The organism is Allosalinactinospora lopnorensis, from assembly GCF_000981225.1.
GTDB classification, from domain to species: domain Bacteria; phylum Actinomycetota; class Actinomycetes; order Streptosporangiales; family Streptosporangiaceae; genus Allosalinactinospora; species Allosalinactinospora lopnorensis.
In genome coordinates, this window is sequence record NZ_LAJC01000011.1 from 1 (window position 1) to 57671 (window position 57671).

Below are 57671 nucleotides of genomic sequence, written 5' to 3' on the forward strand. Positions count from 1 at the left end.
ATCGGGCACAGGACGGCATCTATGCGACATGACCGGGTATCTATCGCTCCCGGGCCCGTGGAGACCGGCCGGTGGCACCCCCTCACTGCCATCGAGGGCTCCGGCAGGCCGTCCGGGGCGGCGCCCCCGCGAAGGTGCCCCCTGTCGGGAAGGAGGACGGATGCCCAGCACCTGGCACGCCTGGCCGCGGGGAACCGACCCGCACGAGCTCCGGCGTTCGGTGGCGGTGGCGCGCGAGAGATTCCTGACCTCCGGGCACACCCCGCACCGGCTGCGGGGCCTGGTGCGTGAATCGTGGCAGCGCTGCGTACTCAACGGCGTGGACCCCGACATCGCCTTCCCCGGGGTGGAACTGGCAGAGGACGACCTCCGCGAGTACCGCGGCTCCCATCCGCTCTCCCGGGTGATGCCGCTGATCCGCCGGCTGCTGGTCAACGCCACTCAGGACAGCCCGCACATCGTCGCGCTCGGGGACGCCACCGGGCGGCTGCTGTGGGTGGAGGGCGACCACGCCCTGCGTTCCCAGGCCGAGCGGATGCACTTCGTCGAGGGGGCCAACTGGCGGGAGCAGACTGCCGGCACCAACGCGCCCGGGGTGGCGCTGGCCCTGAACCACGAGGTGCAGATCTTCGCCACCGAGCACTTCGCCCGCAATGTCCAGCCCTGGAGCTGCGCGGCGGTCCCCGTCCGCGACCCCGACACGGGGGAGGTCCTCGGCGTACTCGACCTGACGGGCGAGGACACCGTGGCCTCCCCGCACGCGCTCGCCCTCGTCCGGGCCACGGCGGCCGCCGCGGAGGCCGAGCTGCGCGTGCAGCGCATGAACGGCGTACTGCCCCCGATCCCCGCCCCTCTCTGCGAGGAGGGTCCCGCCGCCCCCGCCCGGGCCCACCTGCGGGTGCTCGGCCGCAACGAGGCGCTGCTCGGTGTGGACGGGCGCACACTGCGGTTGAGCGGACGGCATTCGGAGATCCTGCTGCTGCTCGCGCGGCATCCCGAAGGGCTGTCCGGTGACGGGCTCGGAGTCCGGCTGCACGAGCGGGACGCCTCGGCGGTGACCGTCCGCGCGGAGATGTCGCGGCTGCGCCGGCTGCTCGGCGACGGCGTGCTGACCTCGCGCCCCTACCGGTTGCTGACAGCGGTCACCACCGACGTCGACGACGTGCGACGCCACCTCGCCGACGGCGACTACCGGCGGGCCCTGGCGGGCTACACCGGCCCTGTGCTTCCCAACTCCGAGGCACCCGAGGTGATCGACGCGCGCCACGAGCTGGACTGCGAGATCCACGCGGCCCTTACCCAGAATGCTGATGCCGAGGTCCTGCTGACGTGGGCCGAGCGGCCGGACGGCCGCGAGGACCCGCGCGTCCTCGAAGCCGCGTTGCACGCGCTTCCTGCGGGCTCCCCCCGCAGGGAACTGGTCCGGGCCCGGCTGGAGCGCATCGCCTGGTGACAGCGCCCGCGCTGCGGGAACGCGCGGTCCCGCACAGCGGTGCATGCGCGTGCAACCTGCCGGCAACCCTCCCGTGACTAGCGTCACCGCAACACGACGCCCCGCGGGTCCACCGCGGGACACGCGCTCAATCGTTCAGCCAACCCGTGGGAGGTTTCGCCATGACGGTCTACGCCGCTCCAGGACAACCCGGCAGCCTGGTGGAGTACGCGTCCCGATACGAGAACTGGATCGGCGGCGAATGGCGGAAACCGGTGAACGGCCGGTACTTCGAGAACCCCACGCCCATTACGGGGAAGGCCTTCACCGAGGTCCCCCGGGGCGACATCGACGACATCGAGCTGGCTCTGGACGCCGCGCACGCCGCCGCCCCCGCCTGGGGCCGCACCCCGCCCGCCGAACGGGCGAACGCCCTGAACCGCATCGCCGACCGCATCGAGCAGAACCTGGAGAAACTGGCGGTCGCCGAATCCTGGGAGAACGGCAAGCCCGTCCGGGAGGCGCTCGCGGCCGACCTGCCGCTGGCCGTGGACCACTTCCGCTACTTCGCCGGGGCGATCCGCGCCCAGGAGGGCTCGGTCTCCCAGCTCGACGAGGACACCGTCGCCTACCACTTCCACGAACCGCTCGGCGTCGTCGGGCAGATCATCCCGTGGAACTTCCCGCTGCTGATGGCGACGTGGAAGCTCGCCCCGGCGCTGGCCGCCGGGAACGCCGTCGTCCTCAAGCCGGCCGAGCAGACCCCGGCCTCCATCCTGCTCCTCATGGAGACCATCGCAGACCTGCTCCCCGCCGGTGTGGTCAACGTGGTCAACGGCTTCGGCGCCGAAGCCGGCAAACCGCTGGCGTCCAACCTCCGGGTCCGCAAGGTGGCCTTCACCGGGGAGACCACGACCGGCCGGCTGATCATGCAGTACGCGAGCGAGAACCTGATCCCGGTGACGCTGGAGCTCGGCGGCAAGAGCCCCAACATCTTCTTCGAGGACGTCGCCGCCGCCCGCGACGACTACTACCACAAGGCCCTGGAAGGCTTCGCCCTGTTCGCCCTCAACCAGGGGGAGGTCTGCACCTGCCCGTCCCGCGCGCTCGTCCAGGGCTCGATCTACGACGAGTTCCTCGGCGACGCCCTGGCACGCACCCGGGCGATCAAGCAGGGCGACCCGCTCGACACCGAAACGATGCTCGGCGCGCAGGCCAGCAACGACCAGCTGGAGAAGATCCTCTCCTACATCGACATCGGCAGGAAGGAGGGGGCCAAGGTGCTGACCGGCGGTGAGCGGGTGGACCTCGGCGGCGAGCTCTCCGGCGGGTACTACGTCTCCCCCACCGTCTTCGAGGGCGACAACAGCATGCGCATCTTCCAGGAGGAGATCTTCGGGCCCGTGGTGTCGGTGACGCGGTTCGGCGACTACGCCGACGCGATGAAGACCGCCAACGAAACCCTGTACGGCCTCGGTGCCGGCGTGTGGAGCCGGGACGGCAACACCGCCTACCGCGCGGGGCGCGACATCCAGGCCGGCCGCGTGTGGGTGAACAACTACCACGCCTACCCGGCGCACGCCGCGTTCGGCGGCTACAAGCAGTCGGGCATCGGCCGGGAGAACCACCGGATGATGCTCGACCACTACCAGCAGACGAAGAACCTGCTGGTGAGCTACTCCGATTCGGCGCTGGGCCTCTTCTGATGCCCGGCGGGACAGAGGAGGGAGCCGCCCGGTCGCGGGTGGCGGTCTCCAGCGAAGCGGCCGCGCTACTGCGCACGCTGCGCGCCGAGCACGGGCCGCTGATGTTCCACCAGTCCGGCGGCTGCTGCGACGGCAGCTCGCCGATGTGCTACCCGGCCGGCGAGTTCCGCATCGGGACGGCCGACGTGCACCTCGGCGACCTGGATCCGGGCACGCCCGAGCCCGTGTCGGTGTGGATGTCGCGCTCCCAGTACGAGTACTGGAGCCACACCCACCTGACCATCGATGTCGTGCCCGGCCGCGGCGGCGGCTTCTCGCTGGAGGCGCCGACCGGCCAACGGTTCATCATCCGCTCCCGGCTGCTCACCGACACGGAGGCGGCCACTCTTCCCTGAGCGGATCAGGAAGGGGGCGGGCGGCCCGGAGGACGGGCCGCCCGCCCCGCGGTGGATTCCGTGCCCGCTCTGGGAGAATCGGAGGGGCGACTTGACCCGGCCCTGAAGAACCGGGATTGGAGGTAGTGCCCGACCGGCTGCCGGGTGGACTCCTCCGTCCCGACGCCCCTGTGGAGTGGCAGGGACGCCTGAAGCCGCCGCACGGCCCGGCCGAGGAGATGGGATTGACGTTCTCCGAACCGCCCCGCACCCCTGTCAAGCGGGCGATCTACCGAGCGCCGATCTGGTGTTACCGGCTCGGGTTGGGCGGACTGCTCGGCCACCGCTTCGTGCTGCTCACCCACATCGGCCGCAAGAGCGGGCGCCCCCGCCAGGTGGTGCTGGAGGTCGCGGGGTACCACAGGGAATCGGGCGGCTTCCTGGTCGCCTCGGGCTACGGGGCGCGTTCCCAGTGGTTCCGGAACATCCTGCACCGGCCGCGCGTGCGTTTCCAGATCGGATGGCGCCGCTACGAAGGGACGGCGCGCCCGCTGCCGGCCGAGGAGTCGGGGCGGAGCCTGGCGGAGTACGCCCGTCGGCATCCGCGCGCCGCGGCGTCGTTGCTGAGGGCCCTCGGACTCTACGTCGACGGATCGGCCGCGAACTACGAACGTGTGGGCTCCGATCCCGAGCACGGTGTACCCGTGGTCCTGCTGCGCCCCGCCCCCCGCGGATAGGGAGCGGGCGGCCCGGGGGGACGGGCCGCCCGCCCAGCAGCGGCGGGTCGGGGGCGCCGCTGCGGGAGACGGCGGGACCGCAAGGCGAAACCAGCACGCGGACCGATCGATACGGTAGCGGCTTACGCCGAACGGTTCCCTCCGCCGGTGCTCGCGGTTCTCAGCCGGTCGCGGGCAGGGTGAGGACCCCGTCCACGCGGCGCGGAATCGCGGCCGGTTCGTCGCGCAGCTCCGGCGGGAGCACCGCCGCAGGGGCGTTCTGCCAGGCGTACGGCCGCAGGAACCGGCGGATCGCGGTCGGGCCGACCGAGGTGTGGACGGCGTTCGTCGCCGGCCAGGGTCCCCCGTGGTGCTGGGCCCAGGCGACCGCGACACCCGTGGGGTAGCCGTCGACCACCAGCCGGCCCGACAGCTCCCGCAGCTCGTCCAGGAGTTCCCGGCTGCTCGCGGCCTCCTCCTCGCCGAGGTGCACCGTCGCGGTCAGCGAGGGTTCGAGACGCGCCAGCGCACCGAGGAGTTCCTCGCGCCCGGAGTAGCGGACGGCGAGGAGCAGCGGGCCGAAGCACTCGTCGACGACACGGTCGTCCACAGCGGTGGCGTCAATGCTGAGCAGGCGCACCTGCGCGGTGAACCCGTTCCCCTCGCCCGCGGCGCCGGAGGAGACCCCGGTCACGCCCGACAGGGAGGACAGGTAGTCCGCTCCCGAGGCGAAGCTCTCCCAGATGTTCTTGTTCAGCAGCACCTGCGCGCCGGAGGCCGTGACCGCCTCCGACAGCGACTCAAGGAGTCGGTCGCCCGCGTCGGTGCGCGGAACGAAGGCGAGGCCGGGCTTGGTGCAGAACTGCCCGGCTCCCAGCGTGAACGACCCGGCCAGGCCGGTACCGATCTCCGCACCCCGCTCCGCGGCCGCCTCCTCCGTGACCACCAGCGGGTTGATGCCGCTGAGCTCCCCGTAGAACGGGATCGGGTCGGGGCGCTGGTTGATCAGGTCGAGCAGCGCCCTGCCCCCGCCCCGCGACCCGGTGAAACCCACGGCCGTGACCTCCGGGTGCTGCACGAGCCGGGCGCCGGCCTCCCTGCCGTAGACGACCGCGATGATGCCATCGGGGGCGCCGAGCGCCTTCGCGGCGGCGGCGAGCGCGGAGCCGCACAGCTCCGCCGTCCGGGGATGGGACTGGTGGGCCTTCACGATCACCGGGCAGCCGGCGGCGAGGGCCGCCGCCGTGTCGCCGCCCGGCACCGAGAACGCCAGGGGGAAGTTGCTCGCTCCGAAGACGACAACGGGGCCGAGCGGTATCAGCATCCGCCGCAGGTCCGGCCGGGGCCCCACCTCCGTCTCGCCGGCGTGGTCGATGGTCGCCTCCAGGTAGCTTCCCTCGGCGACGGTGTCGGCGAAGAGGCGTAGCTGGAAGCAGGTGCGGGTCAGTTCCCCATTGAGGCGCGCCTCGCCGAGGCCGGTCTCGGCGTCGGCGGTGCGCACGATCTCAGAACGCCGCTCGTCGAGCTCGTCGGCCATCGCCCGCAGCAACCGGGTACGCCACGCCCGGTCCCGCGTGGCGAGATCGTTGAACGCAGCGCGCGCCCGCGTGGCGGCCTCGTCGACCTCCGCCGGCGTATGCTGCTTGATCCCGGTTCCCGTGGTCGCGCCGGTACGTGGGTCGGTGCTCAGCACCTCGGACACAGGACAGCTCCTTTACGGATGGAAACGCGGATTCGGACAGGCGCGCCATCGGCGGCGCGTCCGCCGAACCTCTCAGGCCGTTCGGTGACTTTCCTCTCTCCGACGAGAGGCACCCGTGACGGCCTCCGCTCTCGACGTGCGACTACGCTTATGTGTATACATAGCAGTCGCACTGTCTTTCTATATAGACAATAGATATATTCAGAGTAGTCTGCTGGCATCTTGCTAACCTGTCAACAGCTCGACCAGGTAGGCGAGAAAGCGAACACGCGAGAAAGAGGTGCGATGACCCCGCCGTCAGAAGCAGCGGCAGGTGAGACCCAGACCGGCGTACGCGCCGTGAAGTCCGCGGCACGCACCGTGGAGCTGCTCGAACTGCTGGCCTCGCGGCAGAACCGCCCGGCCCGCCTGCGGGAACTGAGCGACGCGCTCGGAGCTCCCCGGAGCAGCGTCTATGCCCTGATCCGCACCCTCGTCGAACACGGCTGGGTCCGCACGGACCGACCGGGACGCAGTACAGCATCGGCATCCGCGCCCTGCTCGCGGGGACGACCTACCTGGACACCGACTCGCACCTGCGCATCGTCCAGCCGCACATCAACGACCTCAGCTCGGAGTTGGACGAGACACTCCACTTCGGGCGGCTCGACCGCGGCGACATCGTGTATCTGGCCACGAAGGAGTCCAGCCGCTACCTGCGCCCGTTCAGCCGTGTGGGGCGCAGGCTCCCGGCGTTCAGCACCGCTATGGGAAAGTCGCTGCTGGCCGAGCGCCTCGACTCGGACGTGGACGCCCACATCCCCCGGAAGCTGACCCCGCTCACCCCGAACACCCTCGTCGACTACGACGCGCTCATCAGCGATCTGCGGCGGACCCGCGAGCGCGGACACGCGATCGACAACGAGGAGAACTACGCCGGCGTGACCTGCTTCGGTTTCGCGCTCCGCTACACCAGCCCTCCGATCGACGCGCTCAGTTGCTCGGTGCCCACCGCCAATCTCGACGAGAAGCGGGAGCAGGAGATCGTGAAGGCGATGGAGCGCACCAGGCTGGCCATCGAGCGCATGGCCCCGGTGGACCTCTCGTCGAGCGACGTCCCCGTCTCCGGGGTCTAGAAAGCGTGGACCCCGCTTCCGCTCTCCTGCTCGTCCTGGCGGGAGTCGCAGCAGGCCTGGCCGGCTCGATGGCGGGCCTGGCCTCGCTGTTCAGCTACCCGGCGCTGCTCGCCGCCGGGCTGCCGCCGATCGCGGCCAACGTCACCAACACGGTGGCGATGTTCTCGACCACGGTCGGGGCCGCGGCCGGATCCCATCGGGAGTTACGCGGGCAGAGACGCCATATCATCACGCTCGTCGGACTGGCCGGCGCGGGCGGGTCGCTCGGGGCGCTGCTGCTCCTCAACACCCCGCCGGCCACCTTCGAGCTCGTCGTCCCGTGGCTCATCGCCCTGGGGTGCGTACTGCTCCTCATGCGCGACCCGCTCCGCCGCCTCGCCGACGCGCGGGCGCAGGGGCGCGAGCGCGCCCGCCGCTCCACGTTGCCGTTCGCGTGCGCGGTCGTGCTGGTCGGCCTCTACGGCGGCTACTTCGGCGCCGCGGCGGGGGTCCTGATGCTGGCCGTGCTCTCCCTCGCTCTGACCGAGCCGCTGCCGGTGACCAACGCCCTGAAGAACATCTCCACCGGGGCCGCCAACCTCGTCGCCGCGCTCGCCTACGCCTTCCTCGCCCCCGTCGACTGGGCGGCCGCCGGCGTGCTCGCCGTGGGCTGCCTCATCGGCAGCTGGACGGGGCCAGCGTTCGTGCGCCGACTGCCGGAGCGGCCGCTGCGGATCGCGATCGCCCTCGGCGGGCTCGGGCTCGCCGCGCACCTTTGGCTGTCGGCCCTCGCGTGAGCGTTCCGCGGTGGTGCCCCCGGCACCCGCGGGTCGGGGCCTGTCCCCTCTCGGGTGGCGCGCCGAGCGCGCTTGACAGCCGGGCACGTGCACGCACTCCAATACGGCGTCGGCGAGCACGGCACCTCAGCTTCGCGCCCTCCGGGGAACCACAGGGGTGCGAGAGAACACATCTGAGGCGATCGGCTCGCCCCTCGGACGATGAGAGGCAAAGAGGGGATTGTTCATAGTCGCGCTTCCGAATCCGATGTCCCGCACCCGGTCGTGGATCATGGAATCATGTTCGGAAATTCGCTGGACGACCCCTGTGATGAGTCTCCACCGATACAGCAGGGGCGAGAGACCGGCCGTTTCTCCCTATCCCGCGTTCCCGCGACCCGAACCCCCTTGGATTCGAGGCGAGACTCCTCCATATCTCTGGATCGACGCATCTCCGACCTGCAGCTCATCGCCCCTTGACTGGGCCAAAAGCTCTCCCCTGAGCACTGCTACAGGGCACTGGAGATCCACAACAATCGGCTCGGAGAATTGGATCACAAGATCTCCACCCGCACCGTTCACCGCGACCGGCTTCGAAAGAAAGCGGAATGACCGCGCCGGCGATGAACATCGCCGGACTCTACCCCGGCACCGGCGGCGCCGCCCGCCGGCCCGAGAACGAGGTGGAGGCCGGCATGGTCGGGGTGAACGTGCCGATACCGATCCCGGTCGCCTACCACTCCTTCGGCGGCTGGAAGTCCTCACTGTTCGGTGATAGCCATGCCTACGGGGCGGACGGAATCCACTTCTTCATCCGCACGAAGACCGTGACCAGCGGGTGGCTCCACGAGCTCGCCGCCCCGCGGAAGGAGGGGGCCGGGCGGCCTGGGGCCCGGCTTCCCGCGCAGCCGCTGACGCCGACACAACTTACGGAGCCCCCATGACCGCACCCATCGCCCTGCCTCGCGTCATGCGTATCGGCGGCGGCGCGTCCTCGGAGCTGCCCGACGTCCTGGCCTCCCTCGGGCATTCCCGCCCGCTGCTCGTGACCGACGCGTTCATCGCGGAGCAGCCGTTCCTGCAGCGGTTGCTGCGGGACCTCGAACACTCGGGAGCGGCGCCGAGGATGTTCACCGGGACAACTCCGGACCCCACCACGGAGATCGGTGCGCCGCGCCACCCGGATGCTGGACGACGGCGACGCCGACTGCGTCGTCGGGATCGGCGGCGGAAGCTCGATGGACACGGCGAAAGCGGTCGCACTCCTGGGCACCGGGGACACCGAGATGCGCGCCTACAAGGCCCCTGTGACCACCGACGTCCCCGCGCTGCCGGTGGTCGCCGTCCCGACGACCGCCGGTAGCGGTTCGGAGTGCACCCGTTTCACGATCATCACGGACAGTGAGACCGATGAGAAGATGCTGTGCGGCGGACTCGCCTTCCTGCCGCAGACCGCGTTGGTGGACTACGAGCTGACCGTGGGAATGCCGCCCCGGCTGACCGCGGACACGGGGGTGGACGCCCTCGTCCACGCCATCGAGGCCTACGTCAGCGTCAAGGCGAACCCGTTCACCGACACGCTGGCGCTCGCCGCCATGCGCACGATCTCCGCGAACCTCCGCACCGCTTACGCCGACTCCTCCGCCAGGGCGGCGCGCGAGGCGATGACGCTCGGTGCCACCCAGGCCGGGCTCGCCTTCTCCAACTCCAGCGTCGCCCTGGTCCACGGGATGAGCCGGCCCATCGGCGCCCACTTCGGGGTGGCGCACGGGCTGTCGAACGCCATGCTCATGCCGGCGGTCACCGGGTTCTCGATCCCCGATGCGCCCGTCCGGTACGCCGACTGCGCCAGGGCCATGGGCATCGCGGATTCCTCCGAGACCCACGACTCGGCCACGGCCCGGCTGGTGGATGAGCTGCACCGGCTGAACCGCGACCTGGCGGTCCCCTCGCCCCGGGAGTACGGGATCGACGAACAGCGCTGGCACGAACTGGTACCGCTCATGGCCGCGCAGGCCCGGGACTCCGGTTCCCCGGCCAACAATCCCCGCGTCCCGGCCACGGCCGAGATCGAGGACCTGCACTGGTCTCTGGGGGGCTGACCCTCCACCGGCCGCTGCGCCTGCCGGCGGCCGGCGCCGTCGTCCCGCGCACCGCCCGGACGAGCGAACGCGATGCGCGTTCCGCACCGTTTGGTCCGGTTCGGCGAGCCATCGCCGCCCATCACCGGGTTTACGGCGGTATGGGGATTCCCCGGGGCCACTCCCCCATCACGAGCCGGAAACGGTATAGCACATCATTGGCAACGATCAGGGCGATCCCGCCGTGCGCCACTAAACCGAGGTGCCCGCCAACTGCAAGGATCTGTCGGTGGTGGGAGCATGTCCACCGTTTGGCGGACATGCCCGGCGCCCGAGCGCCTTGATCCATCGCGGTCGCGCCCCGCGTCGTTCGGCTTCATCGTAAGGAGACCGGTCTTGGAGTACTCGGCCCGGCCAGAGCAGCGGACAGGTCCAGGGGCGGGCCAGAGCGGGTACGGAGCCACGCCCGTGTCCGGCTACACCGCAGGTCCACCCGGCCGTCCGGCGAAGCGGGTCTCTCGCTGGAAGCGCCTGTTCCGCGGCCGCCGGTCAGCAGAGCAGCAGCGCCCCGCGGGCACCGACCCGATCGGGTACCCGGGAGCGCACCCCGCAGGGGCCTACCCGCCGCCGTACGGCAGCGGATACCCGGGCTACTGGGGCCAGCAGCAGTACGGCCCCCAGCCCGCAGCGGGATACACCCCTCCCCATACGCCGGCCCCGCAGCCCGCCGCCCCGTACCCGCCCGCGGCCCCCCGCGCCGCCGCCCGCACCGGACAGCAGCCCGACCACGGCCCCGGTGCCGCAGGTCCGCACGGCCCACCGGGAGCTGCTGCCGAAGGCGCTGGCCAACCTGGCGATGCGGGACCTGACCCTGGTGGAGTCCCTGCTCCTGCTCATCCAGCGGCTGGAGGACCGCGAGGACGACCCCGACCTGCTGGAGATCCTCTACAGGGTCGACCACCTGGGCACGCGGATGCGCCGCAACTGCGAGAACCTCCTGGTCATGGCGGGGGAACCGATCGCCACCGGGCACCAGGACCCGGTTCCGCTGCACGACGTGACCCGGGCCGCATTGTCGGAGATCGACAAGTACACCCGGGTGCGCATCCAGGAACTGCCCCAGCTGCACGTCCGGGACATCGCGGCCGACGACATCAGCCACCTGCTGGCCGAGCTGATGGAGAACGCCCTCGCGAACTCCTCCGACGACTCCGATGTAACGGTGCGCGGCCATTACCGGGACGACGGCGGGCTCGTCCTGGAGATCGCCGACGACGGCATCGGGATACCGCCGGACAAGCTCGCCCGGATCAACGCCGAGCTGCGCGAGTCCCCGGTTCTCACCGACGAGACGCTCCGGCACATGGGGCTCTTCGTCGTCGGTCTGTTGGCCCACCGGCACGGCATCGAAGTGCAACTGCAGACCCGCCCCTTCAGCGGGACGAGCGCGTTCGTCTACGCGCCGGCCGGGATCGCCCAAGTGAGCCAGGCCTCCAGCGCGCAGAGCGGGAACGGACAGTCCATGCCGGAGACGGGCGAGAGCGCCGGCGCCCCGCGTCCCAGGCCCGCGCCGGTCAGAACCCCCCGGCCACCGCACGGCGGCCGGACGACCCCAGCGGGGCGGGCCAACCGCTGCCCGAACTCCCCAAGCGCGACCCCGGGCGCGGCACCCCTGGACTGCGCGTCGTCGACGGCGAAGCGCGCCCGGCGGCACCGGATCCCGACCCGTCGCAGCCCGCGACGCAGGAGCTACCGGAACTGCCGCGCCGCCAGCCCGCCGAACGCCAGGCCCAGGACACCGACAACGGGCTCGCGGCGCTGCCCCGAAGAACCCCGCACGGGGGCGTGCCGCCCGCCCCCGCCGGGGAGGCGTCCGGAGGCGAGCGGCAGGACGAGACACAGGACGACTTCGTCGCCGTCCGCGGCACCCCACCCGAGGACGGCGCGGCGCCCGAAGGCGGGACGCCGACCTACGCGGAGCGCATCCGGGCGGAGTTCGACGGCTACGTCAGCGGGCGGCGGGAGTACCGGGAGCACGCGGGCGCGGCAGAGGACAGCGACGGCTCCGCGGACGAGGGCCCCGGCAAGGGAGGCCGGCTGGACACCACGGACGGCAGCGAGGAGAACACCCCCGACGAAGAAGCGGAAGAGGGGATCGCCCCGCACTCCCCCGATCCGGGAAAGGCGGAGCAGCATGAGCGCCGGCGCCTCCCAAGTGGAGCAGTTCACCTGGCTGGTGAACAACTTCGTCCGCGACGTGCCAGGTGTCCGCCACGCGCTGGTCGTTTCCAGCGACGGCCTTCGACTCGCGGCATCGGAGGACCTCGGCTTCGAACTGGCGGAGAAGCTCTCCGCCGTGGCCAGCGGTGTGTTCAGCCTCGCCCAGGAGACGTCCCGGCTCTTCGACCAGGGCCGGTGCGAACGCACCGTGGTCCGGATGGAACACGGCCGTCTCTTCATCGTCGCGCTGAGCGACGGAAGCTGTTTCACCGTGCTCGCCGGGGAACAGAGCGACATGAAGGTCATCTCTTACCAGATGGCCATGCTGGCGGACAAGGCCGCGCACGTCCTGACTCCGCAACTGCGATCCCAACTACGGGAAGCGACCGTCAGCTGAACAGGGCCGAAGGAACGGCCCGCCGAAGACGGAGAACCCCCGTCGTCCCCGGAGCGCGCTCAGAGGCGCGAACCGGTGCCAGGCATTGACGAGGAGAGACGATCGAATTGAATGGCACTCCCGGGAGGAGCAACCGGGTTCGCTCGTTCAGCCTCACAGGCGGGCGGACCAGGTCGCCATCTCCCCTGCTGCTCGAAACGCTGGTCTCCACGATCAGCATGAACGCCGCCGGTTTCGCGGCACTCACCCCCGAGCAGCGCGAGATCTACCTCGCGTGCCGGGAAGCCACGTCCGTGACCGAGATCGCCACGAGACTGGCGATGCCTATCGGCGTCGCCCGGATTCTGATCAGCGACCTCGCTGAACAGGAACGGATCACGATCCACCCGACGGTCCGGCGCGACCAGCCCTCGAACCGCCATCTCCTGGAGAGGATCCTCCATGGGCTCGAGTCAATCGCCCAGTGATTTCCCGCGGTCGCCGGGGCAGGCGGCCAAGACCTCCGCGAAGATCGTCATCGCCGGCGGCTTCGGAGCCGGCAAAACCACGATGGTCGGAGCGGTCTCGGAGATCCCACCGGTGAACACCGAGGCGGTCATGACCCAGGCGGGCGTCACCCACGACGACCTGAGCGCGACCCCGGACAAGACCTCGACGACCGTCGCCATGGACTTCGGCCGGCTCAGCATCGACCAGGACCTGCGCCTGTACATCTTCGGCACCCCGGGCCAGTCGCGGTTCTGGTTCATGTGGGAGGACCTGCTGCGCGGAGCGATCGGCGCGATCGTGCTCGCGGACACCCGGCGGCTCGACGACTCCTTCCACGTCATCGACTACTTCGAGAAGCACACCGATATGCCCTTCATGGTGGTGCTCAACCGGTTCGAAGGAGTGCCCATGCATCCCGTGGAGGACGTGCGCGACGCCATGGCCCTCGCCCCGGAGGTTCCCATCCTCCTCTGCGATGTGCGCAGCAGGCAGGAGACCGCGGGGGTGCTGGCCCAGCTCGTCCGGTACTCCTTGACGTACGAGAGCGCTCCGGCGCTGGCCCCCTGACGGCGCGACCGTCACCGCCCCGGCGCAGGAGACCGGCTTCCGGGGCAGTCCAGGCCGGTCCGTCCGGCTCACGATGACCGCGGATGTGGAACCAACCGATGCGCAAGATACTGATCGTCGGCGGAGGGCAGGCCGGGCTGCAGCTCGGGCTGACCCTGCTGCACCACGACTACGACGTGACCCTGATGACCGCCCGTACAGCGGAGGAGGTCCGCAATGGGCGCGCGGTCTCGATCCAGATCCAGTTCTCCGACGCGTTGCGGTTCGAACGCGAATACGGCCTGCACCTCGGCGACACCGCACCGGATTCCGTGACGAGCTGCCGCTACACGTTCGCCGGCATGGAGGGCGTCCCCGGGTTCGACTGGACGGGGCGGCTCAGCGCCGGGGCGCAGTCCGTGGACGAGCGGCTGAAGATGCCCGTATGGCAGGAGATGTTCGAGCAGCGCGGCGGCAAGATCATCATCCACCCGGTCACCAGCAGCGACCTCAACGCCATGGTGCACATGTTCGATCTGGTGGTGGTCGCCGCCGGGCACTCCGGGCTGGCCGAGATGTTCCCCGCGAACCCGGCGTACACGCTGCCCGACGTTCCACCGAACGCGTCGGTCATGGCCTACGTGCGAACCGGATCGGAGGAGGCCCATCCCTGCCGCGCCGAGATCCACATGTTCCCCGACCTCGGGTTCCTGGTCACCGTGCCCACGATGTCGGTGACCGGGCCGTGCCAGCTCATCTACTTCTGCGGCCCTTCCACCGGCCCGCTCGGATCCTGGCCGCAGCGGATCCGTCCGCGGGAGCACCTGGACCTGATGCTGGAGACGATCCGGGAGCGCAGCACCGAGCAGTACGAGCGCTTCCGCGGCGCCGCGCTGGCCGACGCGCGCTCGGTGGCCGTGGACTACTCGCAGCCGGTGGTCCGGCATCCGGTGGCCGCCCTGCCCTCCGGCGGAAGGATCATGGGGCTGGGCGACACCGTGCTCGTCTGCCAGCCGCACATGGCCCAGGACGCCAACAACGCCAGCAGGAGCGCCGAGGTCGCACTCAAGAACATCCTGGAGCAGGGGGACCGCCCCTTCGACGAGGAGTTCATGCTCCGGACGTTCGACGGCTTCTGGGAGTACGCCCGCTACATGGCCGGGCACGTCACAACGGCGCTGATGTCCCCCTCGCCGGCGCTCATGGAGCTCTACATCGCGGCGAACACGCACCAGGAGATCGCCGACCGGTTCATCAACGGGTTCAACGACCCGTCCGACTTCGACGCCTGGGCCACCGGCGAGGAGAAGTCGCGCGGCTACCTTGAGCGGGTGACCGGCAGCAGAAGCCTGCTGCCGGGGTGAGCGCCGGGGCCTTCAGTCCCACTCCGGAGCCGCTCCCACAGCAGAGCAGAACGCCGGGGTGAGCGGGTAGAGGGGCAGGATCGCGGTCTGGAACGCGTGGTAGACGTCGGGCTTTCCGGACCACACCGTGTCCGAAGGGCGGTTGTCGGGACCGAGCTCGTGGTGCCAGCTGCCGCGCTCCCTGTCGACGAAGACGCGCTCGGCATAGTCCCACCAGGTGCGGTACCAGCGGTCGTACTCGGGGTCGCCGGTCCGGCGGAGCAGGGTGGCGGCGGCCGCGATGGCCTCGGTCAGCACCCAGTGCATCCGCTCGCGGACGACAGGGGCGTCGTTCCAGTCGTGGGTGTAGACGAAGCCGGGCGCCCCGTCGACGTGCCAGCCGCGGCGCACGGCGGCGTCGAAGAGGGCTTCTGCGTCGCTCATGAGCCAGCCGGGGGCCGCCGCCCCAAAGGCCTGGTCGAGCTGCACGAGCAGCCTCGACCACTCCAGGAGGTGGCCGACCGTCACCCCATAGGGGCGGAACGGGTGGGCGCGGTCGCCGGTGTTGTACTCCGGCAGCGGCTGCCAGTCGGTCGTGAAATGCTCGGGGAGCCGCCAGTCGTGGTCTGCCGCCACCTCGTGGATCGCGAACTCGGCGATGCGCAGCGCGCGCTCCAGCCAGTGGGACCGCCCGGTGACCTCGGCGGTGGCCATGAACGCCTCCACCAGGTGCATGTGGCTGTTGATGCCGCGGTACTCCTCCGACTCCGTCCAGGCCCGGTCCCAGGACTCGTGGCAGCGCCCGAGCTTCTCGTCGTAGAAGCGCTCCTCGATCACCGCGATCGCGAGGTCCAGCAACTCCCGGCCGCCGGGCCGGTCGGCCGCGGCCGCCGACGCGGCCGCGAGCAGCACGAAGGCGTGTTCGTAGGCCGACTTGGCGGTCTGCGTCGGCCGGTCCTCGGGGTTGATGCCGCCGTACCAGCCGCCGTACTCGGTGTCGCGCAGCGGACCCAGCAGCGCCCGGACTCCGTGGTCGGCGAGCGTGCCCGCCCTGGGGACCCCCATCATGTGCGCGAGCGCGAAGACGTGCGTCATCCGGCAGGTCACCCAGGTAGGTGTTCCGTGTACGGCCTCAAGGAGCCCATTGTTGTCGAGCCAGCCGAAACCGGCCTCGGGCCGTTCGGCCGCTGCCCCGAAGGACAGCAGCCGTTGCGCTTCGCTGTGCAGCCACGCCTTGTGGGCCGGCCGATCGATCCAGGGGTGCGACATGTAACTCCATCCGGCGTCAGCGGTTCGGGGCGGCGGCGGGTCAGGGGTGGGCACGGTGGCTGTGTTCTCGCGGGCGGGCAGGGCCAGCACGCCGGCGAACCCCGCTGGCGTGCGTCGGATGACCCCATCATTGCTGCCACAGACGACCGCGGTGGAGTGGTCCGGGCCCGAAAGCAGGGAGGGCGCGGGCGCCCCCATGTATCGCCGAGGTCCGTGGCGACTGATCGCTTATGTTCGCGTGCCGTGGAATTTTACCTCCTGAACGACGGGCTCGGACTCCCCGGGCGAAACCGATCGGTCCCTTCCTCCAGCGCAGCGCACCGGATCGGCAAAGAAACGCCGCTCTCGTATTGACGTTCCCTCCCCGTTAGGGCAGGTTCGTTCTCGTCACGAGGAACTCAACCGGTTTGTCTCCTGCACTTCCGTACGCCCGGCTTTTCCCGTGGGGGACTCGTGCCCCGGCACCCGGCCGCCCAGGTTCCCTCGTCCGGACACCGAGGAGGTCACCCGTGCGCACGACCGAATTGACTCCTCCCCTCCCTGAAGGAAGGGGATTCCTGGCTCACGTCGGCTGCGGACCGGCGGCCCGTGGAAGCCGGATTCCTCCCCGGCCTGAAGGCCGGAACATCCTCCGGGAGGTCTGGTGATCACTTCCGATCGGGAACCGACCTGACAGCCATGGCCGGGACGCCACCGTTTCCAGAGCACGCGGACCGCCGATGAGCGGTTCTCCCCGGACCGCGGCGGAGCACGGGCGTGCCTTCCTCTCCCAGTGCCCCGCTGGCGAGGGCTGGAGATCCACACGACAGGGCCGGACCACCGGCGGCCCGTACCACACAACCCACGGGGACGGGCAGCAGACCGCAGAACCTGAGGGGGCTTCATGCACGACGACCGCAAGCTGGCGCAAGACCGCATCACCCGTGTCCTCAACGAGCGCATCCGCCCTGCTGTCTATCCGGAGTCCGTCCCGCTGGAGATCGCCCGCTGGGACGCGCCCGGGGAGCCGGTGGCGGTCGAGGACGGATTGAGTGCCCAGTACACGCCGGCCTCGGTCCGGGACAGATGGGGACCTCCGTGGGGCACCACGTGGTTCCGCGTCCGCGGCGAGGTCCCGCAGGAATGGGGCGGGCGCACGGTCGAGGCCGTCATCGACCTCGGCTTCGACGAGCGCATGCCCGGCTTCCAGTGCGAGGGCCTGGTCTACCGGTCCGACGGCACCGTGGTGAAAGGGCTCAGCCCGCGCAACCAGTGGCTGCGGATCGACACCCCGGTCAAGGGCGGCGAGCGGGTGGAGTACTACGTCGAGGCCGCCGCCAACCCGGTGATCCTGGGCGTTCCCCCGTTCCAGCCCACACATCTGGGTGACCGCACGACCGCGCACAGCGAGCCGCTGTACGGCATCCACCGCGTCGACCTTGCGGTGTTCGACGAGACGGTGTGGAACCTGGTGCAGGACATGGAGGTCCTCGACCAGCTCATGCGGGAGCTCCCGGAGGGGGCGCCGCGCCGCTGGCAGCTGCTGCGGACCCTGGACCGGGCGCTCGACGCGGTCGACCTGCAGGACGTTCCCGCGACCACCGCCCGGGCCCGCGCGGTAATCGCCCCCGCGTTCGAGGCGCCGGCGGAGGCCAGCGCGCACCGGGTCTCGGCCATCGGGCATGCCCACATCGACTCGGCCTGGCTGTGGCCCCTGCGCGAGACCGTGCGCAAGGTGGCGCGCACCGCTTCCAACGTCACGGCGCTGATGGACGACCACCCCGAGTTCCTGTTCGCGATGTCGCAGGCCCAACAGCTGGCGTGGATCAAGGAGCACCGCCCCGAGGTCTACGAGCGCGTGCGCAAGAAGGTCTCCGAGGGCAGGTTCGTCCCGGTCGGCGGGATGTGGGTGGAGTCGGACACCAACATGCCCGGCGCGGAGGCGCTGGCCCGGCAGTTCGTCTTCGGCAAGCGGTTCTTCGCCGACGAGTTCGGGCTTGAGACGCGCGAGGTCTGGCTGCCCGACACGTTCGGCTACTCCGGTTCGCTGCCGCAGATCGTGAAACTGTCCGGCTCGGAGTGGTTCCTCACCCAGAAGATCTCCTGGAGCCAGACCAACACGTTCCCGCACCACACCTTCTGGTGGGAGGGCATCGACGGCACCCGGGTGTTCACGCATTTCCCGCCGGTCGACACCTACAACTCGGACCTGTCCGGCGGGGAGATGGCGCACGCCTCGCGCAACTACCGGGAGAAGGGCGGCGGCAACCGGTCCCTGGCCCCGTTCGGCTGGGGCGACGGCGGCGGCGGTCCGACCCGGGAGATGCTGGCCCGCGCCAGGCGGCTGCGCGACCTCGAAGGCTCGCCGAAGGTGGAGATCGAGCGGCCGGCCGAGTTCTTCGCCAAGGCCCGGCAGGAGTACGCCGACGCCCCGGTGTGGCTGGGCGAGCTGTACCTGGAGTTCCACCGCGGCACCTACACCAGCCAGGCCAAGACCAAGCAGGGGAACCGCCGCAGCGAGCACCTGCTGCGTGAGGCCGAGCTCTGGGCAGCGACGGCCGCGGTCCGGTCCGGGACCGACTACCCCTACGAGCGGCTGGAGCAGGCGTGGCGGACGGTCCTGCTGCACCAGTTCCACGACATCCTGCCCGGGACGTCCATCGCCTGGGTGCACCGCGAGGCCGAGGGCACCTACGGCAAGGTCGCCGCGGAGCTCACCGGGATCATCGACGCGGCGCAGCGCACCCTGGCCGGAGACACCACAAGCGATGACATGATCGTCTTCAACGCCGCCCCACACGTCCGCAACGGAGTGGCCGCGCTCGGCGGGGCCCGCACCTCCCCGCCCGCCGGGACCGTCGGGCACAGCCGCGACGGCGACCGGCACGTGCTGGACAACGGCCTGATCAGGGTGGTCATCGACGCAGGCGGCCTGGTGCGGTCGGTGCTCGACCTGGAGAGCGACAGGGAGGCTCTGGCTCCCGGCCAACCGGGCAACCTACTGCAGATCCACCCCGACCTCCCGAACCAGTGGGACGCCTGGGACGTCGACGCCTTCTACCGCAACACCGTGGTCGACCTCACCGGCGCCGACGAGGTCGCGGCCGTGTCCGCGCCCGCTCCGGGCGGCGGCGCCTCCGTGCGGGTGCGCCGCAGCTTCGGGGCGTCGAAGGTCACCCAGGTGCTGACCGTGCGACCCGGGGCCAAGCGGCTCGACGTCATGACCGAGGTGGACTGGCACGAGGCCGAGAAGTTCCTGAAGACGGCCTTCCCGCTGGACGTCCGCGCCGACGACTCCGCGTCGGAGATCCAGTTCGGGCACGTCCGCCGCCCCACGCACACCAATACCTCGTGGGAGGCGGCCAAGTTCGAGATCTGCGCGCACCGCTGGCTGCACGTCGGCGAACCCGGCTACGGCCACGCCCTGGTCAACGACTCCACCTACGGCCACGACGTCACACGCGACGTCCGCGCCGACGGGGGCACCACCACGACGGTCCGGCTGTCCCTGCTGCGCGCGCCGCGGTTCCCGGACCCGGAGACCGACCAGGGCCTGCACCGCTTCGGTTACGCGCTGGCCCCCGGTGCGGAGGTCGGCGACGCCGTCCGCGAGGGGTACCGGATCAACCTGCCCGAGCGCTCCGTGCCGGGCAGCGAGGAGGTGGCGCCGCTGGTCGCGGTGGACCACCCGGGCGTCGTCGTCGAGGCGGTGAAGCTGGCCGACGACCGCTCCGGCGACGTTGTGGTGCGGTTGTACGAGTCCCGCGGGACGCGGGCCCGTGCCCAGGTGGTGTTCGGCTTCCCGGCGCAGCGGCCGCACGTGGTCGACCTGCTGGAGCGGCCGATGCAGTCCGGCCCGGAGCTGCGGGAGGGTAAGAACAGCGTCACGATGGACCTGCGCCCGTTCGAGATCGTCACCCTGCGCGCCTCCCGCGCCGGGTAGCGGTCCTTCGGGCACAAGGGCCCGGGTCCGAGCGCCCGGGAAACCGTACGGGTGTGGTCCGGGGGCATGCTCCCGGACCACACCCGTGTGATCAGGCGCCGCTGCCGTTACCGGGGTCGGGGTTGTCGGGATTCGAGCGCGGCCACGGCCCGGGGATCACTTGCCGGGCCCGGCGGCGCCCGCGGTCGCGGTAGGGCAGCGGGGGCGCGCCGAATACGGTCGTCGAACCCCAGTGGAGTTGGAAGAACACGCCCGGTCCGCGCCCGGAGGTGAACCGGCCCCAGGTGTCGGCGAGGGCGGCGGTCAGCAGCAGCCCGCGCCCGCGATCGGCGGCGGGGTCGGGCGCGGTGAGCTCGGCGGGAAACGGGGCGCCGCCCTCGTCGCGGACCTCCACGCGCAGTCCCTCGTGGAAGAAGTAGGCCCGAACGCGAAACGCCCCGCCCTCGGCGCCGCTGGCGGTGTGCCGGACGGCGTTGGTCGACAGTTCGGAGAGCAGCAGCAGGGCGTTTCCGGCGGGCTCTTCGGGGACCTCGGCGATGGCCAGCCGGGTGGCCAGCCAGTCCCGGGCGCCCTTGACGCTGCGCGGGCACCCGGTGAACCGCCCGGCGCAGCGCTGCAGCGGGGCACGGCGCGGGGGTTCGGGGACGGGACCGATACGGTTGGACACGAGTCCTCACCTGCTTACTCAGGTCGGGGGCCAAGGCCCTGGCCGGTGCTGCAACACCGACCAGGGCCGTTTTTATGTGTCGGCGTCATGTGCCAGCCAGAGACCCTCAGTCACCATCTGAGCACCGACGCCACTGCTAGTGTGCCCTGCAACACAGAGGATGGCAAGCAAAGCTATAGAAACTCCAAAATTGGCAACTTGCGAAAAGTTGGCATCGTGCACTGGATCAGCGAAACTATTGATGTCCATGTCTGCGTCAGGAGGTGTCGGGTGGCAGATGCCAGCCCCACAGTCGCGCGTCGCACGTTGGCGAGAGTGCTTCGCCAGCGCCGGGAAGGCGCGCGCATTACCGCTGCTAAAGCAGCAAGTCACGCGGGGATGCACGCTGCCACGCTCAGCAAGGTAGAGAGCGCGACGACCCGGATCCAGCCAGGGACCGCCCAGGCTCTCATGAAGTACTACGGAGCCTCAGAGGATGAGTGCGAGGCCGTGTTCGAGCTGGCGCACGCAGCCCGACAGCGTGGTTGGTGGCGGACCTACAAGGCAACGCCCGCCTGGTTTGATGCTTACGTCGGCCTGGAGACCGAAGCGAATTCACTTCGGGACTACCAGACAGAACTCGTCCATGGTCTGCTGCAGACGGAGGAATATGCTTTCGCACTAGCGCGGGCGGCGGTTGACGTCACATCCAACGAAGAGGCGAAAGAGCATGTTGCGCTCCGCATGGCACGTCAGGAGCGGCTGAGTGGTGACCGGCCGCTCGAACTGCACACCATCATGAACGAAGCTGCGCTGCACCGAGAGGTAGGCGGAGCTCAGGTCATGCGTTCGCAGCTCCAGCAGTTGCGAGAACGCTGCGATCTGCCGAACGTAACGTGTCAGATCCTGCCGTTCGACTCGGGTGAGCACCCCGCCGGATACGGGTCCTTCGTGATCATCTCGTTTCCCGCATTCCAGCATCAGACCATCACCTTCGGTGATGTCGTCTATGTCGAATACGGGTTGGGGGCGCTTTACCTCGAAGAGCCCTCCGATATCGAACACTTCACCAAGATCTTTGGTGGCTTGAAGGATCGGGCGTTGAACCAGGAAAAATCGCTGGCACTGGTTGAACGCGCACTCGCTCAGTACAAGTAGCTAAGAGGTTGCACCGTGGAACTCGTCATGTCCGAATGGCGTAAGTCGTCGTACAGCTCGAACACTGGTGCCTGCGTCGAGGTCGCCGGTATCGACCGCGGGGTTGCCCTCCGCGACTCCAAGCACCCCCACCAGGGTCATCTTTCCTTCCCTGCCGCCTCCTGGCACGCCTTCATCTCCTCCATTAATTCTGGCCCCCTCGCCGAGTAACTAACCCCCGCCGATCTTGAGGAAATCGTTCCTTCGGTGCTGTCTAAAGGAACGATTTCCTCAAGATCGGCGGAGGAGTTGGCCCCGCGTGAGCAATTCCGAGAAATCTTGGCCTCCGGAGAAAGCGAGGGTTCTGGCTTGCGCATGGATGGGGATCGCATTGGACGCGGTCGCCGGCCCCGGGCAGGAAACCCTTTATGCACGGCGACCGGAGATCCCCGACTCCGCAGACATCTGGGAGCACGTCCAGTTCCATCATCCTCCCGAGTGGCGGCTCGGCGGCGGTCCGCTGACGCCAGGGCGCTCCTATCTCTCGTTCGGGGGCGAGGTGTCCTGGGAGCCGGAACACGGTCTGCAGTTGGTCTACGAAGACGGGCGGCGGGTCTGCAAAGCCAGCCGATACCCGCGCCTCGCGCGGTGCCCAGGTGCGGTCCTTTTATCCGCGGCCGCACCTCCGCTATGCGCACCGTGTCAGGACTTCTAAGCTCGCCACGGGTCAACCGGCGCCGCCGAGCGCGACCGTGACCGTGAACGCCATCAGAACCACGAGCGTCCACACGGCCGGCGCGGAGCTTTCCATCTGGGCGCGGCGCCGGCTCGCCCGCGCGGCGAAGGCGGCGCCGCGCGGCACCCACCACGGGTCGTGCCGAGCCTCCAGCAGGTGGAATGTCACCCCCAGCCCGGCACCGTAGGCAAGGTGGCCTACCAGGCTCGGGAAACTATTGGCGGCGTCCTCCGCGGTCCACAGCGGCTCGCCGCCGAGCAGCACGGGAAACAGGGTCAGCCCGCCCAGTACCCACCACAGGAAGCCGTAGGAGGTCCCCCAGCCGATCGCGGCGGCCAGGTCGTGCGTCTGCCGCCGAAACAGCAGCCCGTAGGACACGCCGACGATCAGGGCGATGGTCAGGTGGACGGTGAGCCCGACACCGGCCGAACTCCCGCCCACCAGCCGGGCCACCCTCGGGAACAGGTCGAGGTGCGCCATGACCATGGTGAACAGCAGGCCGCCCACGCAGCCGGCCAGCGCACCGCGGCCGACCGCACGCAGCGTCCGGGCGCCGGGCCCCTCGTCGTCGGCACGCTCCACGGGGGCGGTGAACAGCAGCCGCCACACCCGGTCGATCCAGGTGTAGACGGCCGCTACCGCCACACAGAACAGCAGGTATGCCGGGAGTGTCACGAACACCTCGGCCACGGCCTGCGCCGACCAGGCCAGCGCGCCATCCTCGACCAGCGGGACCAGCGTCAGCCCCAGCACCACCCACAGCAGGAAACCGAACCCCGCCCCGCGAACCAGGGACGGCCCCGCGGCGTCGGGCGCGCGCGGGTACAGCGCCGCGAACCCCACGCCGGCGAGAATCCCCAGACCGAACACGGCGGCGGTGACCGTCCCCAGCGGCCGCTGCGCCATCGCCGCGGAGACGGCGAGCGGCCCGTACTGCTCGCCGACCGCGGCGGTGATCAGCCACGCCGACACCACACCGGCGACCGCTCCCCGGAGCATGCCCCCCGCCCTCACCGGGGTGTCGGCCCGTTCCGTCGGCGGCGCCCCGGCCCGGTCGGAGTCGTGTTGACGTATCCACGCGAGGACAAGACCGGTGGTCGCGCCGTACAGCAGATGCCCGAGCAGGCTGGGGAACGCCTCCTGGGCAGCCGCGACCGTCCACTGCACCGGCTGGCCGAGCACCACCAGCCGCAAGGTGAGAGCGCCGAGGTACCACCAGAACATGCCGTAGGCCAGCCCCCAGAACACCGTCTCGCCCGCGCCGGGGCTCTGGTGGCGGACCAGGACGGCGAACAGCGCGCCGATGACCGCCGCGATCGCCATGTGGACGACGAACCCGACCAGCGGCGAGTCCACACGCACCAGCGACGCCACCGTTGGTAGCACGCCCAGCACGACCATGGCCGCGCCGAACACCAGCCCACCGGCGACACCGGCGAACGCGCCGGACGCCACGAGGTCGGTCGCCGATCCATTCCTGGCCATTGCGCTGTCTCCTCGGCTCGTTACCTCGTACGGTCAGGTTCGGGCGAGGTGACCCGCGGTCGGGGCTGGACGGCCCTGGCCTCGGTGAGCACCACGTCGCGGGAGAAGAACAGGTCGAGTGTCCAATCGAGGGCGACCCGGATCTTCTTCTCCGCGCCGGGCAGCTTGCTGAGGTAGGTGCCGCGCCAGAGCAGCCAGGCGAGCAGCCCGGAGAACGGTCGGCCGCGCAGCTCCGCGGCCCCCTTCTGGTGGCCGAGGGCGACAAGCAGGCCGATGGTGCGGAACCGGAACGGTTTGGCCGGTTTGCGGTCCAGTTCGGCGACGATGTTGTCGGCGGCGGTCCTGCCTTCCCGCAAGGCGTGCTGAGCGGTCGGCGGATGGAACTCGCCCGGCGACGTCACATCGGGGACGGCGGCGCAGTCGCCCAGCGCCCACACATTGTCCACCCCCCGGACCTGAAGCGTCGGCGTGACGGCCAGCGCATCGTTGCCGGCATGCCTCCCGGGTAGCTCGGCGACCAGCGGGTGCGGCTGGTTGCCGGCAGTCCATACCAGCGTGCATGTCGGCATCCGCTGCCCGTCACTGAGGAGGACCTCCTCCTCCGTCATCTCGGCCACCCGCGCGGACAGCGCGAACTCGACCCCCCGCAGCCGCAGGTCGGCCAGCGCGTAGTCGGCGAGCTCGCGGCTGAGCTCGGGCAGGATACGTTCCCGGGAGTGCACGAGGACGAACCGCAGCTCCGCCGGGTCGATGCGCGGGTAGTAGCGCCGGACGTCGTGCACCAGGTCGAACAGCTCGGCGATCAGCTCAGCACCGGCGAAACCACCACCGGCTACCACAAAGGTGAGCTGCCGGCACCGCCGTACCGGGTCGGGCTCCACGTCGGCCCGTTCCAGCAGCCCGATCACATGGTTGCGCAACCGGATGGCGTCGCCGAGCGTCTTCAACGCGAACGCGTGCTCGGCCACCCCGGGAAGCCCGCGGTAGTTCGCCGTGGCGCCGAGCGCCACCACCAGGTGGTCGTAGTGCAGCACCTCGGGCGGGTGGTCGTCGCCGCGCCGCAGCCGGACCTCCTGCCGGTCGGTGTCCACCGCCTCGACCCTCGCCTGGTGGAACACGGTGTGCGGGCACAGCGCGCGTACCGGCGCGCTGATGTGCCGCGCCTGCAGGGCACCCGCGGCGACTTCAGCGAGCATCGGCGTGAACAGCAGATAGTTGCTGTCGCTGACCAGCGTGACCTCAACGTCGGTGCGCCGCGCCAGCCGATGTTCCAGGCGCTGCGCCGTGCTGATACCGGCGAAGCCGCCTCCCAGGACGACGACACGACGGGTCGGCGGGGGAACCGACGCCCCGGTCGACGCGAGCTTCGTCCGGGTGAGCACCGCGAGGAGATAGTGCGTGCCGAGGCCGGTCAGCGCCCCGTACAGCAGGCGGCCGACCAGGAACGGGAAGGTGGCCTCGGCGTCGGCCAGCGCCCACGTCACCGGCTCGCCGGTGAGGACCGGCAGCAACGTGAGCGACTCGGCCATCCACGCCAGCATGCCGAGCAGGACCCCGGAGCCGACCGCCGCCGCATGACCACGCGGCCGGTAGCCGACGACAGCGCCGATGACCGCCCCCACCAGCACACCAACGACAAACCCCACCCCCAGCCCGGGGCGCGCCGGCTGGGGCCGACGAAGTCCGTGCTGTTCATGCCCTGGGAGATCTGGACGAGCCCGACCACGAGACCGGCGAACAGCCCCACCCAGGCGCCGGCTACGGGCGGCACCTCCCGGGGCAGCTCGGGTGTGGGGGCAGGAGTGGAGTCGGCCATGATGGTTGGCTCCATCACTCGGGGCGGCCGGCTGTCCGTTCCTCAGCGCACCGATCGCTGACGAACCACCGGAACAGGAACACATTAATACTTCCCCCCACACTGGGAGATCCCGATCAGCGAGGGTGATCTCGTTTCAGTCCGGTGGATACGTGTCTGCTTTGGAAACCTTGTTACCGAACAAGGAGAGTGACCGTCCAGAATGCGCCCGGCCTCCCCACCGGGGTACCGCGAGCACATCATCGAGTTCGCCCGCGAGTTCGAGGGAACTGTCCACATGGTTTCCGCAATTCGGGCATAATGGTTGATATGCCCCGCTCTTCGGGAAACCCCTGCGGGACAGAGCCGAGACGGCACGACCACCCCTATGGCTTCTTCCTCCGACGCGCCTCTGGAGCGTGCGCTCGCGCGTGGAGGAGCCGCGCCACCATCGGCGGGCGGCGCGAAGGGGGCGAGCGGGGCTCACCCCTTCAGCAGGTGATTGTTGATCTCGCGCACCAGGGGGGCGAGGTCGGGCGCCTCGACCACGGTGCGGCCCGCATCCTGCAGGCGTTCCGCCCCGTCGCCGTTGACGAAGATCGTGGGCTCGCGCCAGGCGAACACGATCCGCGGTATGGGGGTTTTCAGGATCAGATCGCTGCACGAAAGGGGCCGCAGGGCGCGTACGCTGCACGGCTCCAGGGAGCTGTAGAGGGTGGCGGTGCGCAGCCGGGGGTCGCCCGGATCGAGGGAGCGCAACGCCGCCTCCTCAGCGTGGTCGTAGGGGTCGGTCTGGCGGGAGTAGCCCTCGGCGAGCAGCCCGCCGTCGGCGTCCAGGACGACCGCCCCTACCGAATAGGCGGTCTCCGAGGGTGGGCAGCGGCGCGACAGCTCAATCGCGGAGCGCAACCAGCGGAGGTCGGCCTCGGTAACCTCGTCGGGAGTCACTCCGTGCTCCTCGCCAGGTAGCGCAGGATCGCCATGTCACCAATAGAACGGGCCTCGACGAGCCGCATCGGGTTCCCCGGTCCGTTCGGGAACGATCCGGACCCAACGAAGCGGGGCGCCGCCGTGTCGCCGATGAAGAACGGCGCCACCGCGACGCGCAGCTCGTCGGCCAGACCGGCGGTGAGGAAGAGGGTGTGGATGTGGCCGCCCCCTTCGACCAGAAGCCGGCCTATCCCCCGCTGCGCCAGGTCGGCGAGGACGGTCCCGGGATTCGGGGGCTCGCCGGCGTCAACCACCGTGACGCCGCCGGAGTCGCGGAACCGTTCCACCGCGGCCGCGTGGCCGCCGGTGCCCGTGTAGACGAGTTTTCCGGCGTCCCCGGTAGTGAAGAAGCGTGCGTCCGGGTCCAGCTTGCCGCTTTCGGAGAGGACGACCTTGACCAGGTCCTCGGTCCTTCCTGCGGCGGCGCGGCGACGGCGCCGGTCGCTGGAGCGGATCAGCAGCCGCGGGTTGTCCAGCCGCAGGGTCCCCGCGCCGACGAGGATGGCGTCGCAGGCCGCGCGTACCTCGTCGATCTCATCGAAGTCCTGCTCGCTGGAGAGCCGCAGGCGTTCGGGGCCAGTGTCGTCGATATACCCGTCGAGCGACATCGCGCAGCTCAGAACGGTGTAGGGGCGATCCATAGGGCCAGGTTATCCGCGCCCGCCACCAGGGCTGCAATTGAACAGGTTTATACCAGGGTAAAACTGCTATGGGACCGGATGCTTCCCGGCCGGTTCACGAGCATGAGGCCAGGCGATCGACACGGCAACGTACCTGCCCCGGAGCCACGGGTGCCCGCCTTTCTCCCGTCATTCCTATGATCCCGCCTGGCCAAACCGGGCTCATAGCATTGTCCAGCACTGGAACGCGGGAACAAGGAGGTGAGAATTGGACGAAGAGTATGACGAGCCGCCGACATACCGCGGCGGTCACAACAGTGGAACCTGTAGAGTCCACGGACCGGAATCAGGGGAGCCAAACACGCACCCCTAGCCAAGGAATGTGTTCGGATCCCCTTGGACCGGGTAAGGCCGTCTTCCGGCGGCCCGGACCGAACTATTCATCGTCCACGTGGCTCTTCTTTCCATTAAGTCGCGGTTTGCGAGCGTCCGCACTCCTACCAGCGCCACGCGATCCCCGAGTGCAGATCATCGATCCGCTTGAAGTCCCGAAAGTAGAATCCGCTGGGATTAGCGGGGAAAATACGGTCTGATTGTGGAGGCGCGGGCGCCTCGGTCGCGAAGACGTCGCGCTCACTGAACCACCACACCTCTTGTGGAAGTGTCGGCGGGGTGAACAGCACCCGCAACGCATAACGAGCGTTTCCGGTACGAGCCCGATAGCGAAGCAGCGGTCGGGCCGGGATCGAACTTCTCACCCGCACCCGATAGCACAGCGAGTACAGCTCACCGTCCCCCGGGTTGAGTTCCCGATCCATCCGGAACACCGCGGACAGGTAACCGAACCCGGTCTCACGTAGCTTCGCCAGCCTACACCCGACCCCGGGTTCAATGGAAAGTACACCGGTCCCCGTGTCGCGGTGGTAGTTGTGCGCGACGGCGATGAGCGTCACTCCGGGCTGTACCGCGGCGATCATCCGGATGACGTCGACCTCGGTGATGACGCCCCGTTCGTCGATCCGGTAGTAGGCCTCGCTCTCCCGCACCTCGTACCCCTCGCGGATCTCCCCCGCCGGTGAGTCCGGTGTCACCTGGTAGGCGCCTCCGCGCAGGCCCTGGTTCCGCTGCACGAGGCGCTGGGTCCGCCGCCGTTCCTCGGAGGCCCGCCGGGCCTTCCCCAGGGCCTCGCGCGCCAGCCGCCCGTCGCAGCCGAACTCCTTGACGTAGTAGTAGACGAGTTCGGGCGACGGCATCACGTGCCCGTTCTCCACGTTGGAGATGTGGCCGGAGCTGTAGAGCGCAACGTCCCTGGTGGTCGCGCCCGCGGACACCCGCGCCCGGCGAAGCAGCCCGCCGAGCTCCCGATGCTCGTCGCTCACCGGCACGCGCTCCGCTCGCGCCATCGGCGTTCCCCTCTCCCGCGCGTCCCAGCCGTGCTTGCCGATCGCGCTTGCTTGCTTGCCGCCCGCTCTGGCGTATCGGCAAGCATTCCCCCGGCGTGTTCCCCTGATTCCAGGAGGTTCCTGACATCATGCCCGAAGGCGCGCAGAGGGGGAGCCCGCCGGATTCGGACAGGGAAGGAGAGCGGTCAATGGCTATCCTGCTGACCGCAGTGGCCTGCTTCATCAGCGGGCTCGCCGCCGGTTGCGTTTTCGGGTCCTCATACTCGGCCTGGTCCATGAGGGGCGTCGTCAACCGGCAGCAGCGAGAGCTCATCCGGCTCCGGGAAGAGATCGCAGTCCTTCAGGGGCTGCTGTACGCCCCGCCGGCGTCGAGGGGCGGCCGGCTGGAGGGCGCCCCCTGACCGGCTCGCCGGGGAGCGGGCGCGTCCGCTCCCCGGCCTCTTCCCCGCACCGGCCGTCCGCACCCGGTTTCAGTCCAGGAAGGTCACGGCACCGGTGCCGAGCTCGTAGCGGGCGGCGACCACGCGGAGCGCTCCCGTTCGCGCGAACCCGCCGATCTCCTCGTCCTCGCGCAGCCGCCGCGCGATGTCCTCGGCGTTGGCGGTGACGCAGGCGTCGACGAAGTCGCCGCCGTCGTCGGGAGTCGACTCGACGACGGGGAGCAGCCGCTCCACCAGGTGGCCGATGTGCCCTTGGGGCACATCGCCCGTCTCGTGGGCCTCGACGGCGGCGCTGACGGCGCCGCACGACTCATGGCCGAGCACGACGAGCAGGGGCGTCTCCAGGTGCTCCACCGCGTAGAGCACACTGCCGAGCACCGAGGGGTCGGGGACCTGGCCGGCCGAGCGCACCGTGAAGAGGTCGCCCAGCCCCCTGTCGAAGACCAGCTCCGGAGGCACCCGGGAATCGGAGCAGCCCAGGATGGTCGCGAAGGGGGACTGTCCGCCGGTGAGCTCCTCGCGCCGGGCGGCGTCCTCGTTGGGGTGGTGCGAGGCAGAGGCGCGCCAGCGCCGGTTCCCCTGCCGCAGCAGCCGCAGCGCCCCGTCGGCGTCGCCTGGACGGGCGGACTCCGGGCCATCAGAGGACGCCAGGGCCGCGGCTCCGGACCCGCCCAGGACCAATGCGGCTCCGCCCGTCAGGGAAGCGCGAAAAGCGGTACGCCGCGAAACGGCCACATTCATCACCAGTTCTATGTCCGAAGGGTGTGCAAAACGTCAGAGCGGACGAGGAAAAACGGGAGAGGAAAAGCTGAGCGCTAAAAGCATACAGCAGGCGGGCGCCTGATAAACGCCGGGTCCGCCATGCGACGGCTCCGGAACAGTGACCGCGGTCCGCGGACCGTACGGCGCCGTAATAGGTGAAGTGCCCTGGAAGGTGACGCGGCGAAGTAACACGTCGGCAATTCTTCGGCCGCGCACCCGGACCGGGGAACACGGTTTTCTTTCCGGAAGTCACGAATAAGGTGATCTCAGCGACTTCTCGTTTCGGACAGCCTCGGGAGCAGGGCGGCTTCGACGATGGCGCCGATCGCGCGTCGGCCGAGATGGCCATCCCCCGGGCCGCGGCCGTGTGGAGAACGGACAGGGCATGGACGCGTGCGGCGGTGATGCCCCGGCGGCGGATCCGAGCTTGGCATCGGAGCTCCACACTGACGCGCCGGCGGGACCGGTCAGCCACCGCCGGAGCGCGGCGGATCGCCTGCCACGACCTCGTGGTCCGGTTGGCGGATCAACGCGTCCCAGGTCAGCATGGCGCGGTCGATGACAGTATGCGCCAACTCCCGAGAACATCCGTCCCGCGCCTGAATCGACAGCCCATGAAGAACGGTCAGGTAGTACGAAGCCATGGCCGCGGTGTCCGTCCCGGGCGGGATGTCCCCCTCTGCGACACCTCGATCGAGCCGGGCGACGACCTTGTCGTGGTCCCGCCGCCGGAGCGCGGCAAGGCGGTGGCCTATGTACTCGTTCGCTGAGGTCAGATTGAGCCCGGCGAGAACCACCATGCACCCGCGCGGGGTATGGGGATCGACATAGGCGTCGGCGTTGTCACGCAACATCCGCTCGATCGCCTGCCGAGCGGTCGGGGATGTCTCCAGAGCGCTGTCTGTCGGTGACCAGTCGGCCGAATTGTAGAGATCCACCGCCTCGCGGAAGAGCTCCCCCTTCGAGCCGAACGCCGCGTAGAGGCTCGTAGACGTGATGCCAATGGCATCGGTGAGCATGCTGAGCGAGGTCCCCTCGTAGCCGTGCTCCCAGAAGAGCTCCATCGCGACGCGCAGTGCCGCGGTCCTGTCGAACCGGCGGGGACGCCCTCGTGCCGACATGATGCCCCCTTGCCCGCTGCCTTGACACCCTCTGGGGCCGATGCTACCAATTATGTATCGATCGATACATAATTATCTCGTGCTACCGAGGAGGCGTGCATGGCCCCGCTACACGGCAAAGCCGCGCTGGTCACCGGAGGAAGCAGGGGCATCGGTGCGGCGATCGCCGAACGGCTCGCCCATGACGGCGCCGATGTGGCGCTGACGTACAACGCCTCGCCAGACCGAGCCAAGGCCGTGGTCAGCAGGGTCGAGCAGACCGGACGCCGCGGAAGCGCCATCCGGGCCGACGCCGCGGACCCCGCCGCTGTGGCCGCGGCGGTCGATCAGGTCACCACCGAGTTCGGACGGGTCGACATCCTGGTCAACAACGCTGGGATCTTTCCTTACGGCACCATCGACGAGTTCTCTCTCGAGAACTACGAGAACACCATGGCGATCCATGTTCGTGCCGTGTTCGTCGCGGCCCAGACCGCGGCCAAGCAGATGACGGACGGCGGCCGGATCATCAGCATCGGAAGCAGCCTGGTCGAGCGGGTACCTGCTCCGGGGTTCAGCCTCTACTCGATGAGCAAGTCCGCGCTGGTCGGATTCACCAAGGGACTGGCACGCGACCTGGGGCCGCACGGGATCACCGCAAACGTCGTACACCCCGGTTCCACCGACACCGAGATGAACCCGGCCGACGGCGAGGGGGCGGATGAAGAGCGCGAGCTGACCGCGCTTGGACGGTACGGCAGCGCCAACGAGATCGCCGCCACCGTCGCGCATCTCGCCGGTCCTTCGGGTGCTTACATCACCGGTACCACCATCACCGTGGACGGCGGTGTCACGGCGTGACCGGCCCACAGACGAGCATCGCCGCGCGGCACTGCGGAGACCGGGCACGGCGCACGAGAACAGCATTGACCGTGGCCTGGGTCGTTCTCATCGTCGCGGGCCTTCTGGAGATCGTGTGGTCACTCGCGCTCAAAGAAGCGTCCGGTCTCACCCGGCCCGTATGGTCAGCCCTCGGTATCGGAGTGGCCATGCTCAGCCTCGGCATGCTCTCGTACGCCCTGAAGAGCCTGCCAGTAGGCACCGCCTACGCGGTGTGGGTGGGAATCGGCACAGTAGCGTCGCCACAGCCGGAATGATCGCGCTGGGAGAGTCCATGTCCCGGACGCGGCTGCTCAGTATCGGTCTGATCGTCGCCGGAGTCATCGGACTAAACTTCGTAGAGGACTGACCACACAAGCTCGCACGCCGAGTCCGCGTCTCCCCGCTGAGACCCGGAGCCCCGGGACGGCCGGGGCCGTCCCGGGGCGTGCCTGTCACCGGCCGTCGGCCAGGCGGGCGTCGAACTCGTCGAGGACCGCGCGCATCGGGTTGGCGTAGGTCAGCCCGGTCCCGTCGGGGCCGCCGATGTCGCTGCCGGCGAAGAGCAGGCCCAGCGCGGCGTGTTCGTCGGCGGTCCAGATCAGCGACCCGGAGTCGCCGCCGTCGCTGAAGCCTCCGCCCGCGCCGGAGATCTCGATCTGGTCGTCGAAGAGCAGGTCCCCTGTGGGGAAGTCGATCCGCAGCCCGTCGACCTCGAAGGCGGTGACGTACCCGCGGGTGTATCCGGTGGTGCGCCCCAGCTTGCGCACCTCGTCGCGCTCCTGGACCTCCGCGGTGACATCGGTGATCGCCCCTCCCGGGTAGCCCTCCGGGTCGTGGCCGACGGAGTCGTCGATCCGGGCGACCGCGGCGTCCAGGAGGTTGGGGCGGTCCGTCCTCAGCTCGGAGAAGGCGGTGAGCCGGGCGACCGCGTCGCCCGGGTCGGTTCCGCTGTCGGAGACCCCGGGCTGCAGCACGGTGTCCCCCGGCTCCGCGCGGCCGCTGTCGGCCAGGACATGGTTGTTGGACAGTATGTGCGGCGCCTCGTCGATGGTGACGAAGGCGCCGAGGGTGCCCGCCGTGATATCGGGGTGCCCGACGGAGGCTCCCGGCACCAGGGGCCGGTGGCGTTTCTGCAGCTCGTCCGGCGAGGGGGCGGACAGGGCGCGGATCCGGCCGACCGTGACGACGTTGAGCTCGTTGTGCGCTTCGGAGGCGAGGCGTTCGATCAGGTCCGCGGCGGTCCGGGAGTTGGGGACGCGGACGGCGAGGGAGAACTCTCCCGGGGCGATGCGGGTGACTCCCAGGCCGACCCAGGGGGCTTCGGTGCGGGCGGTGAGTTCCGGGACGCGCTCCAGCAGGGAGCGTTTCAGGTCGCGGCACGAGTCCAGGTGCATCGAGACTCCTTCAGGGGGAGGCCACTACTCATTGTGGTTCCTCCTTACCCGGAACGTGGCCAACCGCATCGTTACTGTCCGCTACCTCCCTGATGCCCACTGAAGCGCGCCGCCTCTCAGGGGTCTCAGGGCCGGAATTCGTGTTCGATGGCGACCGCGACGTCCAGGACCAGGGGTTCGGTCCGCTCGTGCAGCGTGGGAACGACCGAGTCGAGGACGGCGACGAGGTCGTCGTGGGTCTCGACGCGGCGTGCGGGGCATCCCAGCTCGCGGGCCAGTCCTGACACCGACACCTCCGGGAAGCCCGGCCACGAGGGCTTGCCACCGTGCTTCTCGGCGAGGCGGTCCATGATCGCGTAGCGGCCGTTGGACAGCACCACGAACAGCACGCCCGTCCCGTAACGGGCCGCGCTCCACAGGGACTGCACCTGGTACAGCGAGGAGCCGTCACCGACCACGGCGATGACCGGGCGGTCCGGCCGCGCCATCCGGACCCCGGTCGCCGCGGGCAGCGCGAAGCCGAGCCCGCCCATGGCGGCGGAGAGGAAGCCCAGCGGGCGCCGGGCGGGGACCAGCCGGTGCATCTCGGGACGGCTCGACGGGGTCTCCTCGACGAAGACGGTATCGGCCGGCGCCCGTTCGGCCAGCGCCGCCAGCACGTGAGCGGGCAGCATCGGCCGCCCCTCCGCCGGCGGTTCGGGCACCGCGGCGGCCGCTCTGTACGGCGGCGTCCTGTCGCGCGGCGCGACCCGCTCGGTCATCCGGCGCAGGGTGGAGGGGATGGGGGCGAGCACCGCCAGCTCGACCGGGCTGCGGTAGGCCTCCGCCGGGTCGTCTGTGAGCATCGCGAGCCGGATGCCCGGTTCGGCCAGGGGCCCCTCGGTGTAGGGGTACTGCCGGAACACTGGGGCGCCCACAGAGAGCACGGTGTCGTAACCGGCGAGGGCCGCGCGCAGTCCCGGGCGGTCGGCGGGCAGGAAGCCCGCGAAGCGCGGATGGTCCTGCGGGAACCCCGCGCGGGCGCCGAAGCTCTCCTGGAACACCGGGGCCCCGATGTGCTCGGCCAGCGCGACCAGGGCGGCCCATCCGTCCTCGGTGTCGGTTCCGGCCCCGGTGACCAGCGCGGGCGCGTCCGCCTGGTCCAGCAGCGCGGCCAGATCGGCGATCCCGGCCTCGTCGGTGCCCTCCGCCCGTTCGACGCGGCCGGCCGCGGCCAGCACCCCGTCCGCGCCGGCCGGCCGCCCCCCAGTCGTCCATGGGCACGATCACCAGGGAGGGGCCCCGCGCGTGCACGGCCTCGTGGTGGGCGCGGGCGACGGCGCCGGGCACCTCCTGGGCGGTGAGCGGTTCCTCCACCCGCACGGGGTAGTCGCCGGCCAGGTCGCGCAGCCGGCCGGCGAGGAAGGGCTCCAGTGCGAGGTGCCGGCGGTCCTGCTGGCCGACCAGCACGACCAGGGGTGCGCGGTTCACCCGGGCGGTGGCCAGCGCCCCGACCGCATTGCCCAGCCCTGCCGTCGTGTGCAGTTGCACCAGCGCCGGACGGCCGTGCGCGATCGCCCACCCGGTCGCCATGCCCACGACCGACCCCTCGTGCAGCGCCAGCACGAAGCGCAGGTCCTCGGGCAGGTCGGTGAGGAAGCCGACCTCGGTGGACCCCGGGTTGGCGAAGACCGTGGTCAGGCCGTACCCGCGGAGCACGTCGAGGGTGGCGTCGCGGACCGTGCGCTCCGGGCGCCCGGCTCCGTGCGGCTGCGCCATCTCGCTCCCCCTCAGGTGGCGGCCGGCGCCGAGGCGGCCTGCCCGTTCTTGGCGTTCTGGATCTCGCTGTAGACCCGCGCCCGCAGCTCGGTGAAACGCTGGTCCGACCGCGTTGTGAGCTGGTCGCGTTCGGCGGGCAGGTCCACCGCGACGTCGTCCTGCACCACCGTCGGCGAGGAGGAGAGCACCAGCACGCGCTGGCCGAGGTAGACCGCCTCGTCGATGTCGTGCGTGATGAACAGGACCGTCATGGAGAACCGCTGCCACAGCCCGCGGATCAGGTCCTCCAGGTCGGCGCGGGTCTGGGCGTCCACGGCGGCGAACGGCTCGTCCATCAGCAGCACGCGCGGCTCGTAGGCGATCGCCCGGGCGATCGCCACCCGCTGCTGCATGCCGCCGGAGAGCTGCCAGGGGTAGGACCGCGCCGAGTCGGCCAGCCCGACCGCCTCCAGTGCCTCTGTCACCAGGGTCCGGCGGCGCTCCTTGGACAGCTTCTTCTCCTTGAGGGGCAGCTCGACGTTGCCCTGGACGGTCAGCCAGGAGAACAGGCTGCGCCCGTACTCCTGGAAGACCACGGACATGTCGCGCGGCGGCCCGGTGACCGCCTTCCCGGCGACCTCGACACTGCCGGAGGTCGGCTTGAGCAGACCCGCGATGCACTTCAGCAGCGTGGTCTTGCCGCAGCCCGAGGGGCCGACGAGGCAGGCCAGTTCGCCCTCCTCAAGCCGGAACGTCAGGTCGCGGACGGCTTCGACCTCCCGGTCCTTCCCCCGGTAGATTTTCTGCACTCCATTGACGTCAAGCATGGTGACCTTCTCGATCAGGGGTCGTGGGCGAAGGGGGCCGGCACGGCGCTCACTCGTCCCGGGCCGCGGCGCGCACGCCGTCGTACCAGCGGAGGACCCGGCGCTCGACCTGGACGAACAGCGTCGAAAGGGTGACGCCGATCAGTCCCAGCAGCACGATCCCGCTCCACATCTCCGGGATGGCGAAGCTCCGCTGGAACTGCACGATGCTGAACCCCAGTCCGCTGGTGGTCGCGAACATCTCGCTGATGACCATCAGGATGATCGCGATGGCCAGTGCCTGCCGCAGCCCGGCCATGATCTGCGGACTCGCGGAGCGCAGCACCAGGGTGGTCAGCCAGCGCCGCCCGCGGACTCCGTAGCACCGGCAGGTGTCGGCGAGCACCGGGTCGACGCTGCGCACCCCCTCTATGGTGTTCAGCAGGATCGGCCAAATGCACCCGGAGACGATGAGCGCCACCTTCATCGGGGTGTTCACGCCCACGAGCAGCATGAGCAGCGGCACCAGGACGGGCGGCGGGATCGCCCGGAAGAACTCCAGCACCGGTTCGGCCGTGGCGCGCATGCGGGAGGAGAGCCCCAGGACGACACCGAGCGTCGTCCCCAGGACCGCGGCCAGCGCGTAGCCGGTCAGCAGCAGTCCGACGCTCGGCAGCACGTCGACGAAGAACCGCTCGGAGAACCACACCTCGACGAAGGTGGCCGCGATCTCGCCGGGGGTGGTCATGTAGTAGCTGGCGGAGGCGCTGCTGTACCACCACCACAGCAGGATCAGCAGCACCGGCAGCAGGAACAGCTGGGTAAGGCGGACCGCGCCGCGGCGGGTGATGCGCACGGTCCTGATCACCAGAGTCATGCCGCGATCTCCCCTCGCACCGATGTGTGCCAGTGCAGGACGCGGCGCTCCAGCGCCCGCACCCCGACGTTTACGAGGACGCCGATGGCGCCGGTCGCGACGATCAGCGCGTAGACCAGGGCCGTGGCGCCGCCGGACTGGGCCACGGCGATCTCCTGGCCCAGCCCCGGGCTGCCGATGGTGAGCTGCGCGGTCACGGCCAGGATGAGCGCCACGGCCGCGCCCAGCCGCACGCCGGTGAGCACGTAGGGCAGCGCGGAGGGCCAGACGACGTAGCGGATCCGGGCCAGGCGGCCCAGGCCGTAGGAGCGGGCGGTCTGGTCGGCCACGGGGTCGACGTCGGCCACACCGTAGAGCACCTGGATGTAGATCTGCCAGAACGACGCGTAGACCACGAGCAGCAGGGTGGACCGGATGTCGGTCCCGTATAGCAGGATCGCGAGCGGGATGAGCGCCACGGAGGGAATGGGGCGCAGGAACTCGACCGTGGAGGCGGTGAAGGTCCGCAGGGCGGGGACCGAGCCCACGACGAAGCCGAGGGTCACGGCCGCGGTGAAGGCGATGGCCAGTCCCAGACCCCAGCCGGCGAGGGTGTCGCCGACCGCCACCCAGAAACCGGCGACCAGCAGCCGCTCCCCGAGCGTGGTCAGGACCTCCGAGGCGGGTGGCAGATAGGTGGCGGAGACGGCCCCTGTACGGGGCGCGATCTCCCAGAGCAGTAGGAAGCAGGCGGAGCCGGCGATTCCCAGGAGCGCGTTGCTCCCGAACGGGAAGGCGGCCCCCGGCCCGCGCACCCGCCCCTCCGCCGGTCTCTGCGAGCCGGTGGTGGGGCGAGCGGTGTCCGTGGTGGGTGTGGTCATGGCGTTCACTGGAACAATTGGTCCAAGTCGGGTTCGTTGTCGATAAGACCGTCCTCCACCATCAGCTCGCCGATCACCTCGGCGGATTCGGGGTCCGGCTCGCTGGGGAAGGTCGGCAGCCGGATCTCCTCGATGAGCTGTTCGTCCATCTCGGTGTAGTTGAGGAGGATGCGGCGCACCTCTTCGGGGTGGCTGTCGGCGTAGGTGAGCGATTCCTGCATCGCCACATGGAAGGACTCCACGAGTTCGGGATCCTCGGCGATGACCTGCTCGGTGGTGAAGTAGGAGGCGACGGAGAGCGTCTCGTGGGCGTCCACGAAGTTGGAGGCGATCTCCTCGGCACCGTTGTCGAGCGCCGTGGTGAGGAACGGCTCCACCACCCACGCCGCGTCCACCTGGCCGTTCTCCAGCGCCGCCGGCATGTCGGGGAAGGGCAGTTCGGAGAACTCGACGCCGGCGGGGTCGCCGCCGTCCTCGCGGACGGAGTTGCGCACGGTCGTGTCGCCGATGTTCTGCAGGTTGTTCACCGCGACCTCCTTGCCGGCGAGGTCCGCCGGACCGGAGATGTCGCTGTCCTCGGGTACCACGATGCCGCCGAAGTCATTGCCGTCCTCGCCCGTGGTGGTCACGCCGTTGCTGACGATCTTCACCGGCAGATCCTGATCATGGGCGAGGATCAGGGAGGTGATGTTGCCGAAGGCGAAGTCGAAGTCGCCGCTGACGACTCCGGGGATCGCCTCCGCGCCGCCGCCGGTGTTCTCGATCTCGACTTCGAGGCCGTGGTCGGCGAAGAAACCCTGTTCCACACCGAGGTGCAGGGGCGCGATGTCGACGATGGGAAGCGCGCCGACGGTAATGGCCTCGGGGCCCTCCTCCTCAGAGTTTCCGCCGCAGGCCGAGGCTGAGGCGAGGACCGTGACACCGGCAATAGCGAGGATCTTTCGACGCATCTAGGGGTCTCCTGTTGAAGGGGAGTGAAGATCGGGAGCGTGGCTGGGTTTCGAGGTGGCCGTTTCGAGCGCGAGTGCGCCGAACCCGTGTTTGGAGTCCGCACCGGCACACGCGCTATTCGTATGACGCACGGTAATCCCGGGCGCGAACATGACCGGTCACCGCATTTTCCTCGACCCGGCGCATAACCCTATCGGTCGCCTTCCCTCCCTCTAAAGCACGGGTATCGCTGTTCTTTGTGCTGGATTCACCTCCGGCGGCGCCTCTCCGGTGTTCGAACGGCGCCCTTTACCGAATCGGCAGCCGCCGACATGTGCGGTATGAGAACAGAGGTCGGAGCGGAACGCGGACCGTCCGGCACCGGCGCGCACCGTCCGGCGACGCGTCCCACTCCAATGGCGCGCCGGCCGTTCATCCCCAGACCTCTTCGGCGGTCTCCACGATCAGCCGCAGTTTGGCGACCTGCTCGTCGTGGGTGAGGTCGTTGCCCTCGAAAGTGCTGGAGAAACCGCATTGCGGTGCCAGGCAGAGCTGCTCAAGCGGAATGTACTCGCTCGCCTCGTCAATGCGGCGTTTCAGGTCGTCCTTCTTCTCCAACTCCCCCTTCTTGGTGGTGACCAGACCGAGGACGACGTACTTGCCCTTGGGGACGAAGCGCAGCGGCGCGAACCCGCCGGAGCGGGCGTCGTCGAACTCCATGAAGAACCCGTCCACGTTGAGCGTGTTGAAGAGTTCCTCGGCCACGAAGTCGTAGCCGCCTTCGGCGACCCAGGACGAGCGGAAGTTGCCCCGGCACATGTGCGTGGTGACCCGCAGTCCCTCGGGGCGGTCGGCGAGTGCGGCGTTGAGCTGGCGGATGTAGCGCAGGTGGATGCTGTCGCCGTTGTCGCCGCGCTCGTCCATCATGGCGCGCTGCTTCGGGTCGTTCAGGTAGGCCAGGCTCGTGTCGTCGAGCTGCAGATAGGTGCAGCCCAGCTCGGAGATCCGGCGCACCTGCTCGGCGTAGGCGCGGGAGAGGTCGGCCCAGAACCCCTCGGTGTCGGGGTAGACCTCGGGGTCGATGGAGGCCTGGCCGCCCCGGTAGTGCACCATGCTCGGAGACGGGATCGTCAGCTTCGGGGTGGCCGTGGTGACCGTGTCCCGCAGGAACGAAAACGCCTCGCCGAAGATCGTGTGCCCGAGCCCGATCTTGCCGTCCACGCGCAGGGCGGCCGGTGTGAACTCGATGTCGCCCTGCTCGTTGTGGAAGGTCACCCGCATCTCGTCCTGAGCGCGGGAGACCCCTTCGAGCTGGTAGATGAAGTCCATGTGCCAGGAGGAGCGCCGAAACTCCCCGTCGGTGGCCGACTGCAGGCCGACCGACTCCTGCATGCGTACGACATCGCGGATGGCGTCGTCCTCGATCCGGCGCAGATCGTCGTCGCCGATCCGGCCCTCGGCGTGTTCGGCACGGGCCTCGAGCAGGTTGCGGGGCCGCAGCAGGCTTCCCACATGGTCGGCGCGGAAGGGCGGCACGGTGCGTCGGCTGGTGTGCTCGGTCATGGTGTTCCAGGTTCTCCTCGCGTTCGGAGTGCAGAGGTGCGGGATTCGTCCGGACGGCTTCAGAACGGGTAGCGGGCCACGTCGGCCTGCATCGTCACCCACTGGGTCTCGGTGAACGCTTCGATGTTGGCGCGGGTGCCGCCGAAGCGGGATCCGGTACCGGAGTCGCCGACCCCACCGAATGGGGCGACCGCCTCGTCGTCGACGGTCTGGTCGTTGATGTGCACGATGCCGCTCGGGATGCGGTCGGCGATCTCCATGCCGCGCATCGGGTTGGCGGTCAGGATGCCCAGGGACAGCCCGTACGGGCTCGCCTTCGCGATGTCGGCGATGTCGTCCACCGAGGAGACCCGCATCACCGGCGCCACCGGCCCGAAAACCTCGTCGGCGTAGGCGGGGGCGTCCATGGTCACCCTGTCGAGCACCGTGGGCCGGTAGAACAGCTCCTCGTAAGTGCCCCCCGCGACCAGCTTCGCCCCGGCGTCCACGCTGGTGGTGACCATGGAGTGCACCTTGTCGCGCTGGCCGGCGTCGATGAGCGGTCCGAGCGCGACCTCGTCCCTGTCCGGGTCCCCGACCGGCAGGGCATCGGCCTTGGCGGCGAGCTTCTCGACGTACTCGTCGGCGATCCGCTCGTGCACCAGGTGCCGCCCGGCCGTCATGCAGATCTGGCCCTGGTGCAGGAAAGAGCCCCAGGCACCGGTCGACACGGCCGCGTCGAGGTCGACATCGTCCAGGATGACCAGCGGTGAGTTGCCGCCGAGCTCCAGGTGCACACGCTTGAGATAGCGCCCGGCGGCCTCGCCCACCTTGCGGCCCACGGCGCTGGAGCCGGTGAAGGAGATGACCCGCACGTTGGGGTCGGCCACCAGCTGCTCGCCGGCCTCGATGCCGCCCGGAAGCATCTGGAACACCCCTTCGGGCACGCCGGCCCGCCGGAACACCTCGGCGAGAACGGCTCCGCCGCAGACCGCCGTGCGCGGGTCCGGCTTGAGCAGCACCGCGTTGCCCACAGCCAGCGCCGGGGCGACCGAGCGGGTACTGAGAATGAGCGGGGCGTTGAACGGGGCGATGACGCCGACGACACCGGCCGGCACCTGCCGGGCGAAGCTCAGCCTCGGCTTCCCGGTGCGCAGCACCTCGCCATAGGGCTGGGAGGCCAGCGCCGCCGCCTCGTAGCACTCGGCCGCGGCGACGTGCACCTGGAAGCCGGCCATGCCCGGGGCCGCACCGCTCTCGCGGCGCAGCCAGGCCATGATCTCGTCGCCGTTCTCCTCCAGCAGCGCACCCGCCCGGCGCAGGACGGCGGCACGTTCCTCGAAGGAGGTGTCGGCCCAGCCCCGCTGGGCGGCGGCGGCGCGTTCGGCGGCCGCGCTGATGTCCTCGGCGTTGGCCGAGCCGGCGCGGCCGATCTCGGCACCCGTGGCCGGGGAGACCACCGGGGCGTCACCGCCGGCGGCGGGCGTCCAGCGGCCGGTGAAAACCGCGGCGGACCACGAATCGGTTTCGAATAGGCTCACGATGTCCTCGTCTTCCTCCTGTGTGACCGGGGAGCGCCGACCGCCGCGACAGCGGGTCGGCTCCACCCGCCGCTCCAGCGCTTACCGGTACAGCTCGTTCAGGTCCGGGATTTCGTCGATGAGCCCATCCTGGTGCATCAGCTCCGCCATGGTCTCGACCGATTCGCGGTTGACCTCCTCCGGCCAGGCCGGCAGCCGGACCTCCCCGGCGAGGTCCTCGTCCATCTCGGTGTAGGTGCCCATGATCTCGCGCACCTCGTCGGGGTTCTCCGCGGCGTAGGCCAGCGACTCCTCCAGGGCCGCGGTGAGCCGGTCGACGAGCTCCGGGTCCTGGGCGATGACCTCCTCGGAGGTGAAGTAGGTGGCGACCGTGAGCTCGGGATGGCCGTCGGCGAAGTTGGAGGCGATCTCACGGTGCCCGTCCTCCAGCGCCATCGAGACGAAGGGTTCGACCACCCACGCGGCGTCGATCTCCTCCTTCTCGACCGCCGCGGACATGTCCGGCAGTCCCATCTCGACGAACTCGACCTGGCTCGGGTCGCCGCCGTCCTTGCGCACCGAGGCCCGGACGGTGGTGTCGCCGATGTTCTGCAGGTTGTTCGCCGAAACCGTGGCGCCTTCCAGATCGGCCGCGCTCTCGATCGGGCTGTCCTCCTTCACGACAACGGCGCTGAAGTCGGCGCCCTGCTCGCCCGTGGTGGCCACCCCGTTGGAGATGATCTGCAGCGGCAGCCCCTGCTCCCGGGCGATGATCAGGGAGACGACGTTGCCGAAGGCGAAGTCGAGGTCGCCGCTCACCACCCCGGGAATCGACGCGGCGCCGCCCGAGCCGACTTCCAGGTTCAGGTCGATGCCGCGCTCCTCGAAGAACCCCTGCTGGTCACCGAGGTAAATCGGTGCGACGTCCACGATGGCGATGACGCCGGCGGTGACCTCCTGGAGCCCCCCGTCCTCACCGTCCTGGTCGCCTCCCCCGCACCCTGATGCCGCGATGAGGGACAGGACTCCGGCGATCGAAAGGATTCGTCGGCGCATGGTGATTCTCCTCGGTCAGGTAATGGCCAGGGGCGGATCGGCGCCAGCGCCGATGGGGGATCCGCCGGAGCCATCCGCCGACGGATCGGTGTGCGTTCTACGAACCTTCGTTCCAAAAGCGAACTTATGTGAACCCCATCACCTCGTCAACCCTTTCCGGCACCACAGCGGCATTTCATCACTTTTCGCATCTACATTGCAGCGCAGAGTGCATAATTCCGCCCTCTTTCCGTCGGTGAACGCACTCGGGATCACTATTCGATCTCACGCCGCTTGTTCGGTATGAGAACATCGACGGAGGACTACGGGGGCCGATTCCGGGGAAACGCGCCGCGCGGGCGGCCGGAAGCATCCGGAGCGGCGGCACAGCGGGCGCTGCCCGCACAACACCGCCGGCCCCGGCACCATGCACACTGACTCCAAAGGTGGACGATGAGCACGGAACTGACCGAGACCGATGCGCAGGCGCGCGGCGAGCATTTCGTACAGTCGCTGGAACGCGGGCTCGCTGTCATACGCGCGTTCACGCCGCAGGCGTCGTCGATGACCCTGAGTGAGGTCGCCCGCGCCACCGGACTAACCCGGGCGGCGGCCCGCCGCTTCCTGCTCACCCTGGTCGACCTGGGCTACGTTCGCACCGACGGCCGGGCGTTCGCCCTCACTCCCCGTGTGCTGGAGCTGGGCTATGCCTACCTGTCGTCGGCCGGCCTGCCCGAGGTGGCGCAGCCGCACCTGGAGAGGCTGGCCTCGGAGGTCCGGGAGTCCTCCTCGGTCTCGGTGCTGGACGGGGACGACGTCGTCTACATCGCGCGCGTCCCCACGTCGCGGATCATGCGGGTGGCGATCAACGTCGGCACGCGCTTCCCGGCCTACGCGACGTCGATGGGCCGGGTGCTCCTCGCCGGCCGCCCCGCCGACGAGCTCGAGGCCTACCTGAACCGGGTGGAACTGCGGCGGCACACCGCCTACACGCTGTCGACGGTGCCGCGGCTGCGCGCCGAGATCGACCGTGTCCGCAACCAGGGGTGGGCGATCGTGGACCAGGAGCTGGAGGAGGGACTCCGCTCGGTCGCGACGCCGATCCGGGACCGCGAAGGCAAGGTGGTGGCGGCCGTGAACGTCTCGGCGCATGCCAGCCGGGCCTCCGTTGAGGACATCCGCCGCGACCTGCTGCCTCCGCTGCTGGCCACAACGGCCCGCATCGAAGCCGATCTGGAGATCGCGACGCGCGGCCCCGGGGCGCGGGGGGCCTGACGGCCCGCCGGGGGGTTCGGCTGCGGGACCGCGCCGGACCTTCGTTCTACATCATCCGGCCATCGGATCAATCTGGGTCTTGACCCGCTGCTCACGGCAGGGCTAACGTCTGGTCACGAACGTTCGCTTTAAGAACGTTTATTCGTCATACGAACATAGATTGGGGCGCCCATGATCGTGCCGCTGGACGAGGGGATCCGCGAGCTCGTCCACGACGGGGATACGGTCGCGCTCGAAGGTTTCACCCACCTGATCCCGGTCGCCGCCGGCCACGAGATCATCCGCCAGGGCCTGCGCGATCTCACCCTGGCGCGAATGACCCCCGACATCGTCTACGACCAGATGATCGGCGCGGGCTGCGCCCGCAAACTGGTGTTCTCCTGGGGCGGGAACCCCGGGGTCGGCTCACTGCACCGCTTCCGCGACGCCGTGCAGAACGGCTGGCCCGCACCCCTGGAGATCGAGGAGCACAGCCACGCCGGCATGGCCAACCGGTACGTCGCCGGAGCCTCGGGGATTCCCTTCGCCGTGCTGCGCGGCTACACCGGGACCGACCTCATCGCGCAGACGCCGGACATCACCACCATCACCTGCCCCTTCACCGGTGAGGAGCTCACAGCGGTCCCCGCGCTCACCCCCGACGTCGCCATCGTGCACGCCCAGCGCGCCGACCGCGCCGGCAACGTGCAGCTGTGGGGGATCACCGGTGTGCAGAAGGAGGCGGTCCTCGCCTCCCGGCGCGCGCTCGTCACCGTCGAGGAGGTCGTCGACCGCCTCGATCCGGTGCCCGGTCAGGTGCTGCTGCCCGCACGCGTGGTGACCGCTGTGGCCGAGGCCCCCGGGGGCGCGCGTCCTTCCTACGCGCACGGCTACTACGCCCGCGACAACGACGCCTATCAGCAATGGGACGCCGTCAGCCGGGAGCGCGAGACGTTCGAGCAGTGGCTGCGGACCGAAGTGCGCGGCAACGCGCGACCGGCGCGGGAAGGCGGGAGGACATGACGACCACGCCCCGGTACACCGCCGACGAGATGATGACGGTCACCGCCGCACGCTTCCTCACCACGGAGATGGCCTGCTTCGTCGGTATCGGCCTGCCGAGCACCGCGGCGAACCTCGCCCGCCGCACGCACGCGCCGAACCTGTGGATGATCTACGAGTCCGGAACGCTCGGCGCCAAGCCCGACACGCTCCCCCTGTCCATCGGTGACGGCATCCTCGCCGAGACCGCCGACACCGTTGTCTCGGTACCGGAGATCTTCAACTACTGGCTGCAGCCCGGCCGCATCGACATCGGCTTCCTCGGAGCCGCGCAGATCGACCGGTACGCCAACATCAACACCACCGTGATCGGCGACTACTCCGACCCGAAGGTGCGGCTGCCCGGTGCCGGCGGCGCCCCCGAGATCGCGGCCTCCTGCCGCGAGGTCATCGTCATCGTGCGGCAGAACTCCCGGACGTTCGTGGAATCGGTCGACTTCGTCACCTCGGTCGGGCACGGAAAAGGCGCCGGTCAGCGTGAACAGCTCGGACTGACCGGCCTGGGCCCCACCCGCGTCATCACCGACCTCGGCGTCCTCGAACCCGAACCGCGCACCCGCGAACTCACCCTGGCCAGTGTGCACCCCGGTGTCGCGGTGGACGACGTGCGCGCCACGACGGGCTGGGAGCTCCAGGTCGCACCGGATCTGGCGGTCACCGCCGAACCGGACGAGGCGGAGCTCTCGGTACTACGCTCGCTCACAGGCAGCTAACTTGCACTTCCTGCAACGATGGACGGGATTCCCACCATGACCGACGTATTGGTGCTGGACGCGGTCCGCACCCCCTTCGGGAAGTACGGCGGCGCGCTCGCCGGGATCCGGCCCGACGACCTCGCCGCCCACGTCGTCAGCGGCCTCGTGGCGCGCTCCCCCGACCTCGACCCCGCATATGTCGACGACGTCTATTTCGGCGACGCCAACGGTGCGGGAGAGGACAACCGCAATGTGGCGCGCATGGCGGCGCTGCTCGCCGGCCTGCCCACCTCCGTCCCCGGCGCGACACTGAACCGGCTCTGCGGCTCGGGCCTGGAGGCCGCGATCGCCGCCAACCGCGCTGTGGCCGTGGGCGACGCGTCCCTGGTCCTCGCCGGGGGCGTGGAGTCGATGAGCCGCGCACCGTGGGTACTGCAGAAGCCGGGCAAGGGGTTCCCCGCCGGGCACGAGACACTGCACTCCACCACCCTGGGCTGGCGGATGGTCAATCCCCGGATGCCCGGGGAGTGGACGGCCTCGCTGGGCGAATCCACCGAGCAGATCGCCGAGCTCTACGGGATCGGCCGCGAGGAGCAGGACGAGTTCGCCCTGGCCAGCCACACCAACGCCGCGGCCGCATGGGAGAAGGGTGTCTACGACGCCGAGATCGTGCCGGTGCCCGGCGTCGAGCTGCGGCGCGACGAGAGCATCCGGGAGACGTCGCCGGAGAAGCTCGCCGGGCTGAAGCCGGCGTTCCGGCCCGACGGTACGGTCACCGCGGGCAACTCCTCCCCGCTCAACGACGGCGCCGCGGCGGTACTCATCGGCGACGAGGCGGCCGCCGACGCCACCGGACGCGAACCGCTGGCCCGCATCGTCAGTCGGGGCGTGGCCGCGATCGAGCCGCACCGGTTCGGGATCGGGCCCGTCGAGGCCGCGGAGACCGCACTGCGCCGCGCGCGTATCGGCTGGGACGACCTGTCGGTCGTCGAACTCAACGAGGCCTTCGCCGCCCAGTCGCTGGCCTGCCTGAAGCTCTGGCCGGAACTGGACCCGGCGATCGTCAACCCCAACGGCGGCGCGATCGCCATCGGCCACCCGCTGGGCGCCTCCGGGGCCCGGATCCTGGGTTCGCTCGCCCATGAGCTGCGCCGGAGGGGCGGCGGCTGGGGGCTCGCCGCCATCTGCATCGGCGTCGGCCAGGGCCTGGCCGTCGTGCTGCACGCCTGAGAGGACCATATGACTACCGACTCCGCCGGCCGGGAGCGCCCGGTCCCCGGCTACCTCCGCGACCACGACGTACATCCCCCGCTGGACTACCCGGGCTATCGCAGCACCGCGCTGCGGCACCCCAAGCGGCCGCTGCAGTTGCTGCCGCACCTGCTGACCGAGGTCACCGGCCCCCTGCTCGGAGAGGGCCGGATCGGCGAGCTCGACCACGACCTGACCCGCCAGCACGCCGGCGAGCCGCAGGGGCAGCGGATCATCGTGCACGGCCAGGTACGCGACAGCGACGGCCGGCCCATCCCGCACACCCTGGTCGAGATCTGGCAGGCCAACGCCGGCGGCCGGTACCGCCACACCGGGGACAACTGGCCGTGCCCGCTCGACCCCAACTTCACCGGGGTGGGCCGCGCCCTGACCGACGCCGAAGGGCGGTACCGGTTCGTTACCGTCCAGCCCGGCGCCTATCCGTGGAAGAACCACGACAACGCGTGGCGGCCCGCGCACATCCACTTCTCACTGTTCGGGCGGGCCTTCACCCAGCGGCTGGTCACCCAGATGTACTTCCCGGGCGACCCGTTGTTCTTCCAGGACCCGATGTGGAACTCGATCCCGGACGACAAGGCGCGGGAACGCCTGGTGTGCCGGTTCGACTACGAGAACACCGAGCCCGAGTGGGCCCTGGCCTACGAATGGGACATCGTGTTGCGCGGCCGCGAGGCCACGCCGTTCGAGTCCGAGGTGGATGACGACTGATGGCCGATACGAGACCCTCCCCGACGACCCCCTCCCAGACGGTCGGCCCCTACCTGCACATCGGCCTGCCCTGGCCGGACGGCCCGTTCGCGGTGGCCGAGGGGACGCCTGAGGGCTTCTGGATCTGCGGAACGCTGTACGACGGCGCGGGGCAGCCGATAGCCGACGGGCTCGTCGAAACCTGGCAGGCCGACCCGGACGGCCGGTTCGACCACCCCGACGACCCGAGGGGCGCGGTCCCGCGCCCCGGATTCCGTGGGTTCGGACGCTGCGAGACCGATGAGCGCGGCGAGTACCGCATCTTCACGGTGAAACCGGGCCCGGTACCGGGCGCTGGGGGAACCGTCCAGGCCCCGCACATCGACGTCTCGGTGTTCGCGCGCGGCATGCTGCACCGCACCGTCACCCGCGTCTACTTCCCGGAGGAGACCGAAGCCAACGCGGCCGACCCGGTGCTGAACGGCGTCGCCGACGACCGCGCCCGTTCCACCCTGGTCGCCGCGCCCGCCGAGGACGGCTACCGCTTCGACGTCCGACTGCAGGGGGAGGACGAGACCGTCTTCTTCGACGTCTGAGGCCGGGGCGCCGGGCCGTGGACCGGCGAAGGAGGCGCAGGCGCACGAGAAGGGGCCGGAGAGGGGAGACGATGACCGGGCTGTTCAGCGGCGTCTTCGCGCACGGCGGGATCGGGGACGAGGTCGGCGACGCGGCCTGGCTCCGGGCGCTGCTCGACGCCGAGGCCGCGCTGGCGCGCGCCCACGCCGCGCCGGGCTGATCGACCCCGCGCACGCCGAGGCGATCACGGCGGCCTGCGTCGCGGAGCGCTTCGACGCGAGCACGCTCGCAAGCGCCTCGGCGGCCTCGGGCAACCCGGTGGTTCCGCTCGCCAGGGAGCTCACCCGGGCCGTCGGCGGCGATGCCGCGCGCCACGTGCATCTCGGGGCGACCAGCCAGGACATCATGGACACCGCGGCGATGCTGGTGAGCCGGCGCGCGGGAGCGGTGATCAGGGCGGACGCCGACATCGTCTGCGCGGCCCTCGCCGCGCTGAGCGGTGAGCACCGCGCGACGATCATGGCCGGGCGCACCCTGCTGCAGCAGGCGCTGCCGACCACGTTCGGCGCGGTCGCCGCCGGCTGGCTCAACGGGGTGGGCACGGCGGCTCAGGCACTCGACGAGGTGATCGAGCACCGCACCGCCGCGCAACTCGGCGGGGCGGCGGGGACCCTGGCCTCCCTGGAGGGACGCGGACCGGCCGTGGCGGCGGCGTTCGCCGACGAACTGGGGCTGGCCGAGCCCGTACTGCCCTGGCACACCGACCGCGGCCCGATCGTCGAACTGGCCGGGGCGCTGGCCCGCGTGTGCGGGGCGACCGGCAAGATCGCGGGCGACATCGCGCTGCTCGCCCAGACCGAGGTCGGTGAAGCGACCGAGGAGGGCGGGGCCGGGGTCGGCGGCTCCTCCACGCTGCCGCACAAGCGCAACACGATCGCCGCGGTGTCGGCCCTCGGCTGCGCCGAACAGGCGCCCGGCCTGGCGTCGACGCTGTTCGCGGCCCAGGTGCAGCAGCACCAGCGCGCGGCGGGACCGTGGCACGCCGAGTGGCTCCCGCTGAGCCGCCTGCTGGGTGTCACGGGGTCGGCCGTTGCCTGGCTGCGCACCTCCCTCGAACGCCTCGCGGTGCATCCCGAGCGGATGCGCGCCAACCTCGACCTGACGGACGGATTCCCGCTCGCCGAGCGCGTCACCACCGACCTCGCCGGCGAGCTGGGCCGGCTGCCCGCCCACGAGCTGGTGCAGTCGGCATGCCAGGAGGCCGCGGACAGCGGACGCGCCCTGGCCGAGGTGCTGACCGAACGCCTCCAGGGCAGGCGCACCGGGTCCGAGATCGCCTCGCTGCTCGACCCCGCCGGATACCTTGGTGCCACCGGCGCCTTCGTGGACCGGGCGCTCGCGGCGCACGCGGAGCGCACCGCGCGGCGCGGCACCGGGCCGGCAGGTGACCCCGCAAGGAACAGGAGCAGGACGTGAGCGTCGACGTGCACCATGTCGCGGACGGCCCGGCGGACGCACCCACTGTCGTACTGTCGGGGTCGCTCGGCAGCACCCTCGACATGTGGGGACCCCAGGTGGCCGCCCTGACCCCGGAGTTCCGGCTGATCCGCTACGACCTCCGCGGCCACGGCAAGTCGCCGGTCCCCGATGGGCCCTATTCGATCGCCGACCTCGGCGGGGACGTGCTGCGGCTCCTGGACCGCCTCGGCGCCGACCGCGTGCACTTCGCCGGCCTGTCGATCGGCGGGATGATCGGCATGTGGCTGGCCGCGCACGCCCCTGACCGGATCGACCGGCTCGCCCTGCTGTGCACGTCGGCCCGGCTCGGCCCGCCCGAGGGCTGGGCGCAGCGGGCGGCGGTGGTGCGCGAGGAGGGCGCCGGAGCGGTCGCCGCCGGCGTAACGCAGCGCTGGTTCACCCCCGGCTTCGCCGAGCGGGAGCCGGAGGCCGCCGAACGGATGCGGGCCATGGTCGCGAGCAGCTCCAGCGAGGGGTACGCCGGCTGCTGCGCCGCCATCGAGCACATGGACCTGCGCCCCGAACTGCCCCGGATCGCCGCGCCGACCCTGGTGGTCGCGGGCGCCCACGACCCGGCGACCCCGCCCGAGCACGCCGAGCGGATCGCCGGCGGGATCAGCGGGGCGCGGCTGCGGGTCCTGGACGGCGCGGCCCACCTGGCGAGCTGGGAACGCGCCGACCAGGTCAACGAACTGCTGCGGGAGCACTTCGCCGGGCGCCCCTAACCGGACGGGACGGCGCCCGCGATCCGCGGCGAAGCACGAGACACGAGGACGATGTGATGAGCAGCCACGACACCGGTTCCCAGGAGGCGGCGCGGTACGCGGCGGGGATGAAGGTGCGGCGCGAGGTGCTCGGGGATGAACACGTCAACCGCGCCGAGGCGAGGAAGACACCGTTCACCGAGCCGTTCCAGGACCTGATCACCCGCTACGCCTGGGGGGACGTCTGGACCCGGCCGGGGCTGGACCGCCGGACGCGCAGCTGCATGGTGCTGACCGCGCTCGTCGCCAAAGGACACTGGGAAGAGCTGGCCATGCACGTGCGGGCCGCCCTGCGCAACGGCCTGACCGCCGACGAGATCCAGGAGGTCTTCCTGCAGGCCGCGATCTACTGCGGTGTTCCGGCCGCGAATAAGGCGTTCGCCGTGGCCCAGGAGGTGCTGGCCGAGGCCGACGGCTGATCCGGACGACAGGACCACACGAGAAGGACCGAGAACCCATGCGTACCCAGGTTGCCATCATCGGTGCCGGCCCTGCCGGCCTGTTCCTCTCCCACCTTCTGCACCTGCAGGGCGTCGACTCCGTGGTCGTGGAGCGTCGCGACCGCGCCTACTGCGAGCAGCGGCAGCGCGCCGGCGTGGTGGAGCACGGGGTCGCCGAGGCACTGCGGGCCTCGGGCGTGGGCGAGCGGATGGACCGCGAGGGGTTCGCGCACGACGGTATCGAGCTGCGCTTCGACCGCCGATCGCACCGGATCGACTTCCCGGCCCTGACCGGCCGCAACGTCATGATCTACGCGCAGACCGAGATCGTGAAGGACTTGATCGCGCGGCGGCTGGCCGACGGCGGCCGGCTGCTGTTCGAGGCCGAGGCCGGCGCGATCGAGGGCACCGAGACCGAGCGCCCCAGGGTGCGCTTCACCCATGCCGGGGCCGAGGAGGTCCTGGAGTGCGACTATGTGGCCGCCTGCGACGGCTTCCACGGGATCGGCCGGGCGGCGATGCCCGGCGGCGCCGCCCGCACCTTCGAGAAGGTCTACCCGTTCGGCTGGCTGGGCATCCTGGCCGACGTCGCGCCGTCCTGTGACGAGCTGATCTACGCGCACTCCGATCGCGGCTTCGCGCTGCACAGCATGCGCTCGGAAACGGTCAGCCGCCTCTACCTCCAGGTGCCCGCGGACACCGATCCGCGCAACTGGTCCGACGAGCGGATCTGGGACGAGCTCGCCGCGCGGTTCGAGCTGCGCGACAGCGACTGGGAGCTGAAGCGCGGCCCCATCACCGACAAGGCGGTGACACCGATGCGCAGCTTCGTCACCGAGCCGATGCGCCACGGGCGGCTCTTCCTGGCGGGCGACGCCGCGCACATCGTGCCGCCCACCGGCGCCAAGGGCCTGAACCTGGCCCTGCACGACGTCGCGCTGCTCGCCGACGCCCTCACCGCCTGGCACGGCAAGGGCGACACCTCGCTGCTCGACGAGTACTCGGCCACCGCGCTGCGGCGGGTCTGGCGTGCCGAGCACTTCTCGTACTGGATGACCACACTGCTGCACACCCGTCCGGACGGCGACGCGTTCGACCGCCGGCTGCAGCTCGCGCACCTGCACCACATCGCCGACTTCACCGCCGCCACCACCACCCTCGCGGAGAACTACACCGGCCTGCCCCGGGTGTGACACCCGGTGATCGGGCCGCCTCCGCGCCGGAAACGGCGAAAGACCGGTTTCGGCGGGGATTTCCCCGGATGACGTATTCAAGGCCGCCGGAGACGAATGGCGCGGCGCGTCATCGCCGCGTCTCCGGTCGAGCGCGGGGGCGCGCGTCCGGATATTTCGGAGCGGATATCGCCCAGACAGCCTGCGAGGACCGGCCCGGAGAATAGAATCCGGAGCATATGAGCCGGTTTCCATGCCTCAGAAGAGGACGGCGATGCCCCGTTTCGAATCCCCCACATTCCTCAAGAAAATGAGCGAAAAGCACCAGAACCCCCCAGAGATCGACATGTCGAAACCGAGTATCGCCCGCGTCTACTCCTATTTCCTCGGCGGCAAGGACCACTTCCGGGTGGACCGCGAGATGGCGAACCACGCCGAGGGGGCGGTGGCGGGGGTCACCGACCTCGTCATGGGAAACCGCGCGTTCGTGCAGCGCGCCGTCGGGTGCATGGCCGAACAGGGGATCCGCCAGTTCCTCGACATCGGCTCCGGACTGCCGACCGACAGGAACGTGCACCAGATCGCGCACCGGACCGCCCCGGAGGCCCGGGTGGTCTACGTGGACAACGACCCCATGGTCCTCGCCCACGCCCGGGCGTTCCTCGCCGACCACGGCACCACGGCCGCCATCAACGAGGACCTCACCACTCCCCGGAAGATCCTCGACGCCGAGGGGACCCGGCAACTGCTCGACCTGAACCGGCCCGTGGGCCTGGTGCTCGGCGGGGTCCTGCACCACCTGCACGACTCGGAGGAGCCGCAGCGGCTCACCCGAGAGCTGTGCGACGCGCTGGTGCCCGGCAGCCACATCGCGGTCAGCCACTTCTGCCGGCCCGACCCCGAGGAGCACCCCGCCGACGCCGAGCGCGCCGAGCGGCTGGAGCGGGCGTTCCTGGAGAAACTGGGCACCGGGCGGTGGCGCGGCCACGACGAGGTCCTCGGCGCCTTCTGCGGCTGGGAGATGCTGCCCCCGGGCCTGGTTCCGCTCGACGAGTGGCGCCCGTCGCCCGTCGGCTCCACCGGCCCCGGTTCCTACCGGATGCCCACGCGCAACCGGCGCCTCATCATCGGAGGCGTCGCGCGGAAATCGTAGCGGCCTTGAGGAGATCGCTCCTTCGCCGCGTGGTGGAGGAACGGTCTCCGCACGATCGGCGGGCCTCGCCAGACCAGAAGCGGCCATATTCCCGCGCATCTCCCGCGAAGCGGTCATGCTGGAACCTTCGCGAACAGAATCGACGGGGAGCGGCCCATGGCACGCGCAGCCGATGGTCGACGGCGGACAGCAGACGAGCGGCGTCCGGACGCGGGAAGACCACCGCGCCCCGTGAGACGGCGGGGCCACGGCGACCGCCCGGACTCTTCCCGGACCTCGGACCGCGCTGTCTCCGGCCGCGGGAAGGCGCTCCGCCGCCCGCTCGTGCTCCTCGCCCTCCTCCTGGTGCTGCCGGCTCCAGGTTCGGCCACGTGGGCGAACGCCGGTACCACCGGACCAGGAGGTGAGCAGCGGTTCCCAGACGCTCCCCCGGGCGGAGGGGCTGGTGGTCCCGCCATCCAAGCCCCGGGAGATCCCGGAACCTCCCCTCCCCCGGCGGGGCCGGTCGTGCCCACCCCCGACGCCGAAGGCATCACCACGCACGAGCACATGTTCTGGGATGCCTCCTCCGGTTATGTCAACACGATCGTGCTGCGCGACGCCGAGCCCTGCGCCCTGCCCGAGGGAAGCGAGGGCCCGGACGCGGAGGCCGGGCGCGGGGTGCGTGTCAGCGCGACCCCGATGGAGGGCGACGCCGGACCACCGGTCGACGTGACGAACCTGTCCGTGTTCTACGCCGATCCGGACGACCTCGTCATCGAGGTCCGCGACCTCGCGAATCTCGCCCTCGGCGACGTCGCCCTCGACGTGGAGTGCCAGGCGGACAACGACGAGTGGGTGCCGGTCGGCGGCGGCGTGTTCACGGTCGAAGCGACGGATAACCTTCCGCCGGGAACAGACTTCCCCACCACGGAGGACTTCGGCCCGGTCGTGGAAGGCGGGCGCATCCCGCTCAGCCTCGCCGCCCTGAACGCCGAAGGTCCCGTCGGCTACCCGATATCGGAACTGGACCTGGCGGACGTACGCGCGGAGCTGGACGGCGAGCGCCTCGAGATCGAGGGAACGGCCGAGGACGCGCGGGTCATCCTGCCCGCTGACGCGGAGCCGGGTCTTCACATGCTGAGCCTGGCCTACGACGACCCCGCCCTTTGGTGGGTCGTGGTCCCCGTTATCAACGGGTTCGCCGCCCCCGAGCCGGACGTGGTCGCCGGCGGCGACGGGGTGCCCCGCCTGGAGGAGCTGCGCACCGACCCCACGACACTGCTCGCCGCCCTGGGCCTCACCGCCGCGGCGATCGTGACGGTGTGGCTGCTGGTCGGCTTCCCCTCCGACATCTTCAACAAGTCCCTCGAAGGCAACCGGGGCCGCGTCCGCAACTGGTGGCAGCGCATCCGCGCGCTGCTGACCGGGCGCGGGCGCGGTGAACGGCGGGCGTTCCTCTCCCTGTCCGCGGGGGCCGCCTTCCTCGTCTTCTGGGTGCTCTCAGCGGCACTCCCGGTACTGCTGAACCGGGACCCCGCCCCCGAGGCCACCCCGTGGCTGGACTTCCTGGGCCTGCTCGTCGCCGTGTTCGCCGTCACCGTGGTCTACGCCTGGGTGGTCAACGCCCGCGACTGGGCGTGGTCGCACGTCCCCGGCCGCTTCGAGGTGCTGCCCGCCGGGCTGGTGATCATCGCGTTCTGCTCACTGGCCTCGGCCGCCGCCGATTTCGAACCCGGCTACTTCTACGGTCTCATCGCCGGGTTCGCGGCCGTGGCCGACCGCCGGTCCCGGCTCGCCATGGCCGAAGCCGACAAGGACGCGTTCGTCCGGGACAACGAGGGCCGCGCCACCCGGCTGGGAGCGATCAGCGTGCTGGCGCTGAGCATCCTCTGCTACCTGCTCTGGAACTCGGTCGACACCGTGGTCCAGCAGGGCGAGGCCCCGTTCGGTGTGCAGTTGCTGGACAAGGCGCTGTTCTCCACCGCACTGCTGGGCATCCAGACAGTGGTGTTCGGGCTGCTGCCGATGCAGTTCCTGGACGGCCACCGGCTGTGGACATGGGGCAGGCGGCACTGGCACTGGCCTACTTCCCCGGACTGTTCGCCTTCCTCTACCTGCTGCACCTGCACCCCGACAGGACCGCGGGCAAGACCGTCCCCGAGTCCCTGCTGGCCACCGCCGCTCTCTTCGTCGGCTTCGGTGTGCTGTCGCTGGCGGTCTGGCTGTTCTTCGTATGGCGCTCCCGCCGCGACGCGCGCGGCAGGCGGAGCGCGCCGGCGGCGGAGCGCGTCCCGGCCACGGTCGGCGCGACCGCGACCGGTCCCGTCAAAACAACGGCGGGCGCCGCCGGCACCTCCACCAGCGCCGACGCGCCGTCTCAGGTCACCGATTCACCGGACGAGGGGGAGGCCCCCTCCCCCGCGGAACCCGCGGAGGAGGCGGAACAATCTGCCGGGAAGGCACAAGGGACGGCCGTTCCGCCGACTGTCGAGGCGCGGTCTCCGTCCGCTGAGTCCGCGGACGGGACGGACGAGGGCGCGGCCGTCCCACCGACACCTCCCCCCGCTCCCAGGGCGGACTCCGATGCCGGAGGCGCCCGGCCGCCCGCCGGCGAGACGTCGCAGGAGGAAGCAGAGGCACTCGCGGACGGCGGCGAACAGCCACCGGGAGTCGACGCCCGGCCGGACGACGCCTCCGGGACCGGCCAGGACAGCGCCGCCGAGACCGTTCCCGGGCCCCGGAAGGAGGAGAGACCGCCGGCCGGATCGGAGGACGCGGCCCCTCCCGTCGGGGAGTCGACGTAAGGGGTCCTGTCAGCGGCGAAACCGGGGCGCCGACCGGCACAGTTCACATCATGCGCTCCGAAGCCCTCATACAATGAGCGCGTGAATACGCGGGAAAACGAAGTCGCCGTCGAGAACAATCTGAAATCAGCGGTCTCGCACTGCGTAATCATCTCATCGATCGGAGTCGCGGCCGGCGCCCTCACTTCGTACGGCCAGACGTATTTACCGGAGCCGTTCACACAGCTCGCCAATTCCTACTCGGTATGGTTGACGTTCTCTTTCGTTTACGGATTGCTCGCGCCGTCGAAGCGCTTCGCCGTTCCGGGCGGGATCGTAGTCCAGATGCTCGCGATCGCCGGTTATTACCTTGTCTCGGAGCTGCGCTTCGATGCGGGCACGGGCGGCTTGGAGACAAACCTTGTATGGCTTTTCGGAGGTTTGCTCGTAGGACCGGCCGCGGGGCTGGCAGGGTACTGGGCGCGGACGAAAAGAGAGCTGGGGCCGTACGCTCTCGGAGTCGCGACATGCGCCATAGCAATTGTCCGCGAGCCGATGCACTGGCCCCGCGTCGCGGCAACGGCCACGATCCTGGGCGGTGTGGTGTTCGCCGGATATTCCGTTGTCCTACCAGCGGTATTCGGGTAATAACGACACCCCGCCCCGACCCCTCACCCGGGGCCGGCTCAGACGACGAGCTTTCGCGAAGGCGCGGGCACGGCAGCCGAGGCGGTTTCCTGCTGATAAGGACCACCGCGCAACAATCTGCACAGGGCCCACTCTCACCTCAGATGGCGTCGTACCTCGGCTGTGAACTGCATAACGCCACTGCGCTCCAGCAGGGCCAGCACACCGGGAACAGTGGTCGGCTCTCTGCGGTAAGAGGCAGCTTGTTGCTCTAATACGCCTATGGTCAGCCCTGGGTACAGGTCCAGTTGGTCGAGTAGGAAATCATCAGGGGTGACGGCGAGGATGTCATACGGCTTCAGCGCGACATCCGGGAAGTCCTTGACGTTGAAGGTGACCACTACCTCGGCGTTTGCCCGTACGGCCGCGGCCAAGACGTGGCGGTCCTTGGGGTCGTTCCCCATCCCGTCGATGAGGAACTCGTAGCCGGCTACCAATGCGTCCGGGAAGGCACCGCTCATCTGCCTGATCCTGCGATCTACCAGGTCAGTAGATATTCCACGCTCAATCAGATTGCGCCTGAGTTCCTCGAGGACGTCAGTAGACCACAGGGGACGGTAGGCCTCGGCCTCAGCCAGACGCAGGAGAGTGTCGGACAGGTAAGCCGGATAGAGGACGCACGTATCAAGGAAAGCGGGGAAGGCCACGAATACCCGCTTTCACCGGGTGTTTTGAGGGGCGGATGTGGCTTCGTACAGCCCGGATTCCTCGGCTTGTGCGGCCATGTCATCGAGTGTCTGCCGACGTTCCCGGCGAGTGCGCTCCTGGTAGTCCAGGACATCGCGAAGCATGACCCGACGGTGGCGCCCGCGCTTGGTGAAGGGGATCTCGCCGTCGACCAGCAGCCGTACCAGAGTAGGCC

51 protein-coding genes and 5 pseudogenes (1 of these 56 running past the window's edge) are annotated in these 57671 nt (G+C 70.1%); 34 read left to right on the forward strand and 22 right to left on the reverse strand.

Going from position 1 to position 57671, the window contains the following annotated elements:
- Positions 1–160 precede the first annotated feature (160 nt).
- The 4 genes from VS93_RS05870 (at position 161) to VS93_RS05885 (ending at position 4249) form a co-directional block, all read left to right on the forward strand.
- Positions 161–1453: a helix-turn-helix domain-containing protein gene (locus VS93_RS05870; protein ID WP_046469000.1), complete on the forward strand. Its 1293-nt coding sequence runs from the start codon at positions 161–163 to the stop codon at positions 1451–1453.
- A gap of 161 nt (positions 1454–1614) precedes the next feature.
- Entirely contained in the window at positions 1615–3138 is a 1524-nt protein-coding gene (gene exaC, locus VS93_RS05875; protein ID WP_046469001.1) for an acetaldehyde dehydrogenase ExaC, read from the forward strand.
- Complete coding sequence (locus VS93_RS05880; protein WP_046469002.1) at positions 3138–3533, forward strand: DUF779 domain-containing protein; 396 nt, start codon at positions 3138–3140, stop codon at positions 3531–3533. Before exaC ends, VS93_RS05880 begins: the two co-directional genes overlap by 1 nt.
- Positions 3534–3658: 125 nt before the next feature.
- The gene (locus VS93_RS05885) at positions 3659–4249 is read left to right on the forward strand and encodes a nitroreductase family deazaflavin-dependent oxidoreductase (protein ID WP_236700374.1); all 591 of its coding nucleotides are present in this window, start codon (positions 3659–3661) and stop codon (positions 4247–4249) included.
- A gap of 160 nt (positions 4250–4409) precedes the next feature.
- On the opposite strand, the gene VS93_RS05890 is transcribed toward VS93_RS05885, so the two are convergent.
- On the reverse strand, positions 4410–5930 hold the full coding sequence (locus VS93_RS05890) for an aldehyde dehydrogenase (NADP(+)) (RefSeq protein WP_046469003.1): 1521 nt from the start codon (positions 5928–5930) through the stop codon (positions 4410–4412).
- A gap of 285 nt (positions 5931–6215) precedes the next feature.
- Here VS93_RS05890 and VS93_RS31100 point away from each other — a divergent pair.
- The 10 genes and pseudogenes from VS93_RS31100 to VS93_RS05930 all read left to right on the forward strand — a co-directional run.
- Positions 6216–6389 (forward strand): annotated as a pseudogene (locus tag VS93_RS31100) (helix-turn-helix domain-containing protein); the annotation flags it as partial.
- Between the two features lie 137 nt (positions 6390–6526).
- Positions 6527–7045: an IclR family transcriptional regulator gene (locus VS93_RS31105; RefSeq protein WP_449353788.1), complete on the forward strand. Its 519-nt coding sequence runs from the start codon at positions 6527–6529 to the stop codon at positions 7043–7045.
- Between the two features lie 5 nt (positions 7046–7050).
- On the forward strand, positions 7051–7821 hold the full coding sequence (locus tag VS93_RS05900) for a sulfite exporter TauE/SafE family protein (RefSeq protein WP_046469004.1): 771 nt from the start codon (positions 7051–7053) through the stop codon (positions 7819–7821).
- Between the two features lie 629 nt (positions 7822–8450).
- Positions 8451–8715: pseudogene (locus VS93_RS28915) on the forward strand (aldehyde dehydrogenase family protein); the annotation flags it as partial.
- Positions 8716–8770: 55 nt separating this feature from the next.
- A pseudogene (locus VS93_RS32430) lies at positions 8771–8887 on the forward strand (iron-containing alcohol dehydrogenase); the annotation flags it as partial.
- A 79-nt stretch (positions 8888–8966) separates the two neighbouring features.
- A complete protein-coding gene (locus VS93_RS05910) occupies positions 8967–9902 on the forward strand; it encodes an iron-containing alcohol dehydrogenase (RefSeq protein WP_269082807.1) in 936 nt (311 codons plus the stop codon).
- Positions 9903–10677: 775 nt separating this feature from the next.
- Positions 10678–12498, forward strand: coding sequence for a roadblock/LC7 domain-containing protein (locus VS93_RS26725; protein WP_052745561.1), 1821 nt, complete (start codon positions 10678–10680; stop codon positions 12496–12498).
- A 107-nt stretch (positions 12499–12605) separates the two neighbouring features.
- Entirely contained in the window at positions 12606–12965 is a 360-nt protein-coding gene (locus VS93_RS05920) for a DUF742 domain-containing protein (protein ID WP_046469006.1), read from the forward strand.
- Positions 12940–13554, forward strand: a complete 615-nt coding sequence (locus tag VS93_RS05925; protein WP_046469007.1) for a GTP-binding protein — start codon at positions 12940–12942, stop codon at positions 13552–13554. The genes VS93_RS05920 and VS93_RS05925 overlap by 26 nt, the downstream gene beginning before the upstream one ends.
- A gap of 98 nt (positions 13555–13652) precedes the next feature.
- Positions 13653–14897 carry a styrene monooxygenase/indole monooxygenase family protein gene (locus VS93_RS05930; protein WP_046469008.1) on the forward strand — a complete coding sequence of 415 codons (1245 nt, stop codon included), beginning with the start codon at positions 13653–13655 and terminating at the stop codon, positions 14895–14897.
- A 12-nt stretch (positions 14898–14909) separates the two neighbouring features.
- Here the strand turns inward: VS93_RS05930 and VS93_RS05935 are convergent, their stop codons facing one another.
- Positions 14910–16145: an AGE family epimerase/isomerase gene (locus tag VS93_RS05935; RefSeq protein ID WP_046469009.1), complete on the reverse strand. Its 1236-nt coding sequence runs from the start codon at positions 16143–16145 to the stop codon at positions 14910–14912.
- Between the two features lie 883 nt (positions 16146–17028).
- On the opposite strand from VS93_RS05935, the gene VS93_RS05940 reads away from it, so the two are divergent.
- Positions 17029–20067 carry an alpha-mannosidase gene (locus VS93_RS05940; protein WP_046469010.1) on the forward strand — a complete coding sequence of 1013 codons (3039 nt, stop codon included), beginning with the start codon at positions 17029–17031 and terminating at the stop codon, positions 20065–20067.
- A gap of 91 nt (positions 20068–20158) precedes the next feature.
- Here VS93_RS05940 and VS93_RS05945 read toward each other — a convergent pair whose 3' ends face one another.
- Complete coding sequence (locus tag VS93_RS05945) at positions 20159–20734, reverse strand: ATP-binding protein (protein WP_052745562.1); 576 nt, start codon at positions 20732–20734, stop codon at positions 20159–20161.
- Between the two features lie 270 nt (positions 20735–21004).
- Between VS93_RS05945 and VS93_RS05950 the strand changes: the two genes are divergently transcribed.
- From VS93_RS05950 to VS93_RS33275, 3 genes are all read left to right on the forward strand, one after another.
- The gene (locus tag VS93_RS05950; RefSeq protein WP_201776560.1) at positions 21005–21871 is read left to right on the forward strand and encodes a helix-turn-helix domain-containing protein; all 867 of its coding nucleotides are present in this window, start codon (positions 21005–21007) and stop codon (positions 21869–21871) included.
- 27 nt (positions 21872–21898) lie between these two features.
- Positions 21899–22081, forward strand: coding sequence for a DUF397 domain-containing protein (locus tag VS93_RS05955; protein ID WP_046469012.1), 183 nt, complete (start codon positions 21899–21901; stop codon positions 22079–22081).
- 148 nt (positions 22082–22229) lie between these two features.
- Positions 22230–22565, forward strand: a complete 336-nt coding sequence (locus VS93_RS33275; protein WP_394298793.1) for a DUF6985 domain-containing protein — start codon at positions 22230–22232, stop codon at positions 22563–22565.
- A 12-nt stretch (positions 22566–22577) separates the two neighbouring features.
- Here VS93_RS33275 and VS93_RS26730 read toward each other — a convergent pair whose 3' ends face one another.
- The 5 genes from VS93_RS26730 to VS93_RS05985 all read right to left on the reverse strand — a co-directional run bounded on the left by VS93_RS26730 (position 22578) and on the right by VS93_RS05985 (position 28855).
- Positions 22578–24071, reverse strand: a complete 1494-nt coding sequence (locus VS93_RS26730; protein WP_052745563.1) for a hypothetical protein — start codon at positions 24069–24071, stop codon at positions 22578–22580.
- A gap of 20 nt (positions 24072–24091) precedes the next feature.
- The gene (locus VS93_RS05970; protein WP_156184698.1) at positions 24092–25717 is read right to left on the reverse strand and encodes an NAD(P)/FAD-dependent oxidoreductase; all 1626 of its coding nucleotides are present in this window, start codon (positions 25715–25717) and stop codon (positions 24092–24094) included.
- 632 nt (positions 25718–26349) lie between these two features.
- Positions 26350–26814 (reverse strand): cytidine/deoxycytidylate deaminase family protein, encoded by a 465-nt coding sequence (locus VS93_RS05975; protein ID WP_046469013.1) that lies wholly within the window; start codon positions 26812–26814, stop codon positions 26350–26352.
- Positions 26811–27497 (reverse strand): RibD family protein, encoded by a 687-nt coding sequence (locus VS93_RS05980; RefSeq protein WP_046469014.1) that lies wholly within the window; start codon positions 27495–27497, stop codon positions 26811–26813. The genes VS93_RS05975 and VS93_RS05980 overlap by 4 nt, the downstream gene beginning before the upstream one ends.
- A 476-nt stretch (positions 27498–27973) precedes the next feature.
- On the reverse strand, positions 27974–28855 hold the full coding sequence (locus VS93_RS05985; RefSeq protein WP_156184699.1) for a helix-turn-helix domain-containing protein: 882 nt from the start codon (positions 28853–28855) through the stop codon (positions 27974–27976).
- A 212-nt stretch (positions 28856–29067) separates the two neighbouring features.
- On the opposite strand from VS93_RS05985, the gene VS93_RS05990 reads away from it, so the two are divergent.
- Positions 29068–29280, forward strand: a complete 213-nt coding sequence (locus VS93_RS05990) for a hypothetical protein (protein ID WP_046469016.1) — start codon at positions 29068–29070, stop codon at positions 29278–29280.
- Positions 29281–29349: 69 nt separating this feature from the next.
- Here the strand turns inward: VS93_RS05990 and VS93_RS05995 are convergent, their stop codons facing one another.
- Both VS93_RS05995 and VS93_RS06000 read right to left on the reverse strand, forming a co-directional pair.
- Positions 29350–30054, reverse strand: a complete 705-nt coding sequence (locus VS93_RS05995) for a carbonic anhydrase (protein ID WP_173434270.1) — start codon at positions 30052–30054, stop codon at positions 29350–29352.
- 494 nt (positions 30055–30548) lie between these two features.
- The gene (locus VS93_RS06000; RefSeq protein ID WP_082126658.1) at positions 30549–31202 is read right to left on the reverse strand and encodes a TetR/AcrR family transcriptional regulator; all 654 of its coding nucleotides are present in this window, start codon (positions 31200–31202) and stop codon (positions 30549–30551) included.
- A 99-nt stretch (positions 31203–31301) separates the two neighbouring features.
- Here VS93_RS06000 and VS93_RS06005 point away from each other — a divergent pair, with 99 nt between their 5' ends.
- Positions 31302–32042, forward strand: a complete 741-nt coding sequence (locus VS93_RS06005) for an SDR family NAD(P)-dependent oxidoreductase (RefSeq protein ID WP_046469019.1) — start codon at positions 31302–31304, stop codon at positions 32040–32042.
- Positions 32039–32338 carry a DMT family transporter gene (locus tag VS93_RS06010; RefSeq protein ID WP_338022678.1) on the forward strand — a complete coding sequence of 100 codons (300 nt, stop codon included), beginning with the start codon at positions 32039–32041 and terminating at the stop codon, positions 32336–32338. Before VS93_RS06005 ends, VS93_RS06010 begins: the two co-directional genes overlap by 4 nt.
- Positions 32339–32515: 177 nt before the next feature.
- On the opposite strand, the gene VS93_RS06015 is transcribed toward VS93_RS06010, so the two are convergent.
- The 10 genes and pseudogenes from VS93_RS06015 to VS93_RS06055 form a co-directional block, all read right to left on the reverse strand.
- A complete protein-coding gene (locus VS93_RS06015; RefSeq protein ID WP_046469020.1) occupies positions 32516–33457 on the reverse strand; it encodes a hypothetical protein in 942 nt (313 codons plus the stop codon).
- 125 nt (positions 33458–33582) lie between these two features.
- The gene (locus VS93_RS06020; protein WP_236700370.1) at positions 33583–34677 is read right to left on the reverse strand and encodes a thiamine pyrophosphate-dependent enzyme; all 1095 of its coding nucleotides are present in this window, start codon (positions 34675–34677) and stop codon (positions 33583–33585) included.
- Positions 34678–34930: 253 nt separating this feature from the next.
- Positions 34931–35215, reverse strand: a pseudogene (locus VS93_RS33690) (thiamine pyrophosphate-binding protein); the annotation flags it as partial.
- Between the two features lie 11 nt (positions 35216–35226).
- Positions 35227–36021, reverse strand: a complete 795-nt coding sequence (locus VS93_RS06025) for an ABC transporter ATP-binding protein (protein ID WP_046469021.1) — start codon at positions 36019–36021, stop codon at positions 35227–35229.
- Between the two features lie 49 nt (positions 36022–36070).
- Positions 36071–36877 (reverse strand): ABC transporter permease, encoded by an 807-nt coding sequence (locus VS93_RS06030; protein WP_046469022.1) that lies wholly within the window; start codon positions 36875–36877, stop codon positions 36071–36073.
- Positions 36874–37737, reverse strand: a complete 864-nt coding sequence (locus VS93_RS06035) for an ABC transporter permease (RefSeq protein WP_082126661.1) — start codon at positions 37735–37737, stop codon at positions 36874–36876. The genes VS93_RS06030 and VS93_RS06035 overlap by 4 nt, the downstream gene beginning before the upstream one ends.
- Before the next feature lie 5 nt (positions 37738–37742).
- Positions 37743–38687, reverse strand: coding sequence for an ABC transporter substrate-binding protein (locus VS93_RS06040; protein WP_046469023.1), 945 nt, complete (start codon positions 38685–38687; stop codon positions 37743–37745).
- A 412-nt stretch (positions 38688–39099) separates the two neighbouring features.
- Positions 39100–40230, reverse strand: a complete 1131-nt coding sequence (locus VS93_RS06045; RefSeq protein WP_046469024.1) for a 5-methyltetrahydropteroyltriglutamate--homocysteine S-methyltransferase — start codon at positions 40228–40230, stop codon at positions 39100–39102.
- Positions 40231–40289: 59 nt separating this feature from the next.
- The gene (locus VS93_RS06050; protein WP_046469071.1) at positions 40290–41750 is read right to left on the reverse strand and encodes an aldehyde dehydrogenase family protein; all 1461 of its coding nucleotides are present in this window, start codon (positions 41748–41750) and stop codon (positions 40290–40292) included.
- An 81-nt stretch (positions 41751–41831) separates the two neighbouring features.
- A complete protein-coding gene (locus tag VS93_RS06055) occupies positions 41832–42785 on the reverse strand; it encodes an ABC transporter substrate-binding protein (protein WP_046469025.1) in 954 nt (317 codons plus the stop codon).
- Positions 42786–43229: 444 nt separating this feature from the next.
- Here VS93_RS06055 and VS93_RS06060 point away from each other — a divergent pair, with 444 nt between their 5' ends.
- From VS93_RS06060 to VS93_RS06120, 13 genes and pseudogenes are all read left to right on the forward strand, one after another.
- Positions 43230–44039, forward strand: coding sequence for an IclR family transcriptional regulator domain-containing protein (locus VS93_RS06060; RefSeq protein WP_156184700.1), 810 nt, complete (start codon positions 43230–43232; stop codon positions 44037–44039).
- Positions 44040–44210: 171 nt separating this feature from the next.
- Positions 44211–45041 (forward strand): CoA transferase subunit A, encoded by an 831-nt coding sequence (locus VS93_RS06065; RefSeq protein ID WP_046469027.1) that lies wholly within the window; start codon positions 44211–44213, stop codon positions 45039–45041.
- Positions 45038–45793 (forward strand): CoA-transferase subunit beta, encoded by a 756-nt coding sequence (locus tag VS93_RS06070; RefSeq protein WP_046469028.1) that lies wholly within the window; start codon positions 45038–45040, stop codon positions 45791–45793. The genes VS93_RS06065 and VS93_RS06070 overlap by 4 nt, the downstream gene beginning before the upstream one ends.
- Positions 45794–45829: 36 nt before the next feature.
- Positions 45830–47005 (forward strand): thiolase family protein, encoded by a 1176-nt coding sequence (locus VS93_RS06075; RefSeq protein ID WP_046469029.1) that lies wholly within the window; start codon positions 45830–45832, stop codon positions 47003–47005.
- A gap of 9 nt (positions 47006–47014) precedes the next feature.
- A complete protein-coding gene (pcaH, locus tag VS93_RS06080) occupies positions 47015–47755 on the forward strand; it encodes a protocatechuate 3,4-dioxygenase subunit beta (protein ID WP_046469030.1) in 741 nt (246 codons plus the stop codon).
- Positions 47755–48330 (forward strand): protocatechuate 3,4-dioxygenase subunit alpha, encoded by a 576-nt coding sequence (pcaG, locus tag VS93_RS06085; RefSeq protein ID WP_046469031.1) that lies wholly within the window; start codon positions 47755–47757, stop codon positions 48328–48330. The genes pcaH and pcaG overlap by 1 nt, the downstream gene beginning before the upstream one ends.
- 71 nt (positions 48331–48401) lie before the next feature.
- Positions 48402–49786: pseudogene (gene pcaB / locus VS93_RS06090) on the forward strand (3-carboxy-cis,cis-muconate cycloisomerase).
- Complete coding sequence (gene pcaD / locus VS93_RS06095) at positions 49783–50553, forward strand: 3-oxoadipate enol-lactonase (protein ID WP_046469032.1); 771 nt, start codon at positions 49783–49785, stop codon at positions 50551–50553. Before pcaB ends, pcaD begins: the two are co-directional and overlap by 4 nt.
- A gap of 56 nt (positions 50554–50609) precedes the next feature.
- Positions 50610–51011, forward strand: coding sequence for a 4-carboxymuconolactone decarboxylase (gene pcaC / locus VS93_RS06100; RefSeq protein ID WP_046469033.1), 402 nt, complete (start codon positions 50610–50612; stop codon positions 51009–51011).
- Positions 51012–51049: 38 nt separating this feature from the next.
- Positions 51050–52225 (forward strand): 4-hydroxybenzoate 3-monooxygenase, encoded by a 1176-nt coding sequence (locus VS93_RS06105; protein ID WP_046469034.1) that lies wholly within the window; start codon positions 51050–51052, stop codon positions 52223–52225.
- A gap of 289 nt (positions 52226–52514) precedes the next feature.
- The gene (locus VS93_RS06110; RefSeq protein WP_338022679.1) at positions 52515–53357 is read left to right on the forward strand and encodes an SAM-dependent methyltransferase; all 843 of its coding nucleotides are present in this window, start codon (positions 52515–52517) and stop codon (positions 53355–53357) included.
- A 507-nt stretch (positions 53358–53864) separates the two neighbouring features.
- Positions 53865–56228 (forward strand): FGLLP motif-containing membrane protein, encoded by a 2364-nt coding sequence (locus VS93_RS06115; RefSeq protein WP_046469036.1) that lies wholly within the window; start codon positions 53865–53867, stop codon positions 56226–56228.
- Positions 56225–56770: a DUF6518 family protein gene (locus tag VS93_RS06120; protein ID WP_046469037.1), complete on the forward strand. Its 546-nt coding sequence runs from the start codon at positions 56225–56227 to the stop codon at positions 56768–56770. The genes VS93_RS06115 and VS93_RS06120 overlap by 4 nt, the downstream gene beginning before the upstream one ends.
- Before the next feature lie 134 nt (positions 56771–56904).
- Here VS93_RS06120 and VS93_RS06125 read toward each other — a convergent pair whose 3' ends face one another.
- A complete protein-coding gene (locus tag VS93_RS06125) occupies positions 56905–57456 on the reverse strand; it encodes a PIN domain-containing protein (protein ID WP_046469038.1) in 552 nt (183 codons plus the stop codon).
- A 12-nt stretch (positions 57457–57468) separates the two neighbouring features.
- Positions 57469–57671, reverse strand: partial view of a helix-turn-helix domain-containing protein gene (locus VS93_RS31115; RefSeq protein ID WP_236700371.1) — the 3' portion only. It continues 94 nt past the right edge of the window; the window shows 203 of its 297 coding nt (coding positions 95–297); its start codon lies off the right edge, out of view; it ends in the stop codon at positions 57469–57471.

Coding starts and splice junctions, on each gene's coding strand:
- VS93_RS06045 (WP_046469024.1), bottom strand. CDS start 40,230: ATGACCGAGCACACCAGCCGACGCACCGTGCCGCCCTTCCGCGCCGAC.
- pcaC (WP_046469033.1), top strand. CDS start 50,610: ATGAGCAGCCACGACACCGGTTCCCAGGAGGCGGCGCGGTACGCGGCG.
- VS93_RS06070 (WP_046469028.1), top strand. CDS start 45,038: ATGACGACCACGCCCCGGTACACCGCCGACGAGATGATGACGGTCACC.
- VS93_RS05925 (WP_046469007.1), top strand. CDS start 12,940: ATGGGCTCGAGTCAATCGCCCAGTGATTTCCCGCGGTCGCCGGGGCAG.
- VS93_RS05870 (WP_046469000.1), top strand. CDS start 161: ATGCCCAGCACCTGGCACGCCTGGCCGCGGGGAACCGACCCGCACGAG.
- VS93_RS06030 (WP_046469022.1), bottom strand. CDS start 36,877: ATGACTCTGGTGATCAGGACCGTGCGCATCACCCGCCGCGGCGCGGTC.
- VS93_RS06005 (WP_046469019.1), top strand. CDS start 31,302: ATGGCCCCGCTACACGGCAAAGCCGCGCTGGTCACCGGAGGAAGCAGG.
- VS93_RS06000 (WP_082126658.1), bottom strand. CDS start 31,202: ATGTCGGCACGAGGGCGTCCCCGCCGGTTCGACAGGACCGCGGCACTG.
- VS93_RS26730 (WP_052745563.1), bottom strand. CDS start 24,071: ATGGCCAGGAATGGATCGGCGACCGACCTCGTGGCGTCCGGCGCGTTC.
- VS93_RS05930 (WP_046469008.1), top strand. CDS start 13,653: ATGCGCAAGATACTGATCGTCGGCGGAGGGCAGGCCGGGCTGCAGCTC.
- VS93_RS06110 (WP_338022679.1), top strand. CDS start 52,515: ATGAGCGAAAAGCACCAGAACCCCCCAGAGATCGACATGTCGAAACCG.
- pcaG (WP_046469031.1), top strand. CDS start 47,755: ATGGCCGATACGAGACCCTCCCCGACGACCCCCTCCCAGACGGTCGGC.
- VS93_RS05935 (WP_046469009.1), bottom strand. CDS start 16,145: ATGTCGCACCCCTGGATCGATCGGCCGGCCCACAAGGCGTGGCTGCAC.
- VS93_RS06025 (WP_046469021.1), bottom strand. CDS start 36,021: ATGCTTGACGTCAATGGAGTGCAGAAAATCTACCGGGGGAAGGACCGG.
- VS93_RS33275 (WP_394298793.1), top strand. CDS start 22,230: ATGGGGATCGCATTGGACGCGGTCGCCGGCCCCGGGCAGGAAACCCTT.
- VS93_RS06055 (WP_046469025.1), bottom strand. CDS start 42,785: ATGCGCCGACGAATCCTTTCGATCGCCGGAGTCCTGTCCCTCATCGCG.
- VS93_RS06035 (WP_082126661.1), bottom strand. CDS start 37,737: ATGACCACACCCACCACGGACACCGCTCGCCCCACCACCGGCTCGCAG.
- exaC (WP_046469001.1), top strand. CDS start 1,615: ATGACGGTCTACGCCGCTCCAGGACAACCCGGCAGCCTGGTGGAGTAC.
- pcaH (WP_046469030.1), top strand. CDS start 47,015: ATGACTACCGACTCCGCCGGCCGGGAGCGCCCGGTCCCCGGCTACCTC.
- VS93_RS05980 (WP_046469014.1), bottom strand. CDS start 27,497: ATGGATCGCCCCTACACCGTTCTGAGCTGCGCGATGTCGCTCGACGGG.
- VS93_RS06040 (WP_046469023.1), bottom strand. CDS start 38,687: ATGCGTCGAAAGATCCTCGCTATTGCCGGTGTCACGGTCCTCGCCTCA.
- VS93_RS05940 (WP_046469010.1), top strand. CDS start 17,029: ATGCACGACGACCGCAAGCTGGCGCAAGACCGCATCACCCGTGTCCTC.
- VS93_RS05990 (WP_046469016.1), top strand. CDS start 29,068: ATGGCTATCCTGCTGACCGCAGTGGCCTGCTTCATCAGCGGGCTCGCC.
- VS93_RS06075 (WP_046469029.1), top strand. CDS start 45,830: ATGACCGACGTATTGGTGCTGGACGCGGTCCGCACCCCCTTCGGGAAG.
- VS93_RS06105 (WP_046469034.1), top strand. CDS start 51,050: ATGCGTACCCAGGTTGCCATCATCGGTGCCGGCCCTGCCGGCCTGTTC.
- VS93_RS06015 (WP_046469020.1), bottom strand. CDS start 33,457: ATGCACCTGGACTCGTGCCGCGACCTGAAACGCTCCCTGCTGGAGCGC.
- VS93_RS06065 (WP_046469027.1), top strand. CDS start 44,211: ATGATCGTGCCGCTGGACGAGGGGATCCGCGAGCTCGTCCACGACGGG.
- VS93_RS05955 (WP_046469012.1), top strand. CDS start 21,899: ATGTCCGAATGGCGTAAGTCGTCGTACAGCTCGAACACTGGTGCCTGC.
- VS93_RS05880 (WP_046469002.1), top strand. CDS start 3,138: ATGCCCGGCGGGACAGAGGAGGGAGCCGCCCGGTCGCGGGTGGCGGTC.